Origin of the sequence: Pseudomonas sp. St386 (assembly GCF_018325865.1) — a bacterium.
Lineage (GTDB): Bacteria > Pseudomonadota > Gammaproteobacteria > Pseudomonadales > Pseudomonadaceae > Aquipseudomonas > Aquipseudomonas brassicacearum.
On sequence record NZ_AP021900.1, the window covers coordinates 573,648 to 631,318 of the forward strand.

The following is a 57,671-nucleotide window of genomic DNA, read 5'->3' on the forward strand; positions in this document are numbered from 1 at the left end:
TCAACGGGAACACCGCCAGGATGATCGGCACCGCGCCGCGCAGGCCGACCCAGGAGATAAAAGCTTTTTCGCGACCGTGGAACGCCTTGAATGGCAGCAGGCCGACCACGACCGACAGCGGACGTGCAAACAGAATCATCCACAATGCCAGGCCCAGGGCGGGCAGGGCGATGGGCAGCAGGTCGTGGGGGGTGACCAGCAACCCCAGCACCAGGAACATGCCGATCTGTGCCAGCCAGGCCATGCCATCGAGCATATGCAGGATGCCGTGGCGACTGCGCACCGGGCGGTTGCCGATCACCAGGCCGCACAGATACACCGCCAGGAAGCCGCTGCCGTGCAGGGCGTTGGTCAAGGCGAATACCGCCAGGCCGCCGCTGATGACCAGGATCGGGTACAGGCCGTTGGCCAGGTTGATGCGATTGACCAGTTGCAGCATCAGCCAGCCGCCGCCCAGGCCAAGCACCGCGCCGATGCCAAACTCGCGCACCAGATGCCCCAGCAGGCTCCAATGCAGGCCGGTTTCGCCGCTGGCGAGCATACCGATCAGGGTAACGGTCAGGAACACCGCCATGGGGTCGTTGCTGCCGGACTCGATCTCGAGGGTGGCGCTGACCCGTTCGTTCAGGCCCTTGCCGCCCAGCAGCGAGAACACCGCCGCGGCATCGGTGGAACCGACGATGGCGCCGATCAGCAGCCCCTGGATCAGGTTCAGGTTGAACAGCCACGCCGCCGCCAGGCCGGTCAGCCCGGTGGTGATCAATACACCGACGGTGGCCAGCGACAACGCCGGCCACAGTGCGACGCGAAAGCTCGACACCCGCGTGCGCAAGCCACCGTCCAACAGGATGACGGCCAATGCGAGGTTGCCGACCAGGTAGGCCGTGGCGTAGTTATCGAAAAGAATACCGGCGCCGTCGACACCGGCCACCATGCCCACGGCCAGGATGATCACCAGGATCGGGATGCCCAGGCGAGACGAAAGAGAACTCACCAGAATGCTCGCACCTACCAGCAACGCGCCGATCAAGAACAGGCTGTTGATGGTCGTCGCAGTCAAAGGCGTTACTCCGGGAAAACTGAAGGGCGGGCACAGGCTGACCATGCAGTCTGCGTGCCAGCGATTCTAACCTGTTGAAATGTGATGCTGTCAAAAAAGGTTGGGAGGGAGGGGAGCTGATCGGTCCCACGCGGAGCGTGGGACCGATCATCAGGGGTTAAAGGCTGAACCGCCCAACCATGCTGTTCAGATCCACGGCCAGGCGCGACAGTTCGGCACTGGCGGCGCTGGTCTGGTTGGCGCCGGTGGCCGATTGCACCGACAGGTCGCGGATGTTCACCAGGTTGCGGTCCACTTCACGGGCCACCTGGGCCTGTTCTTCGGCGGCACTGGCGATCACCAGGTTGCGTTCGTTGATCTCGACGATGGCGGTGTTGATCGTGTCCAGGGACATGCCGGCACCGCGGGCGATGTTCAGCGTCGACTCCGCGCGTTCGGTGCTGTTGCGCATCGAATCCACAGCGTGTTCGGTGCCGCTCTGGATGCTGCCGATCATGCGCTCGATCTCGCTGGTCGACTGTTGGGTGCGGTGGGCCAGGGCGCGGACTTCGTCGGCGACCACGGCAAAACCACGACCAGCCTCACCGGCACGGGCGGCTTCGATGGCGGCGTTCAGCGCCAACAGGTTGGTCTGGTCGGCCAGGCCGCGGATCACGTCCAGCACCTTGCCGATGTCACGGGACTCATCGGCCAGGTTGCCGATCAAGGCGGCAGTGCTTTGCACATCGGCGCTCATGCGTTCGATGGCGCTGACGGTTTCCTGTACCAGGTCGCGACCATCGCCTGCGGAGGTGGTGGCGTTTTTCGAGGCTTCGGAGGTGCTCACCGCATTGCGCGCGACTTCTTCCACGGCGCTGGTCATTTCGTTGACCGCGGTGGCGGCCTGCTCGATTTCGTTGTTCTGCTGGGTCAGGCCACGAGCACTTTCGTCGGTGACGGCGTTGAGCTCTTCGGCCGCCGACGCAAGCTGTGTGGCCGACCCTGAGATCCGCTGCAAAGTGTCGCGCAGTTTTTCCTGCATGGTCGACATCGCCCGCAGCAGGCGACCGGCTTCGTCGCTGCCATCGACGACAATCGGGCGGGTCAGGTTGCCCTTGGCGATTTCCTCGGCGGCATCCAGCGCGTTGGCAATCGGCTTGGTGATGCTGTTGGTCAGCAGCCAGGCGAACAACAGGGTCAGGCCGGTGGCGATGACCAGCAGCGCGACGACCCAGTTGAAGGCCGTTGAATATTGCTGTGCCGCACCCTGATTGAAGGCCTCGGCTTGTTGGTTATTGATATCCAGCAGACGGTTGAGAGCCGCGTTGATGGCTTCGGAGTTGCTCAGCAGTTCGGTGTTGAGCAGGGCCCGCAGTTCATCGGTCTGATTGTTGCGCGACAGGGTTTTCATCCGCTCTTCGAGCTGACGGTATTGCCCCAGCAGTTGCACATATTGATCGTAGGCGGCCCGTTCGTCCGGGGCGCTGATGAGTTTCTCGTACGTGAGCTGGGCAGCGCGGATCTGCTGGTTGCGTTGATCGAGCAGATCGAAGGTTTTCTGCTGGGTGTCCGGCTCGCGATTGGTCAGCAAGCGATAGGACAGCACGCGCAGCCGCAGGGTGAGTTGGGTGAACTCGTTCAGTGCCTTGATGCTAGGCACGCTGTTCTGGGTGATGCTTTCGCCGGATGCGCGAATGGTGCTCATCTGGGTCAGGGCAAACACCCCGAGGGCCAGCATCAGGGCGCCGATCAGGGCAAACCCCAGAAACGCCCGCGGCGCGATGTTCATATTACGTAGGGACATGGAAAGTACCGGAAGTAGCCGCGTCCGTGCGGGGCTGTGACTGCTGTTACCTGACTTATCGGTCATACGACTAAAGTCTTGAGTGACATGCGTGCTTTTGTCACAGAGCAAAGGCTGCGGTGCGACGAAGGGTCGGAACCAGATTCCCCATTTGCAGTCTCTAAAACTCGCCGCAAAGCCCTGCTACCCCGTAAAGCGTGGTATTGGCAGTGACTTTTCTTTATCGTACGCGCCCCTTGAAAATGCCTGGAAATCAATATGTTGGAAACATCCCTCAGCCAGTTGGAGCAACTGGTCAATGACCTGGTGCAACAGAACCGTCACCTCACCGGCCTGAACGAAACCCTGGGCGCGGAGCTTGCCAAGGTCAAGGATGAAAACGAAAGCCTGCAACTGAGCCTGATGGAACAGGAAGAACTGCACGGCACCACCGCCGCCCGCATCCAGGCCCTGATCGAGCGCGCCAGCGCCGGGCCTGTCAGCGCATGAAGCACGGCGCCGATGGGGTGACAGTCATCTCGATCCTGGGAGAGGACTATTCAATCAAGGCGCCGGCCGGGCAGGAACAGGCCCTGCTGGACGCCGCTTCGATGCTCAAGGCCGCACTGGCCGACACGAAAAGGAAATACCCGACGCTGATCGGTGATCGCCTGTTGGTATTGGCGGCCATGAACTTGTGTTCGCAGCAGATGGAAATGCAGAAACAACATCAAGCGGAACTCGACCGTTACCAAGAGCAAGTCAGCGCCACGGTCGATGTGATTGCCAAGACGATCCAGCAGGCCTGAAACCGCCAGTTAGGGTTGACTGTGGGAGCGAGCTTGCTCGCGAAGGCGGTATGTCAGTTGCAATTGATTTGCCTGATCCACCGCCTTCGCGAGCAAGCCCGCTCCCACAGTGGATGGTGGTGAACGCAGATGTCGTGTTCACTTGGAACCCCCTGTGGGAGCGAGCCTGCTCGCGATGGGATTCAGCCCCGCTGCATGATCCGGCTCAGAACCACTCATCCCGCATCCCCAGGCACGTATCATCCCGCGCCTCAAGAATCGCCAGCTCATGATGACAACCCGGCACTTCCCAGGTCAGGAAGTAGCGCGCCGCTTGCAGCTTGCCTTTATAGAAGTCGCTGTCTGCGGTATCCCCCTTGGCCAGGCCTTCCTCGGCACGAATCGCCTGTTCCAGCCAGCGCCAGCCGATCACCATGTGCCCAAATACCTTCAGGTACAGCGCCGAGTTGGCGAGGCTGCTGTTGACCTTGCCCTGGGCCAGGTCCGTCAGCAGGCCCAGGGTGACCGTTTGCAGGCGCGCCACCAGCGCTTCCAGCGGCTGGCGCAACGGTGTCAGTGATGCGTGCGCCTGGGCGCGTTCAGTGGTGTTGGCCACCAGGCGGATCAATTGCTTGAGCCCGGCACCGCCGTTCTGCGCCAGTTTGCGCCCCAGCAGGTCCAGGGACTGGATGCCGTGGGTGCCTTCATGGATCGGGTTCAGGCGGTTGTCGCGGTAATACTGCTCCACCGGGTATTCGCGGGTGTAGCCGTGGCCCCCCAGAATCTGGATCGCCAGCTCGTTGGCCTTCAGGCAGAACTCCGAGGGCCAGGATTTGACGATCGGGGTCAGCAAATCCAGCAGCTCATGGGCGCGCCGACGCTCGGCTTCGCTTTCCAGGGTGGTGGTGTCGTCGAACAAGCGCGCGGCGTACAGGCCCAGGTCAAACGAGCCTTCAACGTAGGCCTTCTGGGTCAGCAGCATGCGGCGCACGTCGGCGTGCTGGATGATCGCCACGGGGGCGGTGGTCGGGTCCTTGCTGTCGGGCACCCGGCCCTGCGGGCGTTCGCGGGCGTATTCCAGGGAATACAGGTAGCCGGCGTAACCCAGCATCACCGCACCCATGCCGACGCCGATCCGCGCCTCGTTCATCATCTGGAACATGTAGCTCAGGCCGTGGTGCGGTTTGCCTACGAGGTAACCGACACATTCGCCGTTGTCGCCGAAGTTCAACGCGGTGGAGGTGGTGCCACGCCAGCCCATCTTGTGGAACAGCCCGGCCAGCAGCACGTCGTTACGCGGGCCGAGGCTGCCGTCGTCGTTGACCAGGAATTTGGGCACGATAAACAGCGAAATGCCCTTCACGCCCGGCGGCGCGTCCGGCAGTTTCGCCAGGACCATGTGCACGATGTTTTCCGACAACGGATGATCGCCGCCGGAAATGAAGATCTTGTTGCCCTTGAGTCGATAGGTGCCGTCGGATGCAGGCTCCGCGCGCGTACGAATATCCGACAGCGAAGAGCCTGCATGGGGCTCGGTCAGGGCCATGGTGCCGAAGAAACGGCCGTCGATCATCGGTTGCAGGAAGCGTTGCTTCTGCTCCTCGCTGCCGAAGCTTTCGATCAGGTTCGCCGCGCCCATGGTCAGGAACGGATAAGAGGTCGAGGCGGCGTTGGCCGATTGGAAATGCGCGAAGCAGGCCTGGGACAGCAACGTCGGCAGTTGCATGCCGCCCGCCTCGAAGCTGCGTGCTGCGTTGAGAAAACCCGCCTCGAGGAAGGCATCCACCGCCGGTTTTACCTCGGGAATCAGAATCGCCTCGCCGTTCTCGTAGCGCGGTTCGTTTTCATCGTTCTTGCGGTTGTGCGGCGCGAAAAATTTCTCGGCGATGCTGCGGGCCGTACCGATGGCGGCGTCGAAGGTTTCGCGATTGTGCTCGGCAAACCGCTCGCGCTGAGTCAGGCCCTCGGCATCGAGGACTTCATACAGCTCGAAAGCCAGATTGCGGGAACTGAGCAGCGTCTCGGACATGGCGGCTTACCTTTTTTTGGGGTGGGCCGAGTCTAGGCGTGGGAATGGAGGCTGAACAGGATGATTGATGACAGTGATGCAGAGGTGCGGGCGACACTAATCCCAATGTGGGAGTGGGCTTTGTGGGAGCAAGGCTTGCCCGCGATGAAAACGCCGCGGTCTCTTGAGGGCCGCAGCGCCTGGATCGCGAGCAAGCCTTGCTCCCACAAAGCTCGCTCCCACAGGGATTTCCTCCCACAGGGATTTCCTACTACCAGGCACCCATTGCAGGTGCCTGGTTTACAGCGGTTTAGCCGATAGTCATCAGGCTGGCATTACCACCCGCGGCGGCGGTGTTGACGCTCAACGCTCGCTCGATCACCAGGCGCTCCAGCGCCACGCTGGTTTCGCCCTGGGACAGGCCATGGACCCCGACGATGGCGCCGGCGCGCTTGGCAACCTGCTGGCAGACGCTGCGCAGTTGATCCGAATCGCCGTGGTGCAGGACCGCGTCGAACAGCACCTCGTCTTTGTTCCAGTCGGCAACCCGTTGGATGCGTGCCTGAATCTCCTTCGGCAAGCGTGCGAACAAAGCCTTGCTGGTGTCGGTTTCCGGCCACACGGCCGAGCCGCCCACGGCCAGTACGGCCGCCAGTTGTGTCAGCAGGTCGCCTTCCACGTCGGCCAGGCACAACACGTGCTCGCGCGGCAGGATGGCGTAGCTGTTGCGCTCGCCAGTCGGGCCGGTCAGGGTCCGGGTAATACCGCTCTGCGACTGGGCCGCGAACTGCACGCACAGGGCGCTCAGCTCGGCGAGCTTCTGGCTGTCGGCCCAGGCTTGCAGTGCGGTCAGCGGTTTGCTCATGGCGTCGCGTAAACGCAGGTCTGGCGCTGTCAGGGCGTCGCCACGGACGAAGGATTGCTGGATCGCATCGGTAGGACGTGTCGACAGCAGGCGGTACAGGTACAGCGGACCACCGGCCTTGGGACCGGTGCCCGACAGGCCTTCGCCGCCAAACGGCTGCACGCCGACCACAGCACCGACAATGTTGCGGTTCACGTAGACGTTGCCCGCATGCACATTGTCGATGACCTTGGCGATGGTCTCGTCGATGCGCGTGTGCACGCCCAGGGTCAGGCCGTAGCCGGAAGCGTTGATCTGGTTGATCAACTGATCCAGTTCCTTGCGCTTGTAGCGCACCACGTGCAACACCGGGCCGAAGATTTCGCGCTGCAGCTCGTCGAAGCTTTCCAGCTCGATCAGGGTTGGCATGACAAAGGTGCCGCGCTTGCACTCGTCGCTGTCGGCGATTGCCATCTGGTACACGGTGCGACCTTTGTCGCGCATGGCCTGGATGTGTTTCTCGATGCCGGCCTTGGCTTCGGCGTCGATCACTGGGCCGATGTCCACGGACAGACGCTCAGGGTTGCCGAGGCGCGATTCGGCCATGGCGCCCTTGAGCATTTCGATGACGCGGTCGGCGGAATCTTCCTGCAGGCACAGGACCCGCAGGGCCGAGCAACGCTGGCCGGCACTGTCGAAGGCTGACGACACCACGTCGATGACCACTTGTTCGGTCAGCGCCGAGGAGTCGACGATCATGGCGTTCTGGCCGCCGGTTTCGGCGATCAGCGGGATCGGACGGCCCTGGTTGTCCAGGCGACCGGCGATGTTGCGTTGCAGCAGGCGAGCGACTTCGGTGGAGCCGGTGAACATTACGCCTTTGACTCGCTCGTCACCCACCAGGCGGGCGCCGACGGTTTCGCCGCGACCCGGCAGCAGTTGCAGCACGCCTTCCGGAATGCCGGCTTCGAGCATCAGGCGCACAGCCTGGGCAGCCACCAATGGCGTCTGCTCGGCGGGCTTGGCCAAGACCGGGTTGCCGGCGGCCAGGGCAGCGGCGACCTGGCCGCTGAAAATCGCCAGCGGGAAGTTCCACGGGCTGATGCAGACCACCGGACCCAGTGGGCGGTGGGCATCGTTGGTGAAATCGTTGCGCGCCTGCACCGCGTAGTAGCGCAGGAAATCCACGGCTTCACGCACTTCGGCAATGGCGTTGGCGAAGGTCTTGCCAGCTTCGCGGGCCAGCAGGCCCATCAGCGGCTGGATCTCGCCTTCCATCAGGTCAGCGGCACGTTCGAGGATCGCGGCGCGCTCGGCTGGCGGCGTGGCTTGCCAGATCGGTGCGGCGTTGAGGGCGCACTGGATGGCGTTGTCGACGTCGGCGACCGTGGCTTCCTGCACATGGCCAACCACGTCGCGGTGATCGGACGGGTTCAGTACGGGGGCCGGGGTTTCTTCGCTGGCGGCACAGCCGAGCATCGGCACGGCTTTCCAATCGTTATGGGCAGTGGCAAGCAGGGCGCAGGACAGCGACGCCAAGCGATGTTCGTTGGCCAGGTCGATGCCGCTGGAGTTGGCGCGGTCGCTGCCATACAGGTCGCGCGGCAGTGGGATGCGCGGGTGCGGCAGGCCGAAACCGCCTTCCAGCGTCGCCATTTGCTCGATGCTGGCCACTGGATCGGCCACCAGCTCCTGAATCGAGATGGACTGGTCGGCGATACGGTTGACGAACGAAGTGTTCGCGCCGTTTTCCAGCAGGCGACGTACCAGGTACGCCAGCAGTGTTTCGTGAGTGCCGACCGGAGCGTACACACGGCACGGACGGTTCAGCTTGCCTTCGGAAACCTTGCCTACAACCTGTTCGTACAGTGGTTCACCCATGCCGTGCAGGCACTGGAATTCGTACTGGCCCGGATAATAGTTCTGACCGGCGATGTGGTAGATGGCTGCCAGGGTATGGGCGTTGTGCGTGGCGAACTGCGGGTAGATGACTTCCGGCACCGACAGCAACTTGCGGGCGCAAGCGATGTAGGACACGTCGGTGTACACCTTGCGGGTATAGACCGGATAGCCTTCCAGGCCTTCGACCTGGGCGCGCTTGATCTCGCTGTCCCAGTACGCGCCTTTTACCAGGCGAATCATCAACCGGTGGCGGCTACGGCGGGCCAGGTCGATGACGTAGTCGATCACGTATGGGCAACGCTTCTGGTAGGCCTGGATCACGAAACCGATGCCGTTCCAGCCGGTCAGTTGCGGCTCGAAGCACAGACGCTCCAGCAGATCCAGCGACAGCTCAAGGCGGTCGGCTTCTTCGGCGTCGATGTTCAGGCCGATGTCGTATTGCTTGGCCAGCAGGGTCAGCGACAGCAGGCGCGGGTACAGCTCGTCCATGACGCGCTCGTACTGGGCACGGCTGTAACGTGGGTGCAGGGCGGACAGCTTGATGGAAATGCCCGGGCCTTCATAAATCCCGCGACCATGGGACGCTTTGCCGATCGAATGGATGGCTTGTTCGTACGAGGCCAGGTACTTCTGCGCATCATGTTCGGTGAGTGCGGCTTCACCCAGCATGTCGTAGGAGTAGCGGAAGCCTTTGGCTTCGAACTTGCTCGCGTTGGCCAGGGCCTCGGCGATGGTTTCGCCGGTGACGAACTGCTCGCCCATCAGACGCATGGCCATGTCGACGCCCTTGCGGATCATCGGCTCGCCGCTCTTGCCGATGATACGGCTCAGGGAGGAGGTCAGGCCCGCTTCGTTATGGGTGGCGACCAGTTTGCCGGTCAGCAGCAGGCCCCAAGTGGCGGCGTTGACGAACAGCGACGGGCTGTTGCCCAAGTGTGGCTGCCAGTTGCCGGTGCTGATCTTGTCGCGGATCAGCGCGTCACGGGTGCCTTTGTCCGGGATGCGCAGCAGTGCCTCAGCCAGGCACATCAGTGCTACACCTTCCTGGGACGACAGGGAAAATTCCTGCAGCAAACCCTGAACGATACCGGCACGGCCGCCGGCACTTTTCTGATTACGCAGTTTTTCCGCAATCGAAGCAGCCAGCTTATTGGTGGCTTCGGCCATTTGCGCCGGCAGGCGGGCCTGCTCGATCAGCATCGGCACCACTTCGGGTTCCGGGCGACGGTAGGCGGCCGTGATGGAGGCGCGCAGGACCGATTGCGGCAGGATGCTCTCGGCAAATTCGAGGAAGCACTGGTGAGCATGGTCGACCTGTACATCGCCGGCATCATCGCTGTCGGTGCGAGGTGAACCGTTCAGCTCGGTCAGGGTTGCACCACCCTCGAGTTTTTCCAGGTAATTGAAAATTGCCTGCTTGATCAGCCAGTGCGGCGTGCGATCAATCGAGGTTGCGGCCGCCTTGAGGCGTTCGCGGGTCGGGTCATCGAGTTTGACCCCAAGGGTGGTGGTAGCCATATTTTTATCCTCATGTTTACCACGTATCGCGTGGCATCAGCTGGCGGCAAGATTAGCTGCGGGATGATTGAGGTGCAACCGGGTGCAACCCTTTTTTTCTCGAAATGACAGGCAGCTCATCCGGAAGCGAATGTTGCCCCGTAAATCCTGCACCGGCTTAGTGCTTTGGCTTCTAGCTGAGCGCTGGGAACTGCACTAAAAGGGAGCAAAAAACACAGATTTTGCGATAAAACCGATCAGGTGCAACTTATTCGAGCGAAACTGGTTGCACCTTATTTGATTTGTTGAATAGCATTCGCGGCCAAGGTGCAACCGGTTAAAAAACCGAGGGGCATCGGCTGATGGCTTTCCTGGGGAAACATCAGTCATAAATTCGCGGGACTGCAAATCGTCGCTACAACGTCTGTGTTGTCGACGCTTTAAACTGCCACCGCTACATAAAAACAAAGCCAGGGCGTAACTCATGAGTGTAAGTAATCCCACCTTGATCACTTTCGTGATCTACATCGCAGCCATGGTCCTGATCGGTCTGATGGCTTACCGCTCCACCAACAACCTTTCCGATTACATCCTGGGCGGTCGTAGCCTGGGCAGCGTCGTGACGGCACTGTCTGCCGGTGCTTCCGACATGAGCGGCTGGTTGTTGATGGGTTTGCCCGGTGCAATCTACATGTCCGGCCTGTCGGAAAGCTGGATCGCCATCGGCCTGATCGCCGGTGCCTACCTGAACTGGTTGTTCGTGGCTGGTCGCCTGCGGGTACAGACCGAGCACAACGGTGACGCACTGACGCTGCCGGACTACTTCTCCAGCCGTTTCGAAGACAAGAGCGGCGTGCTGCGGATCATCTCTGCGGTGGTGATCCTGGTGTTCTTCACCATCTACTGTGCTTCCGGCATCGTGGCCGGCGCCCGTCTGTTCGAAAGCACCTTCGGCATGTCCTATGAGACCGCGCTGTGGGCCGGTGCTGCAGCGACCATCGCCTACACCTTCGTCGGTGGTTTCCTGGCCGTGAGCTGGACCGACACCGTACAAGCCACCCTGATGATCTTTGCGTTGATCCTCACGCCGATCATTGTGCTGCTGGCTACCGGTGGTGTGGACACCACGTTCCTGGCCATTGAAGCAAAAGATCCTACTTCGTTCGATATGCTGAAAAACACCACCTTCATCGGCGTGATCTCGCTGATGGGCTGGGGCCTGGGTTACTTCGGCCAACCGCACATCCTGGCGCGCTTCATGGCGGCGGATTCGGTCAAGTCGATCGCCAATGCCCGGCGCATTTCCATGACCTGGATGATCCTCTGCCTGGGCGGCACCGTGGCTGTCGGCTTCTTCGGTATCGCTTACTTCTCGGCACACCCAGACGTGGCCGGTCCGGTGACCGAAAACCCTGAACGCGTGTTCATCGAGCTGGCGAAGATCCTGTTCAACCCATGGGTTGCCGGTGTGTTGCTGTCGGCGATCCTGGCGGCGGTCATGAGTACCCTGAGCTGCCAGTTGCTGGTGTGCTCCAGCGCCCTGACCGAAGACTTCTACAAGACTTTCCTGCGCAAGGGCGCTTCCCAGTTGGAACTCGTCTGGGTCGGCCGCGCCATGGTGCTGTTGGTGGCGTTGATCGCCATCGCCCTGGCCGCCAACCCGGAAAACCGTGTACTGGGCCTGGTGAGCTACGCCTGGGCCGGTTTCGGTGCCGCCTTCGGCCCGGTTGTCCTGATCTCCGTGATCTGGAAGAACATGACCCGCAATGGCGCGCTCGCCGGCATCCTGGTGGGTGCAATCACCGTGATTGTCTGGAAGCATTTCGCCTTGCTGGGGCTGTACGAAATCATCCCGGGCTTCATCTTCGCCAGCCTGGCCATCTACATTGTCAGCAAGATGGGCTCGCCTACCGCGGGTATGCTGCAGCGCTTCGACGCGGCGGAAAAAGATTTTCGCCTGAACCAGTAAGGCCTTCGGCGAGGCCTTGATGGCTCGCAGGGCGACTTGCATAAAAACGGCCCGTCTCCAATGGAGGCGGGCCGTTTTTTTCATGGGCTCAGTCCGGGTTGGCGTCAGGCTGGTTGAGAAAGATCAACACGCCCAGGATCGCCATATAGAACCTGAATGCAGCGTCCTGGCCATTCCAGATTTCTGATTGCCACATCAGGAACCACTCGCCACCGACGACCATGAAACCAAAGAACCAGACGAAGAAGCCCACCGTCAGACCGGCAACGGCCCAGCGCTTGGCGCGGGCGAAAACCGCGGCCTCGGCCTGGCGTGCCAGCCACAGCTCCAGTGCGCCGTAGCCCAGCAACCCTGCCGTCATCGCTTCGCCGAGAATAATCAGCCAATAGGCCCCGTGCCACATCCACGGTTGATCGATAGCCCGATACCGGGCGGCATTGTCGGGAAAGGTGGTATCCATACTCAGTACGTGATGGACGAAATTGAAGTTGGAGCTGTAGTCCGTGATGTTATTGAACACGGTCAGGAAGGCGAATGCGGCGAGCGCCAGGGCCATTGCGATCTTTGCGTAACGTGTCGTCATCTCGTGCGTCCTTTGCTTTTTTTGCGACCAGCGCACGTTATCACGGCTGTCACGGCGCCGAGATCCGTCGTGTTGCAAGAAACGGCTGATTCATTCGTGGGACGGTTGCGGTTGGCTACGATGCCACGAATGTCTATCGGAAAATGCATCGCATCTTGCCGCTTTTGGCTCATCGGCTGTAAGGCAAATCTGTTTTTCCTGACCTCCAATCCACTCCCCCTATCGCTCGTGCAGAATCGCCCGCTTCCATTTCGCAGAGGCACATCGGATGTTCCCGCCTGCCAACCAACCGCGTTTCACGCTGACGCTCGACAGCGGGCCGAATGAACTCAAGGTGCTCGAGTTCAAGGGTAAGGAAGCCATCAGCCAGCCCTATCGCTTTGATCTGGAACTGATCAGCGAGCGGTCTGACCTGGCGCTGGAAGAGCTCCTGCATCGCCAGGCATTTCTGGGGTTCGATGATTGGGGCAGTGGCGTACACGGTCAGGTCTATAGCGTGGCCCAGGGGGATTCGGGCAAACGCCTGACCCGTTATCAGATCAGCCTGGTGCCTCGCCTGGCCTACTTGCGCCATCGCATCAACCAGCGGATTTTCCAGCACCTGAGCGTGCCCGATATCGTCGCCCAGGTGTTGAAGGAGCACGGGATCCTGGCGGATGCCTGCCAGTTCACGCTTGGCGGGCAATACCCCGAGCGCGAGTATTGCGTGCAGTATGGCGAAAGCGACCTGGCCTTCATCGAGCGGATCTGCGCCGAAGTCGGCATCCATTATCACTTCAGGCATCGCCCTGACGGTCATCTGCTGGTGTTCGGTGACGACCAGACGGTGTTTCCGCGCCTGCCTGAGTCGACGCTATACCTGCCGGACAGCGGCATGGCCGTCGACGAGCCGGCCATCAAGCGCCTGGCGGTGCGGCTCCAGACCCGTACCACTGCCGTGACGTTGCGCGATTACGACTTCCGCAGGCCCGGTTTGTTACTGCAAACCCACCTCGACAATCGACAGCGCCCTGTGCTCGAGGACTATCACTATCCCGGCGGTTTCTGCGCCCGTGACGACGGCAAGCATCTGACCCGACGCGCCCTTGAGCGCCACGGCGCCGACCACTGCGTGGCAGAAGGCGGCAGCGATGAAAGCGCCTTCGTCAGCGGACACTTCATGCGGATCAAGGAACATCCGCGGGAACCGTGGAATGATCTCTGGCTCCTGACGCAGATCGACCATCATGGCCGCCAACCGCAGGTGCTGGAAGAAACGGCCGGCGCCGGCCCGGATGAATTCCAGGGCTACAAAAACACCTTTCTCGCCACGCCATGGGACGTGTTCTTTCGGCCACCCCTGCATCACGAAAAGCCCCGTGCCCATGGTTATCAGTCGGCGGTGGTGACCGGGCCGGTGGACAGCGAGATCCATTGCGATGAATTCGGACGGGTCAAGGTGCAACTGGTCTGGGATCGCGACGGTCAATGCGACGAGCATTCCAGTTGCTGGCTGCGCGTGGCCTCCGGTTGGGCTCACGATCGCTATGGCGCAGTGATGATCCCCCGGGTCGGGATGGAAGTCCTGGTGGGGTTCATCGATGGCGACGTGGACAAGCCGTTGGTCGTCGGGTGCCTGCCCAACGGCGCCAACCCGGTGCCGCTGGACCTGCCGGCGGACAAGACCCGCAGCGTGTTGCGCAGCCAGAGCAGCCCGGGCGGGGGAGGCTACAACGAATTGCGCATCGAGGATCGCAAGGGCGCCGAGGAGATCTACCTGCGGGCCCAGCGCAACTGGACCCAACATGTGCTGCATGACCAGCGGGTGCAGGTCGATCACGAGCGCAGCATCGTTGTCACCGGTACGGCACGGCACGAGCTCAAGGCCGATGAGCAGCGCCTTACCCACGGTCAACGCCGGGCAGAAGTGCGGCAGGACGATCATTTGCTGGTGAGCGGCGAGCGGCATATTCGTGTCACCAGCCAGGTCCTGAGTGCCAGCCAGCAGTTTCATGTCAGCGCCGGCCAGCAAGTGGTCTTGGACGGGGGCGCGAGCGTGACCCTTCAGGCCGGCGGCCATTGGATCAACATCGGCGCTGGCGGGATTTCCAGCAGTGTACCCATCGAGGTCGGTGGGGCGCCGATGGCGGTCATGAGCGCGGCGTCCGGCTCTCCAGGCGGCGCCGAGAAGCTGGTCGCTGCGACGGCACCTGCGCTTTCCCTTGCGCAGATTCTCAGTTTCCAAGGTTCGGCGCCGTTCTGCGAGGAGTGTGAGCGTTGCAGAAGCGGCGCCTGCGCAGCGCCGGTGGCCTTTCGCAAACCTGTCGATCTCCGGGGGCGTGCATGAACAGCGCTCAATCTCCTCGCGCCTGGCTTGAGGACCACCCCTTGCAGGCCTCCGAGCAGCTTTTCGCCATTTTCAGCAATGCCAGTAGCGCCGGGGCGTTGTCGGCCTGGAGGCGCTCGATGAACTCGACAGCCAGCCCGATCTGGGCCGATACACCGTACGCCGAGTGGGAAGCGGTCATGCCCTATGTAGGGCTGGTCAGCGCAGACAGTGAGTTGCTTGATTGGATCGCCGCCACCGACGCCCTCGATTGGGGCTGGCTGGCGGTTTCGTGTGTGAGCCAGGAAACCCTTGCGGAACACTTGCGAGGGCTCACACAGGTGCTGTTGCCCGATGGCAAGCCGGTCTTCCTGCGTTTTTGGGATGGGCGCTTCATGCGGCCTATCCTGCAATCGACGGCGGTGGAGGCCGGGCAACTCTTGCCGGTCATCAAGCGCTGCCTGATCAACGGGCAATCCCTTGAGGTCGTGGGAAATGCCCAGCGGCAGGCCCAGGCTTTTCCCTGGTGGCAAGTGCCCGTCGCGCTGTTGGACGCAATGGCCGAGGGCCCGACGGACTGTCTGCTGGACAACGTGCTCACTTGGCTGGGTGAAGAGCATCCGCATGTGTTCGAGCGGGTCGACGGCAGCGTCCTGCACTGCAAAGTTGCCCACTTTCTTGAGCGATCGGCGGCGGTTGAGGCGAAAATGGTGCCATTGCAGGCGTATTTGCTGCGAGAGCTGGGCTGATGGTGGCCTGTCCGCTGGGCTGCGAACCCCTGACGTCCGACGCGCTTCAAGGTAAACTCGTCGCCCTTCGCAGGAGCCGCCATGAATTATCGCCACGCCTTCCACGCCGGCAATCACGCCGATGTGTTCAAACACCTGACCTTGACCCGCCTCATCGCCTTGATGTCGCGCAAGGAGCAGCCCTTCGCCTACCTCGATACCCATGCGGGTATCGGGTTGTACGACTTGCAGGGTGACCAGGCCAACCGTACCGGTGAGTACCTGGAAGGCATTGCGCGGTTGTGGGGCGAGAGCGATCTGCCGCCGCTGACCGCCGATTACATGAAGGTGCTGCACGAGATGAACCCGGACGGGCAGTTGCGCTACTACCCGGGCTCGCCGGAGTTGGCGCGGCGCCTGACCCGTTCGCAGGACCGTGTGCTGCTCAATGAGAAACACCCTGAAGACGGCGTGTTGCTCAAGGACAACATGAAAGGCGACCGTCGCGTGGCGGTCCACCTGGGTGAGGGCTGGCATGTGCCGCGGGCGCTGCTGCCGGTGGCAGAGAAGCGTGCCCTGATGCTGATCGATCCGCCTTTCGAACAGCTGGACGAGATGCAGCGCTGCGCCGCCTCCCTCAAGGAGGCCATTGGCCGGATGCGCCAGACGGTGGCGGCGATCTGGTACCCGGTGAAGGACCAGCGGATGTTGCGCCGCTTCTACCAGGACCTGGCCGGCACGGGCGCGCCAAAGCTGTTGCGGGTGGAACTGTTGGTGCACCCATTGGCGACGCCCAACAGCCTGAACGGTTCCGGCCTGGCGATTGCCAACCCGCCGTGGGGGCTGGAGGAAGAGTTGCGTGAACTGCTGCCGTGGCTGTCGAAAAAGCTGGGGCAGACCCAGGGTGGGTGGCAGATGGATTGGTTGATCGCTGAGAGCTGATGCATCGATGGCGCCTGGAAAGGCGCCATCGCGAGCAAGCTCGCTCCCACATGGGTTGTGGGGTGTTCACAGAGCTGCAACTGACAAAAATCCCTGTGGGAGCTGAGCTTGCTCGCGATGGCATCGCCTTGGTCTATCGGATGCACCGAGGGTTTGCATCGCGGGCAAGCCTTGCTCCCACAAGCTCAGCTCCCACATGGGTTGTGGGGTGTTCACAGAGCTGCAACTGACAAAAATCCCTGTGGGAGCTGATCTTGCTCGCGATGGCATCGCCTTGGTCTATCGGATGCACCGAGGTGTTTGCATCGCGGGCAAGCCTTGCTCCCACAAGCTCAGCTCCCACATGGATTGTGGGGTGTTCACAGAGCTGCAACTGACAAAAATCCCTGTGGGAGCTGAGCTTGCTCGCGATGGCATCGCCTTGGTCTATCGGATGCACCGAGGTGTTTGCATCGCGGGCAAGCCTTGCTCCCACAAGCTCAGCTCCCACATGGGTTGTGGGGTATTCACAGAGCTGCAACTGACAAAAATCCCTGTGGGAGCTGAGCTTGCTCGCGATGGCATCGCCTTGGTCTATCAGATGCACCGAGGTGTTTGCATCGCGGGCAAGCCTTGCTCCCACAAGCTCAGCTCCCACATGGGTTGTGGGGTATTCACAGAGCTGCAACTGACAAAAATCCCTGTGGGAGCTGAGCTTGCTCGCGATGGCATCGCCTTGGTCTATCAGATGCACCGAGGTGTTTGCATCGCGGGCAAGCCTTGCTCCCACAAGCTCAGCTCCCACACTGGGTCTGGGGTGTAAAGGTCAGATCGGGCAGGTCACGCCCGTACCGCCAATCCCGCAATAGCCTTCAGGGTTTTTCGCCAGGTACTGCTGGTGGTAGGCCTCGGCGAAGTAAAACGTCGGTGCTTCTTCGATTTCGGTCGTGATGGTGCCTTTGCCTGCCTTGGTCAACTCGGCCTGGAATACTTGCTCGCTGTGTTTGGCCGCCGCCAGTTGAGCCGGGTTGGTGGCATAGATCACCGAACGGTACTGGGTGCCAATGTCATTCCCCTGGCGCATGCCCTGGGTCGGGTTGTGCAGTTCCCAGAACATTTTCAGAAGCTGCTCGTAGCTGACTTTTGCCGGTTCATAGACCACCAGTACCACTTCACTGTGGCCGGTCAGCCCCGAACAGACTTCTTCATACGTCGGGTTCGGCGTGAAGCCGCCGGCGTAACCCACCGCTGTACTGACCACGCCTTCGTGCTGCCAGAACTTGCGCTCTGCACCCCAGAAGCAGCCGAGGCCGAAGATCGCGAAATCCACGTCCATGGCAAACGGGCCCAGCAGCGGCGCGTCGTGGACGAAGTGTTTTTCCGGCACGGTCATTGGGGTTTCACGGCCAGGCAGGGCTTGTTCTTGAGTAGGGAGCACGTTTTTGTTCACCAGGATTTCCGAGCGCAAGACCATTTATCAGTCCTCTCAGTCAGATTGAGTTGAGCGAAATAGACCGTCAGTGTGCCCAATGCCGATTCGTTAAGAAAGCGACAACCGTGGCGAGGGGATAGACGTAGGGGGGGCTACGGCCGTCAGACGAGCGGCCCGCGGGGTAGCGCTTGAGCTTTTCGATCAGCTCGGCGCCGGGGATCGGCCGGTCGAACAGGTAGCCCTGGCCGACATCACAGCGGTGGCGTCGCAGAAACGCCAGTTGCTGGGCGGTTTCGATGCCTTCGGCCACGACCTTGAGTTTCAGGTTGTGGGCCATGGCGATCACCGCCGAGGTGATTTCCATGTCGTCCTGGTTGTCCGGGATTTCGTGGATGAAGCTGCGATCGATCTTGATGATGTCGATCGGGAATTTCTTCAGGTAACTGAGCGACGAATAACCGGTGCCGAAGTCGTCCATGGCCAGGGTCAACCCCAAGCGCTTGAGCTGGTCGAGCTGCAAGTGGGTGTCTTCGGTGGCTTCCAGCAACAGGCCTTCGGTCAGCTCCAGTTCCAGCAGCCGGGCCGGCAGTTGTTCTTCCTTGAGGATGCTGGCGATGGAGGCGACCAGGTCCGGGTCGGAAAACTGCTTGGGTGACAGATTGATCGCCACTTGCAGGTTACCCAGGCCGGCTGCGGTCAGCTGTTTGCTCATGCGGCAAGCCTGGCGGGCGATCCATTTGCCGATGGGAATGATCAGGCCGGTTTCTTCGGCCACGCTGATGAACTGGTCCGGGCGGATCATGCCCTTTTCCGGATGGTTCCAGCGCAGCAACGCCTCCATGCCCAGCAGGCGACCGCTGCGCAGGCACAACTTGGGCTGGTAGAACACGTCCAGTTCGTTCTGGGTCAAGGCGCGGCGCAGGTTGTTTTCCACGAACAGCTTGTAGCTGGCCTCGGCATTCAGTGCTTCGGTGAACACCTGGACCTGGTGCTTGCCGTTGGCCTTGGCCTTGTGCAGGGCGAGGCCGGCGTTGCGCATCAGGGTCTGCGGATCGCGGCCGTGCAGCGGCGCGCAGGCCAGGCCGACGGAGCCGGTCACGCTGATCAACTGGTTATCGACGAACATCGGCTTGTCGAGGGTCATCAGCAACTGACTGGCGATCTGCTGCCCGGCTTCCAGGCTCGTGTCGTCCAGCAGGACCGCGAATTCGTTACTGGCGAATCGCGCCAGGCTGCCGCTGGGGCTCAAGCTGTTGCGCAGGCGCCGGGCCAGGCTGATCAGCAGTTTGTCACCGGTCTGGTGGCCGAGGCTGTCGTTGATGCGCTTGAAGTTGTCGATGTCCACCAGCAGCAGGCTGATGGGCGAATCACTGTCCCGGGCGAAGCGTTCATCGAGGTTGCGAATGAACGCCGGACGGTTGCCCAGGTTGGTCAGGTTGTCGGTGTACGCCAGGCGCTCGATGCGCTGCTGGGCCAGCTTGGTCTGGGTAATGTCTTCGTAGATGCCGATGTAGTGGGTCAGCTCGCGGTTATCGCCGTAGACCTTGGAAATCGACAACTGGCCCCAGTAGGGCTCCAGGTTCTTGCGCCGACTCTTGAACTCACCCTGCCAACTGTTGCTCTGGGCCAGCGCCGAGGGTGCGTCGAACAGCAGCTCGCTGAGATTCTCCAGGGCTGGCAGTTCGGAGAGGCGCTGGCCGTGGACTTCCTCGGTGGTGTACTGGGTGATCGCGGTGAAGCTCGGGTTGACGTACTCCACCACACCGTCGCAATTGACCAGCAGGAACGCGTTGGCGCTCTGTTCCACGGCGCGCTGGAACAAGTGCAGGGCGCTGGTGGCGGTGCGTCGGTTGTGGTTGTTGATGACCTGGGCGAACTGGTCCGCCAGCTCGCCGGCAAAAGCGATTTCATCCGACTGCCAGGCGCGGGTGACGCCCACTTGCTCCAGGCACAGCACGCCCACCACCTGGCCGTCGATACGCACGCTGGCGTCGAGAATGGCATTGACGTCACGGGCGCGCAGGCTCTCGGCCATTTCCCGGGTGCGCGGGTCGCGCATCGCATTGTGGGCGTCAATGGCGCGGCAGGTCTGCAGCGCCTCCATGTAGTCGGGAAAGTCGTTGGCATCGATCACCGCAGGCAGGAAATACGCCTGGGACGCGCGGTTGTAGGCGGAAATCGGTACCAGTTTGCCATCGTCCAGGTTCCAGAGGCTGGCGCAGTCGATCTGGTAAATGTCGCAGGCGCTGCGGGTGATGAGTTCGGCGGCTTCGAGCAGGGAGTTGTTGGCGCTGTAGCGCTGACGGGTCAGCAGCAGGATCAGGTCCTGTTGGGCGCGTACCCGGTCCAGGTGCTGGAGCTGCTCTTGCTGGGCGCGCTGGTTCAGTTCCAGGGCGATCTGCAGGCGTGAATTCTGGGTTTCCAGGTCCAGGGCCGGCATAGAGGGTTCGCCCTGCAACAAATTGTCCACCGCCAGCAGGTAGCCGCGCAACAGATGACGATTGTGTTGCTTATAGGCTTCACCCGTCTCCAGCACGTTCATCGGGCCCTTGGCGGTGTGGAGCGTGTAGCGAATCTGGTAATGCGCGGCCTGGGCCAATTGTTGCTGGATGGCGTCGTGCAACTGATAGCGTGCTTCGGGTTCCATCAAGCTGGCGTAGGGCGAACTGACCAGCGAGCACAGCTCTACCGCCGGCAGGCCGAAGTATCGCTCGCAGTTGGGATCGAGGAACAACAGCGCCCAGCTTGCTTCATTCAGCCGTTCGAAACGCAGCATACCGAGCCGCGAGGGCACCGGTAACTGCGTCACTACCTCGGCCGCCATACGGCTGGCGGCATCGGGTTGGCTTTTCATGGGGAAACTCGCTTCGAAAATGCTGATCGCGCCGGGCTGACGCCCTCGTTATTACGGATTGGCGCAAGGTTGCATCATTGCGGCACTGGCTGACAAGAGACATGAAGGCCAAGTGCTATAAACCTTTTATCGGCCGACGAGAGGATTTCTCCAGTCGCCGACCGATCAGAGGGCGTGGAAGATCATTGCAGTGGGATATCGACGGTCTGCAAAGGGTTGCCGTCCCGGTCGTGGAAGGTGACTTGAAGGCTCTGGGCCGTGACCTGCAGATGGGCGAAGTTGTCCTGGCTCACCACTTTGCTGGTCAGTTCATAGCGGTACTCACCGCTTTGGGTACGGGCCATGGGCCTGTGGAAAATAAAATCCGAGGCTTTCGCAAAAGGCAGCAATTTACTGTTGTAGAACGGCGAGGAAACCACGGTGTTGACCTCGAAATCAGGATCCTCGCTGTGACGCAGGCGGCTGGTCATGGAGCCGTGGACATCGCCCGAGACGAAAACCACGTTTTTGATCCGATGGCGACGTATGGTTTCCAGCAGGCGCAGGCGTTGTTCCGGGAAGGCCTGCCAGGCGTCACCGTCATCGTGCTTGCTGTCAGGGAAGAACATGACGCTGGTCACGACGAGTTTGACCCGGGCGGGGCTGTCGATGAGCCATTGGAGCAGGGACTGTTCCTGCTCCTCGTCGAGGATGCGCCGGTCATTCGCCGACAGGTTGCGTTGCGTCCGGCTGTCGGTGACGAACCATTGGATATCGCCGTGGGTGAAGGTGTACCAGTAGCGGGTTAACGACTTGTTCAATGTCCCGTCGCTCGACAGTTCGTGGGCGGGCCCATGGCTGGCCTGATAAAGCCCATAAGCGCCCATGGCATTGGCGTATAGAACATCGTCGTTAGCGGTTTTCCTGGCGGGCCAGTTGTCTTCGATCTCATGGTCGTCAAGGATCATGTAGGTCGGGACGCCAGACATCAGTTTCCGGATATGTGGCTGGCTAAATACCGATCGGTATCTGAAAAGGATGTTCTGATAGGTTTGGTCCGGTCCGATGACATTCAGGTCATCCAGATAAACCTGGTCGCCGGTCATCAATATCGCGCTGATCGGTGGGTCGGCCTGCGCCACGATGCGGTTGATGCCGGCAAAGGTGCGGTCCCCAAGCCCCGGTAGCAACGGGGTGCCGGCGGCGATTCGCAAGTAGCGGCAAGAGCCCACGATATAAGCGCGTGGTGCGTCGGTTTTGCTGGCCGGCGTGCGTAAGCAGTAGGTGTTCCCGGGCCATTGCAGCGGCAGTTCCTGGACGGTTTCCACGGTATGGGTCGGGCTCAAGGGGCTGAACCAGCCGGCCTGGTACTCGTAGGCGGTATCGGGTTGAAGGCCTTTCAACACGATGACATCGGACATGTCGCGGTAGGCCTTCAAATGGACAAAATGCCCTTTCGACCAGCGTGTATCGCCTTGGCGCCGGTGGCGAATACCGGCGAATACCCGGTTGTTGCCGCGATCGCCGCGCAGGAATATCCGCGCGTGGTCCGTTGTCGTGTGGCCGACGATGGGGCCAACGGTAGGTTTGAACATATTCGAATCCATTCGAAGTTTTAGTAGTGGGGGCAAGCATCAAGTTGCCTTGGCGGTCTTGATGCTAAAGCCCGGCGCGCCATAAATATCGATAGGGAAGGGGGCGCAGGTTGTGGGTAATGACTAACAGGGGGTGTAGTCATTTAAAACTTGCGGGGTAGGAAAATGCCGGGGTTGCCTGACAGACCGCCATCGCGAGCAGGCTCCCACAGGGGGAGAGATGCCAGTTTAAAGTGCTGTGCAGCGCCAAAAATCTATTGTGGGAGCGAGCCTGCTCGCGATGGGGCCGGCACAGCCAACATCCATGCACCTGGCCTGAATTCCAGGCAAAAAAAGCCCCGCCAAACGGACGGGGTTGAGGTACGAGCGTGGCGCTCGGAAAACAGTGCTCCGAATGGCCCTCCGCAAGGGAGGGCCGCTCGGTGTTACAGCAGGATGGTGCGGATGTCGCCCAGCAGGTCGCTCAGACGCTTGGTGAAGCGTGCAGCGGCGGCGCCGTTGATCACACGGTGATCGTAGGACAGCGACAGTGGCAGCATCAGCTTCGGCTGGAAGGCTTTACCGTCCCAGACCGGCTGGATGGTGGCCTTGGAAACACCCAGGATCGCCACTTCCGGCGCGTTGACGATCGGCGTGAAGCCGGTGCCGCCAATGTGGCCGAGACTGGAGATGGTGAAGCAGGCGCCTTGCATGTCGTCGGCGGTGAGCTTCTTGTTCCGGGCTTTTTCGGCCAGGGCAGCGGCTTCGGCAGCCAGTTGCAGCAGGCTCTTCTGGTCGACGTTGCGGATGACCGGTACCAGCAGGCCTTCCGGGGTGTCGACGGCAAAGCCGATGTGCACGTATTTCTTGCGGATCACAGCCTTGCCACTCGGGGCCAGGGAGGCGTTGAAGTCCGGCAGTTCCTTGAGCAGGTGCGCACAGGCCTTGAGCAGCAGCGGCAGCACGGTCAGCTTGACGCCGGCCTTTTCCGCCACGGCCTTCTGCGCAACGCGGAAAGCTTCCAGCTCGGTGATGTCGGCCTGGTCGAACTGAGTCACGTGCGGAATGTTCAGCCAGCTGCGATGCAGGCTCGACGCGCCGATCTGCATCAGGCGAGTCATGGCCACTTCTTCGGTTTCGCCGAAGCGGCTGAAATCCACCGCCGGGATCGGCGGAATGCCTGCGCCGCCAGCAGCGCCTTCGGCTGGTGCGTTCTTGGCCTTCTGCATCATGGCCTTGACGTAGGCTTGCACGTCTTCTTTCAGCACGCGACCGTGAGGGCCGCTTGGGCCGACGGCGGACAGCTCGACACCGAATTCACGGGCCAGCTGACGCACCGCAGGGCCGGCGTGCACCTTGGCACCGCTTGGCGCAGGCGCGGCGGCAACCGGAGCAGCCTCGGCCTCGGCCTTGGCGGCTGGCGCGGCAGCCGGAGCCGGAGCCGGAGCGGCTTCAGCTTTGGCGGCAGGCGCTGCGGCTTGGGCGGGCGCGGCAGGTGCGGCGGCACCGGCTACTTTCAGCTTGAGGATGAAATCGCCTGTGCCCACTTCATCTTCCAGCTTGACCGCGATGCTTTCCACCACGCCGGCAGCCGGCGATGGGATTTCCATGCTGGCCTTGTCGGATTCCAGGGTGATCAGCGACTGGTCGGCTTCGACGGTGTCGCCAACCTTGACCAGCACTTCGATGATCTTGGCCTTGCCCGACGAGCCGATGTCCGGGACATGAATGTCCTGGACCGTGGCAGCGGCAGGCGCAGCAGCTGGCGCGGGAGCCGCTTCGGCAGCCGGTGCGGCGGCAGGCTTTTCAGCCGCGGCCGGGGCAGCAGCAGGGGCGGGCGCTTCAGGCGCCGCAGCGGCGCCCTCGACTTCCAGCTCCAGCAGTTCGTCGCCTTCTTTCAGGCGGTCGCCCAGCTTCACTTTCAGGCTCTTGATGACACCGGCCTTCGGCGCAGGCACTTCCATGCTGGCCTTGTCCGATTCAAGCGTCAGGATGCTCTGGTCGGCTTCGATACGGTCGCCGACCTTCACAAACAGTTCAATTACTTCACCTTCACCGCTGCCGATGTCAGGTACGCGAATGAGTTCGCTCACGAAAATTCTCCTCAGCAGTCCAGTGGGTTGCGTTTTTCCGGATCGATGCCGAACTTGGCGATGGCTTCGGCCACCACTTTAGGTTCGATATCGCCACGGTCAGCCAGGGCTTCCAGGGCTGCCAACACAACGAACTTACGGTCGACTTCGAAGAAGTGACGCAGCTTCTTGCGGCTGTCGCTACGGCCGAAACCGTCGGTGCCCAGCACTTTGAATTCCTTGGAAGGAACCCACTGGCGGATCTGCTCGGCGAACAGCTTCATGTAGTCGGTGGACGCGATGACCGGACCTTTGCGGCCGTTCAGGCATTCTTCGACGTAGCTCAGCTTTGGCTTCTGGCCAGGGTGCAGGCGGTTGCTGCGCTCTACGGCCAGGCCGTCGCGACGCAGTTCGTTGAAGCTGGTGACGCTCCAGACGTCGGCGCCGACGTTGAACTCTTCACGCAGGATCTTCGCTGCCTCACGCACTTCGCGCAGGATGGTGCCCGAGCCCATCAGTTGGACGTGGTGCGCCGCTTCGCGGGTGTCTTCCTCGAGCAGGTACATGCCCTTGACGATGCCTGCCTCGACACCGGCCGGCATGGCTGGCTGCTGGTAGGACTCGTTCATCACGGTGATGTAGTAGAAGACGTCCTGTTGCTCTTCGGTCATCTTCTTCATGCCGTCCTGGATGATCACCGCCAGCTCGTAGCCGTAGGTCGGATCATAGGTGCGGCAGTTCGGGATGGTCCCGGCCAGCATGTGGCTGTGGCCGTCTTCGTGCTGCAGGCCTTCACCGTTGAGCGTGGTCCGGCCCGCGGTACCGCCGATCAGGAAGCCACGGGTACGGCTGTCGCCGGCCGCCCAGGCCAGGTCGCCGATACGCTGGAAGCCGAACATCGAGTAGAAGATGTAGAACGGCAGCATCGGCTGGTTGTGGCTGGAGTACGAAGTACCGGCGGCAATGAAGGAGCTCATGGCGCCCGCTTCGTTGATGCCTTCTTCGAGGATCTGGCCCTTCTTGTCTTCGCGGTAGAACATCACCTGGTCTTTATCGACTGGCTCGTAGAGCTGGCCGACGGACGAGTAGATGCCCAACTGACGGAACATGCCTTCCATACCGAAGGTACGGGCTTCGTCCGGGATGATCGGAACGATGCGCTGGCCAATTTCCTTGTCCTTGACCAGTTGCGCGAGGATCCGCACGAAGGCCATGGTGGTGGAGATTTCACGGTCGCCCGAGCCGTCCAGGATCGCCTTGAGGGTTTCCAGTGGCGGGGTCGGAACGCTGAAGCTCTTGGCGCGACGCTGCGGCACGAAACCGCCCAGTGCGGCACGGCGCTCGGCCAGGTAACGGGCTTCGGCGCTGCCTTCTTCGGGCTTGAAGAACGGCAGGTTTTCCAGCTCGCTGTCCTTGACCGGAATGTCGAAGCGGTCGCGGAACAGCTTCAGGCTGTCGACATCGACTTTCTTGGTGTTGTGCGCGGTGTTCTTCGCTTCGCCGGCGCCGGTGCCATAACCCTTGATGGTCTTGGCCAGGATGACGGTTGGCTGCTCTTTGTGGTTGACCGCCTGGTGGTACGCCGCGTAGACCTTGTACGGGTCGTGGCCGCCACGGTTGAGCTTCCAGATCTCGTCGTCGGACAAGTCGGCAACCATGGCCTTGAGTTCAGGCGAGTTGAAGAAGTGCTCGCGGACGAACGCGCCGTCCTTGGCCTTGTAGTTCTGGTATTCGCCGTCGATGACTTCGTCCATGCGGCGTTGCAGGATGCCGTCGACGTCCTTGGCCAGCAGTGGGTCCCAGAAGCGGCCCCAGATGACTTTGTTGACGTTCCATTGGGCGCCACGGAACACGCCTTCGAGTTCCTGGATGATCTTGGCGTTGCCGCGAACCGGGCCGTCGAGGCGCTGCAGGTTGCAGTTGATGACAAAGATCAGGTTGTCCAGTTTCTCGCGGCCGGCCAGGGAGATTGCGCCCAGGGATTCCGGCTCGTCGCACTCGCCGTCACCCATGAAGCACCAGACTTTCTGCTTGCCTGGCTGGATGAAGCCACGGGCTTCCAGGTACTTCATGAAGCGTGCCTGGTAGATCGCCTGGATCGGGCCCAGGCCCATGGAAACGGTCGGGAACTGCCAGAAGTCCGGCATCAGCCAAGGGTGCGGGTACGAAGACAGGCCGTTGCCGTCCACTTCCTGGCGGAAGTTGTTCATCTGGTCTTCGGAAATACGGCCTTCCATGAACGCACGGGCGTAGACGCCTGGCGATGCGTGCCCCTGGAAGTAGATCAGGTCGCCGCCGTGTTCGTCGGTCGGGGCCTGGAAAAAGTAGTTGAAGCCGATGTCATACAGCGTCGCGCTGGAGGCGAAGCTGGAGATGTGACCGCCCAGGTCAGAATCTTTCAGGTTGGTACGCATGACCATGGCCAACGCGTTCCAGCGTACCAGCGAGCGAATGCGGCGTTCCATGAACAGGTCGCCAGGCATGCGTGCTTCGTGGGTAACGGGGATCGTGTTGCGGTACGGCGTGGTGATGGCGTAGGGCAGTTGCGAACCGCTGCGGGTTGCGAGTTCGCCCATACGGGTCATCAGATAATGAGCACGGTCTTCGCCTTCTTTGTCGAGAACCGATTCCAGGGCGTCCAGCCATTCCTGGGTTTCGACGGGATCGAGGTCTTGCATGGCTTGCTCCAGGGCGGAAAGGCTACCAGAATCGGTTGCCTGAGTTTGCGACTGGCCTTGTGGGCAGACGATATAAATTCTTGGATTGCCGAAGGTTGTTTCGGCGGCGTGTAGTTTTACTACAAATCGTCGGCCGTTTCAGCCTTTCGAATGTATAGACGAGTAGTAAAACTACACATGAGCGGCTTATGGCCCCTCGTTTCGTTGTGAGAATAATCGTTACTGTTGGTCTTTAGCCAACTCGAACAGGTAAAAACTTGATGCCGGCTGCCAATAAAATCAGATTTTCAGCTATTTATCATCTTTGTTCGACAGTCGATCAGGTAGTGTCTTTCGAAAAAACACTACATCCAGCCTCCCCCGCGCCGATCAAGGATAGACCATGAGCCTGCCCTCGCTTGCCCCAATACTGGAAACGGTACCGGCCATTCTCCAGTCATTGGTCAACCGTGCCGAGCAGTCGTTCCGTGCGGTGGTCGCCTTGCTCGACGACGATCACGGGCTATCGGCCTGGACCCCGCAGCGCTGGGAGGCATTCAACCGTATTGCCGCTGCCAGCGACTTTGTCATCGAGCAGAGTCTCCGTGACCCGGTGATGCTGCTGGAGCTGGTGCGCAGCGGCGAACTGGACCGCAGCCTGGCGCCCGGAGAAATGTGCGCGCAGATCGGTGCCGCCGTGCAGGCCGCCGAGACTGAAGAAGAACTGGGCCGCGTCCTGCGCCGCCAGCGCACCCGCCAGCAGGTACGGATCATCTGGCGCGACCTGACCCGCCAGGCCGACCTGGTCCAGACCTGCCGCGACCTCTCGGACATGGCCGACACCTGCATCGACCAGGCGTATCAATGGTTGTACCGGCGCCTCAGCCAGCAATTCGGCGTACCCACCGGACGGCGCAGCGGCGAGCCGCAGCAGATGGTCATCCTGGGCATGGGCAAGCTGGGTGCCGTGGAGCTGAACCTGTCGTCGGACATCGACCTGATCTTCGCCTACCCCGAGGGCGGCGAAACCGTTGGCGTCAAGCGACCGCTGGATAACCAGGAGTTTTTCATCCGTGTCGGCCAGCGCCTGATCAAGGCCCTGGACCCGATGACCGTCGACGGTTTTGTGTTCCGCGTCGACATGCGCCTGCGCCCCTACGGCTCGGCCGGGGCGCTGGTGCTGAGCTTCAATGCCCTGGAGCAGTATTACCAGGACCAGGGCCGCGACTGGGAACGCTACGCCATGATCAAGGCGCGCGTGGTGGCGGGTGACCAGGTGGCGGGTGCGCAATTGCTCGACATGCTGCGCCCGTTCGTCTATCGCCGTTACCTGGATTTTTCCGCCATCGAAGCGCTGCGCACCATGAAACAACTGATCCAGCAGGAGGTGCGGCGCAAGGGCATGGCCGACAACATCAAGCTGGGCTCGGGCGGCATTCGTGAGGTGGAGTTCATTGCCCAGGCGTTCCAGTTGATCCACGGCGGTCGCGACCTGAGCTTGCAGCAGCGTCCGCTGCTCAAGGTGCTGGGGACTCTGGAAGGCCAGGGCTATCTGCCGGCCAAGGTGATCGACGAGCTGCGCCAGGGTTATGAATTCCTGCGTTATACCGAACATGCGATCCAGGCGATTGCCGACCGCCAGACCCAGATGTTGCCGGACAACCCGCAGGACCAGGCGCGCATTGCGTTCATGCTGGGTTTTGCCGACTGGTCGGCCTTTCACGAGCAATTGATGTACTGGCGCGGGCGTGTGGCCTGGCATTTCGGCCAGGTCATCGCCGACCCTGATGAAGAGGCGGGTGGCGAAAGCGAAGTGGTGGTGGGTGGCGAATGGTTGCCATTGTGGGAAGACAGCCAGGATGAAGAGGCGGCGTGTCGTCAGTTGGAAGAGGGCGGCTTCGTCGATGCACCCAAAGCCCTCAAGGCCTTGGCCGCCCTGCGCGGCAGCCCGCAACTGCGCGCCATGCAGCGCCTGGGGCGCGAGCGTCTGGACGCCTTCATCCCGCGTCTGCTGGCCCAGGCCGTGGAACATGCCGATCCGGACCTGGTGCTGGAGCGGGTGCTGCCTTTGGTGGAGGCGGTGGCCCGCCGTTCGGCCTACCTGGTGCTGTTGACGGAAAACCCCGGCGCCCTGCGTCGTTTGCTGACGTTGTGCGCGGCGAGCCCGTGGATTGCTGAACAAATCACCCGTTTCCCCTTGCTGCTCGATGAATTGCTCAATGAGGGCCGGCTGTTCAAGCCGCCCTTGGCACCGGAGTTGGCGGCGGAGTTGCGAGAGCGCCTGACGCGCATCCCCGAGGATGACCTTGAGCAACAAATGGAGGCGCTGCGGCATTTCAAGCTGGCGCACCGCCTGCGGGTGGCCGCCTCGGAAATCGCCGGCAGCCTGCCGCTGATGAAAGTCAGCGATTACCTGACCTGGCTGGCCGAGGCGATTCTCGAACAAGTGCTGGCCCTGGCCTGGCGCCAGACGGCCGCCAAGCACGGCGTGCCATTGCGCACCGATGGCAGCTTGTGCGATCCGGGCTTCATTATTGTCGGTTATGGGAAAGTCGGCGGCCTGGAATTGGGGCATGGTTCCGACCTGGACCTGGTGTTCATCCACGATGGCGATCCTCAGGCGGAAACCGACGGCCCGAAACCCATTGACGGTGCACAGTTCTTCACCCGGCTCGGCCAGCGGATCATTCACCTGCTGACTGCCCAGACCAACTCCGGGCAGCTGTATGAAGTGGATATGCGCCTGCGGCCATCCGGGGCGTCGGGGTTGCTGGTCAGTTCACTCGGGGCGTTTGCCCGTTACCAGGAGAACGAAGCCTGGACCTGGGAGCATCAGGCGTTGGTGCGGGCGCGGGTGTTGGTGGGCAGCCAGGACGTGGGCCAGGCGTTCGAGAAGGTCCGCGCCCTGGTGTTGGGACGCAAGCGTGACTTGCCGACCCTGCGTCAGGAGGTCAGCGAGATGCGTGCCAAGATGCGCGACAACCTTGGCAGCAAGGCCACCGCCGCCGGGACCGCGCCGAATGCCTTCGAGGCGACGGCGCCCTTCGACCTCAAGCAGGATGCCGGAGGTATCGTCGATATTGAATTTATGGTGCAATACGCGGCCCTGGCGTGGTCCGAGGAACACCCGTCGCTGGTGCGCTACACCGATAACATCCGCATTCTGGACGGGTTGCAGGAGGTCGGGCTGATGCCGGCCGAAGATGCCACGCTGTTGCGCGAAGCCTACAAAGCCTACCGCTCCGCCGCCCACCGCCAGGCCTTGCAGAAAGATGCCGGGGTGATCGCAGGCGACCAGTTCGTGGATGAGCGTCGGCAGGTACTGCGGATCTGGCGGGAGCTGGGGCTGAGCTGAAGATTTAAATGTGGGAGCGAGCTTGCTCGCGATGACGGAGTGTCAGGCGACATTGATGTTGAGTGTGCCGGCCTCATCGCGAGCAAGCTCGCTCCCACAGTGGATTTGCGGTGTTGCACCGTGCTGAAGACATATACAGACCCCTTGTGGAAGCGAGCTTGCTCGCGATAGCGGAGTGTCAGGCAACATTGATGCTGGATGTGCCGGCCTCTTCGCGAGCAAGCCCGCTTCCGCAGTAGATGGGTGGTGTGTTGTAGATTAGGGCAACAGGCAACGACCTAAGCCACAGTGATTCTCGAGGCGGGGAGGCGTAGGCCTCCCCGTATCGTTTTTGGAAAGCACATGAATATTCTGATCGTTGGGCCCAGCTGGGTCGGTGACATGGTGATGGCGCAGACACTGTTCCAGTGTCTGAAGCAGCGTCATCCGCAGTGCGAAATCGACGTCCTGGCCCCCGAGTGGAGCCGGCCGATCCTTGAGCGTATGCCCGAGGTACGCAAGGCCTTGAGCTTCCCGCTCGGCCACGGCGTGCTGGAGCTGGCGACCCGCCGGCGCATTGGCAAATCCCTGGCCGGTCAGTACGACCAGGCGATCCTGTTGCCCAATTCGTTGAAATCGGCACTGGTGCCGTTCTTCGCTGGCATCCCCAAGCGCACCGGCTGGCGTGGCGAGTTTCGCTACGGCCTGCTCAACGACGTGCGCACGCTGGACAAAGAACGTTATCCGCTGATGATCGAGCGCTTCATGGCCCTGGCCTACGAGCCTGGGACCGAGTTGCCCAAGCCGTATCCACGACCGAGCCTGCAGATCGACCCGGTCACCCGCGAAGCAGCGCTGGCCAAGTTCGGCCTGAGCCTGGACCGTCCGGTATTGGCCCTGTGTCCGGGCGCCGAGTTCGGTGAGTCCAAGCGCTGGCCGGCCGAGCATTACGCCCAGGTTGCCGAGGCGAAGATTCGCGAAGGCTGGCAGGTCTGGCTGTTCGGCTCGAAAAAAGATCACCCGGTGGGGGAAGACATCCGCTCGCGGCTGATCCCGGGCCTTCGGGAAGAGTCGGTAAACCTCAGCGGCGACACCTCCCTGGCCGAGGCCATCGACCTGCTGTCCTGCGCCGATTCGGTGGTCTCCAACGACTCCGGCCTGATGCACGTGGCCGCGGCCCTGAACCGCCCATTGGTGGCGGTCTACGGTTCCACCTCGCCGGGCTTCACGCCACCGCTGGCCGACAAGGTCGAAGTCGTGCGCCTGGGCATCGAGTGCAGTCCGTGCTTCGACCGCACCTGTCGCTTCGGTCATTACAATTGCTTGCGCCAGCTCATGCCGTCGTCGGTGAACGAGGCCCTGGAGCGTCTGCAGGGCACACCCGTGGAGGTTCGGTAACTTGCGGGTATTGCTGATCAAGACCTCTTCGCTGGGGGATGTGGTCCACACCTTGCCGGCGCTGACCGACGCGGCGCGGGCGATTCCTGGCATCAAGTTCGATTGGGTGGTGGAAGAAGGCTTCGCCGAAATCCCTACCTGGCACCCGGCCGTGGGCAAAGTCATTCCGGTAGCGATCCGTCGCTGGCGCAAGAACCTCTGGCAAACCATCAAGAGTGGCGAATGGCGACGCTTCAAGCAGAGCGTGCGCGCCGAAAAGTACGACCTGGTCATCGACGCCCAAGGCCTGCTGAAAAGTGCCTGGCTGACCCGTTACGTCAAGGCCCCGGTGGCCGGTCTGGATAAAAATTCGGCGCGTGAGCCCCTGGCGGCGCGCTTTTATTCCCGGCGCCTGGCGGTGGCTCGCGGTCAGCATGCGGTCGAGCGCGTACGGCAGCTATTTGCCCTGGCGCTGGGCTATGACTTGCCGCAGACGCTGGGTAGCTATGGCCTCAACGTCGACCGATTGGTGGAATTGCCACGCCCCTATCCCTACGTGGTGTTCCTGCACGGCACGACCTGGGAGTCCAAGCATTGGCCCGAGCTCTACTGGCGCCAGCTCACCGAACGCATGGGGCAGTTCGGCGTGGTGGTAAAACTGCCGTGGGGCAACCCCGCCGAGAAGGCCCGGGCCGAACGCATCGCCAACGGGTTGCGCAACGCCCTGGTGCTGCCGAAGCTGAACCTCGGCGGGATGGGCAAGGTGCTTGCCGGTGCCCAGGCCTGTGTGGCGGTGGACACCGGTCTCGGTCATCTGGCCGCGGCCCTGGACGTACCGACCATTTCGCTGCTCGGCCCGACCAATCCGGTGCTGACCGGCGCCTACGGCAAGGGCCAGATTCACCTTGCCAGTGATTTCCCTTGCGCGCCGTGCATGCAGAAACAATGCACTTACCCGCCGACCGCCGAAGATGCCCGGCGGTTTGACCTGAAACGCGAGCAGCCCCTGTGCTTCACGCGTCTGAACCCCGAGCGTGTTGCCAGCCACCTGAGCACGTTATTGGCTGAGGAGCCGCGCTGATGCAATTGGCTTTTGTCCTTTATAAGTACTTCCCCTTCGGTGGCCTGCAGCGTGACTTCATGCGCATCGCCCTGGAGTGCCAGCGACGCGGTCACCAGATCCGCGTCTACACGCTGATCTGGGAAGGCGACGTGCCGCCCGGCTTCGAAGTGCTGGTGGCGCCGGTCAAGGCGCTGTTCAATCATCGCCGCAACGAGAAGCTCAGCGCGTGGATGGAGGCCGACCTGGCCAAGCGCCCGGTGGACCGTTTGATCGGCTTCAACAAAATGCCCGGCCTGGACGTGTACTACGCCGCCGACGGCTGCTTCGAAGACAAGGCGCAGAACCTGCGCAATTCGCTGTACCGGCGCTGGGGCCGCTACCGGCATTTCGCCGAGTACGAGCGGGCAGTGTTCGCCAAGGACGCCAAGACCGACGTGCTGATGATTTCCGAAGTCCAGCAGCCACTGTTCATCAAGCACTACGGCACGCCGCTCGAGCGCTTTCACCTGCTGCCACCGGGCATCGCCCAGGACCGGCGGCGGCCCGCCGACGCCGACCAGATCCGTACGGCGTTCCGGGCCGAATTCGAGCTGGCCGATGACGACCTGCTGCTGGTGCAGATCGGTTCCGGGTTCAAGACCAAGGGCGTGGATCGCAGCCTCAAGGCCCTGGCGGCGCTGCCCGCTGAATTGAGAAAACGCACTCGGCTGTTTGTAATCGGCCAGGACGACCCCAAGGTATTCCAACTGCAGAGCGCCGCACTGGGGCTCGGTGACAACGTGCGGTTCCTCAAGGGCCGCAGTGACATCCCGCGTTTCCTGCTGGGCGCCGACCTGTTGATCCATCCGGCGTACAACGAGAACACCGGCACCGTACTGCTCGAAGCGCTGGTGGCCGGGTTGCCGGTGCTGGTCAGCGCAGTGTGTGGGTACGCCCATTACATCGCGGAGGCCGACAGTGGCCTGGTGCTGGACGAGCCGTTTGAACAAGCGCAACTCACCGAGTACCTGGGTCGCATGTTGAACGATGCCGATGCCCGGGCGGCCTGGAGCCGCAACGGTCTGGCCTTCGCCGAGACGGCCGACCTCTACAGCATGCCGCAGCACGCGGCCGATGTGATTTTGGCGGAGCACGCACAATGAAGTTGATGCTGGCCGAACCGTTCAAGAGCCTTTGGGCCGGGCGCGATGCGTTCGCCGAAGTCGAGGCGCTCAAGGGCGAGGTCTATCGCGAACTGGAAGCCCGGCGCACCTTGCGCACGGAGGTGGACGGTCGTGGATTTTTCGTGAAGATCCATCGCGGCATCGGTTGGGGCGAGATCTTCAAGAACCTGTTCACCGCCAAGCTGCCGGTACTCGGCGCAGGTCAGGAATGGAAAGCGATCCAGCGTTTGCAGGAAGTCGGCGTGCCGACCATGACCGCTGTTGCGTACGGCGAGAAGGGCAGCAACCCGGCAGACCAGCACTCGTTCATCGTCACTGAAGAGCTGGCGCCGACCGTCAGCCTCGAAGACTTCAGCATCGACTGGGTCAAGCAGCCGCCGCAACCGGCACTCAAGCGTGCCCTGATCGCCGAAGTGGCGCGCATGACCGGCATGATGCACCGCGCCGGGGTCAACCATCGTGACTGCTACATCTGCCACTTCCTGCTGCACACCGACAAGCCGGTGACACCTGCCGATTTCAAACTTTCGGTGATCGACCTGCACCGCGCCCAGACCCGTCCAGCCATTACCACTCGCTGGCGCAACAAGGACCTGGCGGCGCTGTATTTCTCGGCGCTGGACATCGGCTTGACCCGCCGCGACAAGCTGCGTTTCCTCAAGGGCTATTTCCAGCAGCCATTGCGCCGGATCCTCGCCGAAGAGGCGTCGTTGCTGGCCTGGCTCGAAGGCAAGGCCAACAAGCTGTATGCCCGCAAGCAGCGATACGGGGACGCGCTCTGATGTCAGGCTGGAAACTGGAACCGGCCTACGCCGATCTGGCGCAGGATTTCGGCAGCCTCGAGGCGGTGTTCGCGTTGCAAGGGGAGCGTTTGACCCGTGATCCGTTGTCGGAGGTGATCCGGGTGCAGCGCAATGGCGTGAATTACTACGTCAAGCGCTACGTCGGGGCCGGCAAAGGCTTGCGGCGTTACCTGGGCAAACCCCGGGTCAAGTCCGAATGGCAGAACCTCAAGCGCTTCGCCAAATGGGGCATTCCCACCGCCGAAGTCGTGGGCTGGGGCTTGGAGCGAAGCGGCGCGACCTATGCCCGTGGCGCGCTGATCACCCGCGAGCTGCCGCATACCGAAGACCTTTCGGCCCTGGCCGACCGTCGCGATCCAAGGCTGGCCGACCGGGCCTGGGTCGAAGGGGTGAGCCGGCAACTGGCCGGTTACACACGGACCATGCACGAGCAGCGCTTCACCCATAATGATCTGAAATGGCGCAACCTGCTGGTCGATGACCAGGCGAAGCTGTTCCTGATCGACTGCCCGAACGGCGACTTCTGGCGCGGCTTCTGGCTCAAGTACCGTATTACCAAGGATTTGGCATGCCTGGACAAGGTGGCCAAGTATCACTTGTCGGCCACGCAGCGCCTGCGGTTCTACCTGCAATACCGCCAGCGCGACCGGCTCGATGCGTGCGACAAGAAACGCATCCGTCACGTGGTGAGATTTTTCGAGGGGCGTGAATGACTGATTTTCTGGCCGCTGAAGACCAGGCGTTGTTGCAACGTCATGGCCTGGACAGCTTCGAGGCCTTGTGGACGCGGCAACTGGACGCGGTGGACGAACCCAACACCTCGGGTGACGGCTGGAGCAGTGTGTTCCGGTTGGACCTGGAGGGGCAGGGTTATTACCTCAAGCGCCAGAGCAATTACCTGACCCGGACCTTGTCCCACCCGTTTGGCGAGCCAAGCTTCTCCCGGGAGTTTCGCAACATCAGCCGCTATCGCCAGTTGGGTATTCCGGCCCTGCAAGCGGTGTTCTATGGTCAGCGCAAGGTGAACGGCGAGGTGCGGGCGGTCCTGCTGACCCGTGCCCTGGACGGCTGGGATGACCTGGATTCACTGGTGCAGCGTTGGTCGAGCCTGACGGCGGCGCAGCGCACCACCATCCTCAACGCCTGCGGTTTGCTGGCGCGGCGCCTGCACGGCATGCATCAGGTGCACGGTTGCTTCTATCCAAAACACATCTTCCTGCAAGCCACCGCCGACGGCTATCAGGCGCAATTGATCGACCTGGAAAAGACCCGGCCGCTATTGTTCGGCCTGCGTGATCGGGTCAAGGACCTGGAGCCTTTGCTGCGGCGCGCCTCTGTCTGGAGTGATGCCGATGTGCGCCAGTTGCTGTCCAGTTATCTGGACCAGCCGCTCGACAGTGGGCTGGTCGACCGCTGGATGACCCGTCTGAACGCTCGGCGCAGCCATAAGGAAGCCCGTTGATGCATCTGTCCGAATTGAAGAATGCCGGCCGCATCCCCAGCCTGCCCATGAGCCTGGAACTGGCCGATGCCGCCGGCCCGGCGAAGTTGCAACTGCTTTCGCTGTTACGGGTGTTGCCGGGGCAGCGTTACGTCGGCGCGGGCGTCTGGCGTGGCCGGCCGGTATTGGCCAAATTATTGGTGGGCAACAAGGCCGCCCGGCATTTCCAGCGGGAACTGCAAGGCGTTCGCCTGCTGGCAGAGCAGGGGCTGACCACGCCGTTGTTGCTGGCCGATGGACTGAAAGAGGGTGAAGGCGGCTGGTTGTTGTTCGAATTGCTCGAAGACGCCGAGAGCCTGGGGGATGCCTGGAAACAGGTCGAACACCTGCCATTGCTGGCCGACGAACAGACGGCGGTGCTGGCCGAAGCCCTGGGCGCTATCGCGCAATTGCACAGCAAAGGCCTGTGGCAGGAAGACTTGCACCTGGACAATCTGCTGCGTCACGACGGCAAGCTCTATTTGATCGACGGCGCCGGCATCCGCGCTGAAACCCCAGGGCAGCCGCTGTCGCGGCAGAAAGTATTGGAGAACCTTGGGGTGTTTTTCGCCCAGCTTCCCAAAGCCCTCCAGCCGTTCAATGAAGAGCTGTTGGTGCATTACCTGCTGGGCAACGCCGAACACGCGCTGCCCATGGAAGCGCTGCAAAAACAGATCGACAAAGTGCAAGCCTGGCGCCTGAAGGATTTCCTCGCGAAAGTCGGGCGCGAATGCAGCCTGTTCAGCGTGCAGCGCGGGGCCTTTGGCCTGCGGGCGATCCGCCGTGATGAAGAAGCGGCCATGATACCGGTGCTGGAGCAGGCCGATGCATTGCTCGACCAGGGCCACCTGTACAAGACCGGCGGCGCGGCCAGTGTTGGCAAAGTCGAGGCGAACGGTCGCACCTTGGTGATCAAGCGCTACAACATCAAGAACTTCGCCCATTGGCTCAAGCGCTTCTGGCGCCCGAGTCGCGCCTGGCATTCCTGGCGCGAAGGCCATCGCCTGGCCTTTCTCGGCATCGCTACGCCCAAGCCCCTGGCGCTGCTGGAAAAGCGTTTCCTGTGGCTGCGCCGCGGCGCTTACCTGGTCACCGAATACCTGGCGGGGCCGGACATCATCGAGCGCTTCGGCCCTTACGTGCAAAACGGTGACGCCCCCGAGGCGGAATTGCTGGCGCTGGATCGCTTGTTCGCCGACCTCATCCGTGAACGTATCAGCCACGGCGACTTCAAGGGCCACAACCTGTTCTGGCAGCACGACCGCTGGGCGCTGATCGACCTCGACTCGATGTGCCAACACCGCACCCACGCCAGCTTCGCCCAGGCCTACGCCCGGGATCGCGCGCGGTTCATGCGCAATTGGCCACAGGACAGTGCGCTGTATCGGGTGATTGATCAGCGGGTGCCCAAAACAGTCGATAGCGCCTCGTCCACCCTATGAACCACAAGTGAAGACCCAGCTGTTCACTTGAGGTCGCCGATGCATCCTCGCCACGGACTGCATAGACCTTCAGGTCGAGAAGCGGGGGCGGATTCAGGTGTGAAATGCACTGCCGCCTTCGCGAGCAAGCTCCCACACTGGGATTGGGTTCATCTGGGAGGACCAGGTCGGCTGACAGGCCGCCTCGCGAGCAAGCTTTGCTCCCACAGATCTGACAGGTGTACGACCAGGAGAGCCAGGTCGGCCGTTAGGCCGCCTCGCGGTGGACGTTGATCTCGGCGCCCCGTTAACCGCGATGGCCGAACGCGGGCATGCCGAGCCTAGGCGAGGCGCCGAGTGGTGGGGCAAAGCGCTTTTGGTTACTTTTGGCTGGTCCGGCTCCCGGCTCTTCCAAAAGTGACCCGCTGTAAGAGCGGAGCCGTAAGCAGCCGTTACCGAAGAAACGGATATACACCCCACCCCACCCCACCCCATTCCATCCAAAAAAAGACCGTCGCAAGGTACTTCAATGTATTTCAAAAAATGTAGGAGTCTTCTACTCCATGAAAATAAAAAATCTACAGTAAAAGAATAATACCCGTTCCCTGCGTCGCGCTGAGTCAATCTTTGGTAAGGACTGTTAGGTTCCCATTGAGCGTTTTTAACGTCATAGGCGGTAAGTTGCACCCACAAATTATAGTATCCCGCTTTAATTCTTACTGTTCCGTCCCCATGATCTTGCACTTCAAAACTAATCGCCGAGCTGCCGTCTGCGGCGCCTCGTGATGACATTACTCCCCCCCATCACCTGTTGTGGCTAATACAAGATCGCGTTCAATTGCATTGGTTTTCAAAGGGCTCGCCACTGTCAAAGTTGACAGTGGCGACAAGCAGTTGCTTGAGTTATACAGAGTTATTGATTATTCCGTTGGGCTCTGTTTTTTTGTGTGCCCAGCGCTAGCTGTCGGAATGGATCATATGGCCGTATAGGCTGTCTTTTATTTGTCTTTTGCGGATGTTCAGATACTGCATGGGGGCAGGCATCGCTCGTTGTCGAAAGTGTGTACAAGCGTTTACGTGCCCACAAAACACGACCGGTCGATGTGTTCAAGGTTAAAAATCTTTAGCGCCGTGAGCGTCAATGAGTGCCCGAGCGACAGTGCTCAACAAGCTCCCACTCACTGCTAGAGGTTTAAGGGCGCTTTTAAGCTATAATCCCGCCCTTTAGCTGCCCCGTGCCCCAGGTACGCGGCGCATCAATTTTTCGAGGCGCTTGTCGCCCGTATGCAGACATAAGAGGCTAGACCCCTGTGGCATTGACGATTCTTGGCCTGTCCGGCGCCCTTAGCCATGATCCTTCCGCAGCGCTGTACATTGACGGCAAGCTGATCGCGGCGGCCGAGGAAGAGCGCTTCGTACGCGATAAACATGCAAAGAACCGCATGCCTTACGAGTCGGCGAAGTTCTGCCTGGAGCAGGCCGGCATCAAGCCTTCCGACGTCGATGTGGTGGCGATCCCCTTCGCCCCGATCAGCCTGTTCGGCGAGGCGCGCTGGCACTACGCCAAGCGCTACTGGTATGCCCCGGACCGGGCCCTCGACGCGATCCTGATGGGCAACCGTCGCTACAAGCGCTATCGCCGCAAGATCGTCTGGTGCCTGGAGCAACTGGGCTTCGATCCGAAAAAGATCAAGATCGAGCCGGTCGAGCATCACCTGGCCCACGCCTCCAGCGCCTACCACTGCTCGGGCTTCCAGGAGAAAACCGCAATCCTGGGCATCGACGGCAAGGGCGAATACGCCACGACCTTCTTTGGTTATGGCGAAAACGGCAAGATCCACAAGATCAAGGAGTTCTTCGACCCGGACTCCCTGGGCGGCCTGTACGGCGCGATCACCGAGTTCCTGGGCTTTGAAATGCTCGATGGTGAGTTCAAGGTCATGGGCATGGCGCCCTACGGCGATGCCACCAAGTACGATTTCTCGCGCCTGGCCTCTTTTGAAAATGGCGAACTGGTGATCAACACCGACTACGCCAACGTGATCGGCCTGCGTCGCTATAAAGAGAAGGGCAAGGGCTTCTACTTCTCGCCGAAGCTGATCGAATGGCTCGGCCCGAAACGTGAAGGCGACATCGCCGATGAGCCGTACATTCACTACGCGGCGAGCATGCAAGCGCTGTTCGAGAAGCTCGCGCTGCAAATGATCGATCATTACCTGGGCGACGTGCTCAAGGAAACCGGCAAGCTGGCCTTCGCCGGCGGCTGTGCGTTGAACGTCAAGTTGAACCAGAAAATCATCGCCCGTGGCGACGTCAAGGAGCTGTTCGTGCAACCGGCTTCCGGCGACGCCGGTACTGCCGTGGGTGCGGCGGCTTATGTGTCCCACGCCCGTGGCGTGCCAGTAGAGAAGATGGAACACGTCTACCTCGGCCCGGCCTACAGCAACGAAGACGTGATCGCTGCGTGCGCCCGTCATCCGAGCAAGCCTGCGTGGCGCAAGATCGACAACACCCCTGAGCGCATCGCCAAGATCATGGTCGACGGCAACCCGGTGGCCTGGTTCCAGGGGCGCATGGAGTTTGGCCCGCGAGCCTTGGGCGGTCGTTCGATCATCGGTTGCCCAAGCGCCAGCGGCGTGGCGGATCGGATCAACGAACAGATCAAGTTCCGCGAACGCTGGAGGCCTTTCTGCCCGTCGATGCTCGACACCGTTGCGCCGCAGATGATCAAGGTCGACCACCCGGCGCCATTCATGACCTTCACCTTCGAAGTGGCCGAAGAATGGAAAACCCGCGTGCCGGAAGTCGTCCATGAAGACGGTACTTCCCGGGCCCAGGTGCTCAAGCGCGAATACAACCCGCGCTACTACGACATGATGAAGGCCCTGGAAGTGCTGACCGGCAACGGCGTGTCGCTGAACACCTCGCTCAACCGTCGTGGCGAACCGATGATCTGCTCGCCGACCGATGCGCTGAACATGTTCTTCGGTTCCGATCTGCAATACTTGATCATGGAAGACATCCTGGTGGTCAAAGACGGCGTGGACGCTTATGACACGCTCGGCTGAGCGACATGTGCTGCAGTTCTGCCACGGTTATGACGGGCCGTTCCTGGACTGCGCCCGTCAGTACGCCAGCCTGTTCGCGGGCACTGGCTATCGCGTGACCACGGTGTTTCTCACCGGGGCGGCGGACGCGCAAGTTGCCGCCGCTTGTGCCTCGGACGAGGTGCTGTTCATGGAGTACCGCTCCAGCGCCATTCGTGGCCTGAAGCTGGGCGCCATCAGCGACCTGCGCAAGATTGCCGCCTCGCGCAATTTCAGTTTCTGCATTGCCCATCGCTTCAAGCCGATCTACATCGCCCTGCTCGGCACTCGCCTGCCGGTGATCGGCGTTCATCATGCCTTCGGTGACTACAAGCGGCGTACCCGCCGGCTGTTCGCCCATGTTTTTCGTAAACGCCTGAGCCTGCTCGGGGTTTCCGATGCGGTGCGTGACGACATGCGCCGCTGCCTGCCGAAATGGCCGGCGGCCCGGATCCAGACTCTCTACAACCGCATCGACCTCGATGTCACGCAGGCCAGCCTGGTTTCTCGGGAGGAGGCGCGGCACACCCTGGGGCTGGACGCACATGCCTGGATTGTCGGCAATGTCGGCCGCCTGCACCCGGACAAGGACCAGGCCACCTTGTTGCGTGGTTTTGCTACGGCGTTGGCATATCTGCCGGCCAACAGCCAGTTGGCGATTCTCGGTGAGGGGCGTCGGGAGCCGGAGCTGCGGGCGTTGGCGCTGAAGCTAGGCATCGCCGACCGCGTGCTGTTGCTCGGCCAGGTGCCCGAGGCGCGTCGTTATTTCCGCGCGTTCGATGTGTTCGCCCTGAGTTCCGACCATGAGCCGTTTGGCATGGTGCTGCTCGAAGCCATGGCCGCCGGTGTACCGTTGCTGGCTACTGCTTGCGGTGGTGCCAAGGAAGTGGTCGAAGGCGTCGGCATCCTGTTTCCGCTCGGTGACGCCGAGCACATGGCTCAGGGGCTGCAACACCTGGCGGCCATGGACGATCTGCAGCGTCGCCAATGCGCCGAGCTGATGCTCGACCGCTTGCGCGAGCGCTTCTCTGATCGCGCCGTACGCGAGGCATTCTGGCGTTTGCCCCAAGTCAACGAACTGGCGCCGAGGGCCTGAATGTTCAATCGATTCCAAGGCTGGCGTGAGCGCGGCTGGACAGCCGTAGACGCGTCGATTTATGCCCAGGCCTGGCAGCGTTTTGGCGGCAGTGTGGCCACCCATCCCCTGGTGGTCGAGCGCCTGGCGGCCCTGGCCGGGATTCCCGTGCGTTATCTGGCGTTCGAGCAGAACGGTGAACTCAAGGCGGCCATACCGACCTGGGGCCGCGACCTGGCGTTGTCCAAGGACGTGCTCAAGCGCAGCGGCAAGAAGGGCTTGTTCGATCTGGGTAATGCCGAGCTGATCCTGCCGGCGGCGCCCGATGCGCAAGCACCGTTGCGTCATCGTGGACGTTACCTGTCGGCCCTCAACGAGGGGCGTTTCAGTGGCTTGAAGTTGCAGCAGGAACAATTGGCCATGGCCCGCACGCCGGAAGAGCTGTCCAAGAAGTTTCGCTACAACCAGCGCCGTGAGCTGCGCTTGCTGGAAGAGGCGGGCGGGGTGGTGCGGCCGGTCGACGAGTTTTCCAGTGCCGAGCTGGCTTCGATCTACTGCGACCTGTTCCTGCGTCGCTGGGGCTTTGCGGCCACCGGTGCCGAGCGCATGGGCGAGGTGATCGAGTTGCTGCGCGAATGGCTGATCGGTTCGGTGATCTTCCTCAACGATGCGCCGATTGCCATCCAATTGGTGTATCGCGTCGAAGCGCCCGAGTGGGTCAGCGTCGAGTACATCAACGGTGGTGTCGACCCACAGACTCGCGAATTCAGCCCCGGTAGCGTGTTGAGCTTCCTCAACACCCAGAGCGCCTGGGAACATGCCCGTGCCGCCGGCAAACCGTTACGTTTTTCGTTCGGTCGGGCGGACCGGGAGTACAAGGACCGTTGGTGCAACCCCGTGCCGGTGTTTACCGTATGAATCCACCGATCAGTCGCAAGCAACAGTTGCTCAAGCGCCACCGTCGCAACAAGCGCGTGGGGCTGCTGCTCGCCCTCATCGCACTGGTCTTGCTGGGGGTGGCAGTGGCCTGGTGGTTGCCCCTGGTGTTGGCGGTGCTGGGCTGGATCGCCCATGAGGCGTGGTTCGCCGATCATCTGTTCTATTCGCCCAGGGATGATTACCAGTACAGCTTCCCGCCGTTCACCCAGCAACCCAAGGTGCACCTCAATGCCGGGCGGCTGCGGCTGGACGAAGGCGTGATTCTGGACGATGGCGCGACGTTGATTCTCGCGTTGCGGGTCAAGAGCACCTGGCTGGGGCGCTTCATCGACCCGGTTGTCGAAATGTTGGGCGGTGAAAGGGACCTGCAAACTTTCGAGCGCGGGGTCAACGGCCTGCGCTATCTCAATCTCAGCGAGCAGGGCCCGGCGTTGTCCCGAGGTGAGCTGCGCCTGCGCGGGCGCCATTGCCGTTTGCTGGGCGAGCCGACGCTATGGTCCTTCACGTCGCCGCAAGTGCAGCGCCAGCGGGTGATGGTCATCGCTCCCCATGCCGACGATGCGGAGCTGGCCGCCTACGGCTTGTACAGCCAGGCTGACGAAGCCTGGATCGTCACGCTGACCGCCGGTGAAATCGAAGCCGAACATTATCGACAGATGGGCTTGGACCGCGTTGAAGCTGCGCGGCTCAAGGGCCGTTTGCGCGCCTGGGACAGCATTGCCGTACCGCGTTGGGCGGGAGTGCCTGAAGCGCACTGTGTGCAGTTGGGTTACTTCTGCCTGCAACTGGCCGCCATGCAAGCGGCGCCGAGCCAACCCCAAGGTTCTCGCGAGGCTGACCTGAGCGATACCCGGCTGTTCCGTCAGTTGAACCCGTTCCTCCTGCCCGGCGATGCCGACGGCGCGCCGACCTGGGACAACCTGTTGGCGGATCTGCGCGAACTGCTGCTCAAGGCGCGCCCGGAGGTCATTGTGTTGCCGCATCCGACCCTTGATCCGCACCCCGACCATCTCTGCGCCCATCATGCCGTCCTGCAAGCCCTCGAAGGCCTGGAATGGCAGCCGACCACGCTGTTGGGCTATGCCAATCACTTGCACGACAACGATCGTTGGCCCATGGGCAATACCGGAGAAGGCGTGGCATTGCCGCCGGTCTTCGATCCAGGTCAGTTGATGCAACCCCTGAGCTTGCCTTTGTCATTGGCAGCCCAGCGGGACAAGGCCATGGCCTTGGGAATGATGCATGACCTGCAACCGCCTGCGCCTTTGAAGCGCCGGTTGAGGCGGTGGATACAGTATGTCCTGACCCGTAGAGTGGGGTCTGTTTATGGCGAGAACGATTTTTTCCGCAAAGCGGTCAGGCGTCACGAGCTCCTCTGGCTGCTGACACCTGCGAAGCACAGGTAACACATAAATGACGCATAACCACCTCCAGCGTCCTTCGTCCTTGGTGAATGTGAGCTTGCTGTGATCAATCCATGCCCGCGTATTCTTTTTATCATTCCGTATTTCGGACGCTGGCCGTTCTGGATGCCATTGTTTCTCGAAAGTTGCCGGCGTAATGCTGATATTGATTGGCTGTTGTTCAGTGACTGCGGTGTTCCGGAAAATCTTCCACCGAACGTGACGGTCGAAAGCACCACGTTCGAGGCGTATTGCCAGCTGGTTTCCCGGCGATTGGAGATCGAATTCAGGCCGAAACAGCCCTACAAGCTGTGTGATATCAAGCCTGCCCTCGGGTACATTCATGTCGATCGTCTCGACGGCTATGACTTTTGGGCTTTTGGCGATATCGACCTGGTGTACGGTGATCTTCGGCAGTATTTCACCGCTGAACGCCTGGCCAGCCATGACGTGTTTTCCACCCATGAGCGACGTGTCGCTGGCCATTTGTGCTTGATACGCAACAGCGCCCGTGCGCGTGAAGTGTTCAAGCTGATCAAACACTGGAAAGAGCGTTTTACCGATGATCGGCACCACGCGTTGGACGAAGGGGCGTTCAGCCGTATTTTCCTGTGGCGCAAGAATTTTCCCGAGCCGCTGTTTACCCTGGTGGGTAAATTCAATCCATGGCGTCGACGCAGTGAGTTCACAGAAGCGTTCAGCACGCCGGGTGGTTGCATAAAGTGGCATGACGGTTCGGAGAATTTCCCCCTTCGCTGGTACTGGCGTAATGGTCGTCTGACGAATGATCGGGATGGGGACCGCCTTTTCCCTTATTTTCATTTCGTCTGCTGGAAGCGCAACGAGTGGTCGGCCCTGCCCGAGCCAGATCCTGCCGGGATACAACGGCTGGCGACATCGCCTGCCTGGATGATTGATGCGGCGGGTTTGCACCAAGGAGAATTATGAGTCAGCGGTTGAAGGTGCTGCAGCTGCAGCCGGATTACAACGTTAAGCAGCATGATTTCGCCGATCTTGCGGAACAGATCGTCAAGGCCCTGCCCAGTGAGCGCTACGAGGTGACAGCGGCTTTTTTGCGTGGTCGCCCGGGGCCTGGCGAAGCCGTCAGTCGGGCAGACCGTTCGGTTTATTTCGAGTTTTCCGACAAGGCGCTCAAGGGAATGCGCCTTCGAGCGATGTGGCAGTTGTACCAGTTCTGTCGCCGGGAAAAATTCGATGTTGTCGTGTGCAATCGTTTCAAGCCCGTCAACATGATGTTGCAGCTCAATCGATGGCTGAAAATCCCGCTGTGCATCGGCATTTCCCACGGGTTCGGGGAATATGACCGATTTTATCGTCGCCGCCAGACGCAGCGGCTGGTGGATCGCCACTGGCGGTTTGTAGGCGTGTCTCCGGCCGTCAAGCAGTATCTGCTGGACTGTCGTTGCGGTTTTACCGATTCCAATACCTACGCCATCACCAACGCCATTGATATCCAACAGGCTGAAGCCTTGCAGCACCCGCGAGAGCGCGCCCGTGAACTGTTGGGTATCAGCCCTTCGGTGAGGCTGATTGGTGCCTTGGGTCGGTTGGTTCCGGTCAAGGGGCACACATACCTGCTGCAAGCCTTTGCCGCGCTCAAGGACAAATACCCTACGGCCCAACTGGCGATCATTGGCGCCGGACGGGAAGAGTCCCGGCTGGCGGCGCAGATCGATCAGTTGGGGCTGAGGGATCGCGCCCACCTGTTGGGCTTCAAGGAGAACGCTCTGCAATACGTGAGGGCATTCGATATCTGGACCATGCCCTCCCTGGCCGAAGGCTTGGGCCTGGCGCTGCTGGAAGGCATGAGTGGACATCTGCCGGTGATCGCTTCGGACGTACCGGCCATGTTGCCATTGATTGAGGGGGCCGGAGGCCTGGCGGTAACGCCCGCCGATGTGCCGAGCCTGATAACGGCACTCGACACCTACCTGGGGCTTTCGGACTCCGAGCTCAAGGCCTGTGGCGAGCGAGCCTATCGATACCTTGTCGAGCAGCACGATATCGAAGTATTCCGTCGGCAATACCTTGAGCTGATCGAGACCGGCCTGAATGAAGCCAAAAAGGAGCAGTCATGAGTGCCGCGCAACCTGTTGTAAGCGTGATCATCGCGTCTTATAACCATGGCCGATACATTGAGGAATGCATCCTCAGTGTCCTGGGGCAGACCTATCCGAACATAGAGCTGCTGGTCATCGATGATGGCTCCACTGATGACAGTGTCGAACGTATCCAGCGCTTGCAGGCGGTGCATGGCTTCGACTTTCGGGTCCAGCAGAACCAGGGGCTGACCAATACGCTTAACGAAGCAGTCGCCCGCTGCAGTGGCAGCTTGATTGTGCCGTTTGGTTCCGACGACATTATGCTGCCCGAGCGGATTGCCGTTCAGGTGGCCTACATGGACGGCAAGCCCGAGGTCGGTATCTGTGCGGGTAATATCGAACTGATCGATGCCGACGGGAATCTTTTTCCCGAGAGTCGTCAGAACCGCGAGGTACCCTTCCGGCGACTGGATTTCGAAGACATGTTCATGGAGCGCAAACCCTACCCGCCGGCACCGACCCTGATGATTCGTCGCGAGGCGCTGGAGAAGGTAGGTGGGTTCGATCCGCAGATTCGCCTGGAAGACCTGTTGATCGAGCTGAAAGTGACCCGGGCCGGTTATTTTATCGATGGCCTGAGCGTCTTGATGGCGCGCTATCGCAAGCACGCAACCAACTCCTACAAGAACCATCGGTTCATGACGGACAGTATTCTGCGCACCTATGCCTTGTTCAGCGATCATCCGCTTTATGACCAGGTACGCTATAAGTTTCTCAATTCCATGTTCCTGAAAACGTCCAACCGCGACCACACGTTCGCCCGTGAATTATTGGCGCAGATTCCCTTCAGGGCCTGGAATAAAAAAACCTGGCGGGGCTTGGGTCGGCTGTTTTTCTGCCCGCTGGAAAAACACTGAAGCCCGACCACCTTTGGCGGAAAAATCCAGGCCGCTACATTCGGTATCGAAGAGCGGCCTGCGCTAAAAGTCTGGGATTCGAGGGGGCATCATGCCCGGGCTGGGTTGCTTCCCGACAAAATACGCTTTTGCAGGTTATCGACGGCCGGTTTTGAGGCAACCTTGGCGTAACCGTCAAGCAGCGCCTCAAGATGTTGTTCGAAAAGCCAGCCGTAATCTTCCTTATAACGCTGCATGTGGCGCAGATTGCGCTGGCGAAGCGCGATCCTGAGGGACGACGGATAGAGATGCAGGTCGGCGACATCGATCAGGCCGAATTCACCGTTTTCCAGCACCAGCACATTGCCCAGATGCAGTGAGCGAAAGTAAACACCTCGCTCGTGCAGTTGCGCCATGAACTTACCAAAGCCTTCGACCAGGGCGTGGCGCTGCGCGGGCGTAGAAGTATCTTGCAGCGCCTGGCGCAAGGTTATCCCTGGGAGGGGAACGTAGTGCACCGCGCTGCTGCCGTCGTTCAGATGGTACACGTGGCGGATTGTCGGGCTCGGTATTCCCAGGTTTTGCAATTGTTGGCTGTGCACCGCAAAGCGCTCGGAATAAGGATTGAAGCCGCCCGAGGTGTACCAGCGGCGTGCGCGAAACAGCTTGAGAAAATCTCCCCCCTCCAGGCGCAGGACTTTTGGTCCCAGACCGTCGGATTCGATCACTTGGGCGCCTGAGGCAAGGCTGTCCAGGGCTTGCGGTGTCAGCCGTTGCACAGGCGTGACCAGCAAGCGCCTGGCGCGATAATTGATGCTCAAGGCGGCGATCAGGGCCAGGGGGATCCACAGCAGGAACCAATGCTCCTTCGGCCGGGAAAGAATGCCGCCACCTTCAGTCAGCCCCGCTGCCATGCCGTATACCAGCCAGGTGGAAGCGACCACCAACAAGGGCTGGACCCGATAACGCCAGCTGCTCAGCAAGCTCCAGGCCTGGAAAAAGATCCATGGAACAAAGCCAATAATCCCGACGTAGTACAGGACGCCGAGGGCAAAGTTATGAGGCTCCGCCAGCATGTAGCCGATGCCTGGATCCACCTCCAGGTCGGCGCCGTAGCCGTGACCGATCCAGGGATGCTCGGCTATCGCCTGCAAGATGATCTGCCAGATCTCGAAGCGGTACGAGTCCCCGCGGGCGAAGATCATCTCGTAAAACAATACGCCTGTGACGCCGCCGCCAATGATCAGGAGACTGAACAAGGCAAGCGAACGACGATTCCAGCAAAGGACGCCTATCCAGATGGCGGCGGCGCACAATGCGACCAAGGGGGTCCGTGAGCCGGTAGCGACGACTGCGGTGAACATGACCAGGGCCGCAGGGACAGTCAGCCAGAAAATATGGCGATTTTTCCAGAGCATGCTCAGGCTTAACCAGTAGACGCAGAAAAAGCCGTACAGGTGTGAGGCGAGCAGTGGATTGTCGAAGGCGCCGCCGCCAATCAGGCGCATTTCCGGCTGATATATCTGGGCAAACGCATATAAGTTGTAGAGCGTGGCGATCAGGGCGACCGTTGCCGCGCAAAACAGTAGAGGATGCAGCAGGTCGCTACGATAGCGCACCAACAGGTAACAGCCGACGAACAAGAACACGGTATGCAATGCGGTTTTGATCGGGCGTGCGATATTTTCGGCCTCGGGTGCCCACGACAGGCTGATCAGCGCCCAGCCCGCGAATATCAAGAGGGCGACGAAAACCGGCTCGCGGATCAGTTCCTTCAACGCGCTCGGCCTCAGGCACACGGCTATGAGGGCGGGGATGCTGAACAAACCGTAGAACAATTTATGGTGCTGGCTGCGCCCCGGCAGAAAGAACAAGGCGCACAGCAGCAGCAAGAAGCCAAGCGGAAGAATCCATTGGCAGATGAAGTCGAAAACTCTATTGGACGTGGCGAGGTGCTTGGATAACATGCTTAGGAATTCATTCCTGAAATCGGTTGGCCATTCAAGGTGATGGCTTTTTGGTGTTTTGCAGACGCGTAACAATAACAGCCTTAGCGGTTTGCCAGAACACCGAAGAAGCTGTGTTAAAGTCAGCCTCCTTTTTATCGATATTCGCGTGATATGGCCGACTCCAGTCTTCCCGCAAGCCCTTCGAGCTTGAAAATCTATTTCCGCCTGCTTGGCTACGTGAAGCCCTATATCGGCTTGTTCGGGCTGAGTATCATCGGGTTCCTGATTTTCGCTTCCACCCAGCCGATGCTCGGCTACATCCTCAAGTATTTCGTCGACGGCCTCTCCAATCCGAACGCGGTGCTGTTTCCGACGGTCCCTTACCTGCGTGACCTGCAGTTGCTACAGGCCGTGCCGCTGCTGATCATCGTCATTGCTGCCTGGCAGGGATTGGGTTCGTACCTGGGCAATTATTTCCTGGCCAGGGTTTCGCTAGGGTTGGTACATGACTTACGGGTGCAGTTGTTCAACAACCTGCTGACCCTGCCCAACCGCTATTTCGACAAACATAACTCGGGTCACCTGATTTCCCGTATCACGTTTAACGTGACCATGGTGACGGGGGCGGCAACGGATGCGATCAAGGTCGTTATCCGTGAAGGCATGACCGTGATCTTCCTGTTCGCGTCACTGTTGTTCATGAACTGGCGCCTGACCCTGGTGATGGTGGCGATCCTGCCATTGATCGCGCTCATGGTCCGTACCGCGAGCAAGAAATTCCGCAAGCAAAGCAAGAAAATCCAGGTTGCGATGGGCGACGTGACGCATGTCGCCTCCGAGACCATCCAGAGTTATCGCGTCGTGCGCAGTTTCGGTGGCGAGGTCTACGAGCAGAAACGCTTCCTCCAGGCCAGCCAGGGCAATACCGACAAGCAGTTGCGCATGACTCGTACCGGTGCGATCTACACGCCGGTGTTGCAACTGGTGATTTACAGCGCCATGGCGGTGCTGATGTTCCTCGTCTTGTATTTGCGTGGAGATGCTTCGGCGGGCGACATGGTGGCCTACATTACCTTGGCCGGTTTGCTGCCCAAGCCGATTCGCCAGCTGTCGGAAGTCAGTTCCACCATCCAGAAAGGCGTGGCGGGGGCCGAAAGCATCTTTGAGCAGTTGGATGTCAAGCCGGAAACCGATACCGGTACCATCGAGCGTGATGCTGTCAGCGGGCGGTTGGACGTGCGCCATCTGAGCTTCACCTACCCGGATACCGACCGGCAGGTACTGAACGACATCAGCTTCTCTGTCGAGCCTGGGCAGATGGTTGCATTGGTGGGGCGTTCGGGCAGCGGTAAATCGACCCTGGCTAATCTGATTCCGCGTTTCTACCACCATGACGAAGGCGAGATACTGCTCGATGGTGTTGAGATCGAACAGTACAAGCTATTGAATCTGCGCCGTCATATTGCCCAGGTGACCCAGCATGTAACGTTGTTCAGCGACACGGTGGCCAACAATATCGCTTATGGCGACCTGGCCGGTGCGCCGCGAGTCGATATCGAGAAAGCGGCTCAAGACGCCTATGCCATGGACTTCATCAGGCAGTTGCCTCAAGGCCTGGACACTCAGGTCGGGGAAAACGGCGTGTTGCTCTCCGGCGGCCAACGCCAGCGCCTGGCCATTGCCAGGGCCTTGTTGAAAAACGCCCCGCTGTTGATTCTGGACGAGGCGACTTCCGCACTGGACACCGAGTCCGAACGACACATCCAGGCTGCGCTGGACCAGGTGATGAAAGGCCGTACGACCCTGGTGATAGCCCACCGTCTTTCGACCATCGAAAAAGCCGATCTGATCCTGGTGATGGATCAGGGGCGCATTGTCGAGCGCGGGACCCATGGCGAACTCCTGGCGCAGAATGGTTATTACGCACGCCTGAATGCCATGGGGCTGGACGCTCCGGCCCAGGATATCGCCTGAATACAAGTGGAACCTGCGGGGCTGGGCCGGCTCAGCCCCCAAAGGCATTTGTAACAAGGTCGATACCCATATTGACCAATCCACCATAAATCTACGACTCGCGCTTGGTAAGGTTCTGGCCACAGGACTTTCCTGGACTCACCTCTGTCATCGAGGGGGCACCCTCTCGCGCGAGTACTTGAATGCTGCAACGTTATCTCTGGAAGCTACTGCCCAAGTCGCAGCGCTCCTTTCTATTGGGGCGCCTGTCGGTTGTCGACCGACAGGTCGTGAACAAATCGATGTCGGCCAATTGCCGTTTCCCCGAAGCTTTCGCCCAGCGCGGCTGCCTGTTCATCCATGTGCCCAAATGCGCCGGCAGCAGTATTTGCGTGGGGCTTTTCGATGGCTACAGCCCGGGTCACCTGCCGTTGTATTGGTACGAAGAGCAGTTCGCAAAGCAGTACGCCGCCAGTTTCAAGTTTGCCTTTGTTCGTGATCCGCTGGAACGTGCATATTCGGCCTATGCTTTCCTGCGTGGCAACACCTTGGGGCCGCGGGATCTTGCGGCCCAGAGACTGGTTGGCCAATACCGCGACTTCGATGATTTCGTCGCGCGTTGGCTGCATCCGGAGAACATCACCCGGCAAATGCATTTCGCTGCCCAGACGGACTTCCTTACCGACTCCCTCGGCCACCTGGCGATGGACTTCATCGGTTATCAGGAATACCTCGGTCGGGACTTTCAGCGAATATGCGAGCATCTGGGGCTGGCCGCGACGTTGCCTCATGTGAACCGCACCCGGCAGCGCGCTGCGGTGCCGGTAAGGGAAATCTGCTCGGTACGGACCCGTCGGCTGGTGCGGCGGGTGTACCAACGTGACTACGAGATGCTTGGTTATGAATGAAACGTCAAAGGTATCGATGCAACAGGTGCAGATTCGTCCTTGTGCGCAGGCGCTCACGCCCGAGGATCGGGCCGCCATCAAAGCCCAGCGCCCCCGCTGTATCTGGCTGACCGGGCTGTCGGGGGCGGGCAAGTCGACACTGGCCAATGCCCTGGAAGTCCAGCTCAACCAGATGGGCCTGCACACGGCCCTGCTCGATGGCGACAACCTGCGCCAGGGGTTGTGCCGGGGCCTGGGCATGGATGCCGAGGCCCGCAAGGAAAATATCCGTCGCATTGCCGAAGTGGCGCGCTTGATGATCGACGCCGGCCTGATCGTCATCGTTGCCGCCATCTCACCGTTTCGCGCTGACCGGGAAGCGGCCCGACAGCTGTTCCCCGAGGGCACCTTCGTGGAGGTTTATGTGAGTACCCCTTTCGGTGTCTGTGCCCAGCGTGACCCGAAGGGGCTGTACCGCGAAGCCCTTGCCGGGCGGATCAAGAACTTCACCGGGCTCGACAGTCCCTACGAGGCGCCGCTTGCGCCGGACTGTGAGATCAACACCAGCGAGGTGGATCTGGCCCAGGCTTGTGCGCGACTAACGGCGTTGCTGCAAATCTGATCGAGCACACATCCTGGCTTCGCGTTGCAGCCATGGACAAGCCTTCGTTCGCCCTGTGCTAATATCCCCGCCCTGTTCATTTTGTATGTGGGATGCTCCATGAAGTTGTCCATGCCGCGATTCGATCAAGCCCCTGTATTGGTGGTCGGCGATGTCATGCTCGACCGCTATTGGCATGGCGGTACCTCACGGATTTCCCCTGAGGCGCCGGTACCGGTAGTCAAGGTCGAACACATCGAGGATCGCCCCGGTGGTGCCGCCAACGTTGCCCTGAACATCGCCGCCCTCGGCGCGCCGGCTTCCCTGGTGGGCGTAACTGGCGACGACGAGGCTGCCGACAGCCTGACCAACAGTCTCAAGGGCGCCGGCGTGCGTGCGATATTCCAGCGCATCGCGCACCAGCCGACTATCGTCAAGCTGCGGGTCATGAGCCGTCACCAGCAACTGCTGCGCATCGACTTCGAAGAACCTTTCGCCACCGATCCCCTGGCCCTCGGTGCCGAGGTCGACAACCTGCTTGAAGGCATCAAGGTGCTGGTGTTGTCGGACTATGGCAAAGGCGCGTTGAAAAACCACCAGTCGCTGATCCAGGCCGCTCGTGCCCGTGGCATTCCGGTCCTGGCCGATCCCAAGGGCAAGGATTTCTCCATCTACCGTGGTGCCAGCCTGATCACGCCGAATCTCAGTGAATTCGAAACCATCGTTGGTGGTTGTGCCGATGAGCACGAACTGGTGAGCAAAGGCGCGCAACTGATGCAAGACCTCGACCTTGGCGCCTTGCTGGTAACCCGTGGCGAGCATGGCATGACCCTGTTGCGCCCCGATCACCCTGCGTTACACCTGCCGGCCCGTGCCCGTGAAGTGTTCGACGTGACGGGTGCTGGCGACACCGTGATTTCCACCTTGGCCGCGGCGATTGCTGCAGGCGAGGAATTGCCCCATGCGGTCGCCCTGGCGAACCTGGCGGCAGGCATTGTCGTCGGCAAGCTCGGCACGGCAGCTATCAGCGCCCCCGAGCTGCGTCGCGCCATCCAGCGCGAGGAAGGCTCCGAGCGAGGCGTGCTGGGCCTGGAGCAACTGCTGCTGGCCGTTGACGACGCCCGTGCCCACAACGAAAGAATCGTCTTCACCAACGGTTGCTTCGACATTCTGCACGCGGGCCACGTGACCTACCTCGAGCAGGCCAGGGCCCAAGGCGATCGCCTGATCGTCGCGGTCAATGACGATGCATCCGTGAGCCGTCTCAAAGGGCCAGGGCGTCCGATCAACAGCGTCGACCGGCGCATGGCGGTCCTGGCCGGCCTGGGTGCGGTGGACTGGGTAATCAGCTTCAGCGAGGGAACGCCGGAAAACCTGCTGCGCCAGGTCAAGCCGGATGTGCTGGTCAAGGGCGGTGACTACGGGATTGATCAGGTCGTGGGTGCGGACATCGTCACGGCCTACGGCGGTACAGTGAAGGTGTTGGGGCTGGTGGCAAATAGTTCGACGACGGCGATTGTCGAGAAGATTCGCAGCCGTTGAAGGGATCATTTTGTATTCCAGAGAAGGCCTTATATGGCAAGCGTTGCCTTTGCGGCCTGAGCTTGCTCATGGGGCCAGCTCGTTTCGTTTCGTGGTTAGTTAACTTATGAAAATCATGCTTCTGGTTATGGATGAACAGCGTGTGATCCTTGATCGATTGTATGCAGTCGTGCGAGAGAATTGCGACGACTGCACAATCTATCGCTTGAGTAAGCCGCAGCAAATGAAACTTGGCAAGTTCCTGGCCTCGGTCAATTATGAAGATTTCGATCGGGTGGTGATTTTTTCGCGGGTCAAGCGCCTGGCACCGCAATTGAGCGTATTGAAGTGTATTCCGGGGCTGATCTTCCTGGAGCACGACGCTTATCAGAACTACATGCCTGAAAGTAAATATCAGGGCGTCTACTCGCGTCTGTACCGTCGTTTGCCCAGTTGCCGCGCCTTGGTGTCAGGGGCTGTGGTGGCTCGCCGGATGCAAGCCGAGAACATCGATGCGGTGTTCGTCTCCAAAGGTTATGACGAACAGATGCTGCGCAATACCGACAGTGTCCGCGATATCCCCATTGGTTTTCTCGGCAGTCTCAAGAGCACTGAATATGCTCAACGCAAAGCGCTGCTTGAATCCCTGGTACAACGCACCGGCATGCTCGTGACACGCACCCAATCGGGGCGCGAGTATCTGGAGACACTCAACCGCATCAAGATCTTTGTCAGCGCCGACCTGGGAATGGGGGAGTTCATGATCAAAAACTTCGAGGCCATGGCCTGCGGTTGCGTGTTATTGGCCTGGAGTCAGGGCGAGGAAGATCGACTGCTGGGCTTTGAGGACATGGAAAACACCGTTTTCTATCGTTCCGAGGACGAGGCGGTGCAGAAGCTCGAGCTGCTGCAGCGTGATCCGGAACTGGCCGCGCGGATCGCCCGCAATGGCCAAGCCTTCGCCGAGAGCCGCTATTCTTTTGCGCGTGTCGGGCGGGCCCTGGCCGAGGAAATCCAGCGTGAAATGCGCCCCTGGCAAGCCCCTTCGGTATTCACTCGCGGATGGGTCAAGCTGCGTTATGGCATGAATGTGCCGGGGTAAACGACATGGCGGATCGTGTACCTCAAATCAATGATGAGATGGCGCTCGATAGATTGCCGGGCGGTCATCAATCGCTGGCGGAGGCGTTGCCCCAGGCGTTGAAGGACTGTTTGGGAAGAGCGTCACGGGTGGTGCTGGTGGCGAATAATCCAGCGATCACTGCGGCCGATTTCCAGGCGCTCGATATCGGCAGTGACGACGTGGTCGTGACCTTCAATACCTGCGTGAAGTCGGCACTGCTCAGCCCGCGCAGCGTTAATGTGTTCGTCCATGGCTTTAATGCCCCCGACGCTTATTTCTTCGGCCTGCCTTACAACGCCGAGGTCCAGCGATTGTTCGACCAGCCCGACGCACGCTGCTTCACAATGTTGGTGGGGTGCACCGGGGATATGTCGCCACTGCCGGGCGTGGCCTTGTTTTGGGAGCGCATTCCATTACCGCCTTTGTGGAACTATCCGGTCAACAGGGAGGGTGGCAAGCGCTATGTCGGTCCTTCGACGGGCTTCAATGCACTGGTGCTGTTCGATTGGTTGCGCGGCCATGCCGGTTATACCTACCAAATCATGACCCTGGGTTTTTCCAACGAGGCGGGAAAGTTCTGGAGCGGGCACGCTTGGGAATATGAGCGGCAATGGCTGCTCGAGGCCGATGTGAGTGTTGTGCCGTTGCAACGCTGCCGTTGGTGGCAAAGGTGGTTTCGTCGTCCTTGAGTCGCATTGGCAAGTTGAGCCATTTGATGCGATGCCGCCGGGCAATTCTTTTTTACGACAAGGGCAGGACGCGTGTTGAAAGTTGCGCTGGCTTTTTTTGGTATTCCGAGAAACTCGGAAATCTGTTTTCCCTCTATTCAAGAGAACGTCCTGGCACAGATTCCTGCCGGGAGCGAAGTACAGTGTTTTTATCATCTGTACAAAATCGATGAAATCCGCAATCCGCGCTCGGGGGAGCAAGGTGAACTGAAAGCGGACAACTATGCGCCGTTCAGCACCATGACCGGTCGCCTCGACTCTACCGAGGGAGTCCTGGAACGCTGGGACTTCGAGCGGGTCAAGTCCTTGGGCGATACCTGGGGAGATGAGCATGCTTCGCTCAGAAATCTGATCTACCAGCTCAATTCCCTGAATGCCGTTACGGCCATGATGGAACCGTTTGATCCGGATTTCGTCGTGTTTGTGCGCCCTGACAATTTCTACCACACAGCGCTTCCGGCATATGTGTTCGCTCATCCTGATGCACGCAGATTGAATGCCTACATCCCGGACTGGCAATGGTGGGGGGGCTTGAACGACCGTTTCGCTATTTGCGGGCGTGATGCCTACCGAGCCTATGGCAAGCGTATCGAACGTATTTTCGATTTTTGCGAGGCAACGGGTAGGCAACTGCATTCCGAGCGGCTGCTCAAATACGCATTGCAACAAGCACAGGTGAAGGTTTGCACCCTGCCGACCACGGCGTCACGGGTGCGAATCGATGGCGCCTTCGCCGAAGAGTCTTTCTCGCCCAAGCGTGGCATGGGTAAGCGCGAGAATCGCTATTTCCATCTGTTTGCACGGTGGCGAACCTATCTGGATAAGCGGCGTTCCAGTTGACGCTATTTGTGTAGCGTCCCGCGAACCATGCGCATCAGGCCCATGGCTTTCTTGTGCAAGGTGGTCAGGCCTTGGCGACGAGGCGTGTGCACTTCCAAGCCTTGTTTCACCAGCCAATCCTTCCAGCGGATGCGTTCGTCGCGGACCACCCAGCCCTCTTGGCTGGCGAAGCTTTCGGCCAGGTGCAGGCCTCGGGTGCTGGCCGCAATCAGTTGATCACGTTTAAGCGTATAGAGCTCACCAATCGGCTTGCCATCTTCAAGCGGCATCAGGTACAGATCGGGCCGTTTGCGATCCAGGCGCGCGACCAACTGGTCGCCTTCCAGACGCTCATCGACGTGAAACAGGCTCAGGGACTTGGCTTCCTTGGGCACATCCAGACGCAAGTCATAAATCAGTTGTAGCGATGCCGTCGGCAGGTGCACGTAGGCCCGTGGTCGCTCGATCAGTTGCAGGTTGGCGCTGCGCACCGGGCGGGCCGAGCCCGAGAGTGGCGTCAGCCGAAACGGCAAGGCTTCGCGGTAATGCAGGGCCGTGGCGTAGGGGGCCGGCAGCCAGGTGTCGTTGAAACGCCCTCCGAGCCAGCCTTCCGGGGTTTCCAGCAGGCATTCTTCGGCAATTTCGCTGATGGCGGTGAGCAGCGGCAGGTTTAGCTCGTGGGCCGGGACGTAGCCGGAAATCAGCTTGAGCACCACATCGCCGCGATCCTGCCGACGTTGGCGCACCAGTACCCAATAGTCGCGGTTCTGCCAATGCAGGGTCAGGCGCACGGAAACGCCCAGGTTTGCCAACTCCAGGGAAAAACGCTCGGTATCGGCCACGGCTACCGGGCGGCGGCGCTGCAAGGTCTGGGCGAAATTCAGCGGCATCCCGACGCTCTGGTAAGTCAGGCCTTCGGGTGTCGCTTCGACGAACAGGGGCAGGGTCTTGAAGTTGCTGGGATTCTTTCTGATGAGCGTACGCGGCATGTCGGCTCCTTCCTTAAGGCCGCGTAGGGCGGCGTCAGTTTTTACGCAGGACCTTGGCTACGG

General features: G+C 60.8%; 41 protein-coding genes (2 of these 41 cut by a window edge). 28 read left to right on the plus strand and 13 right to left on the minus strand.

Annotated features, from left to right (window positions below; all coding sequences use genetic code 11):
- Both KI235_RS02515 and KI235_RS02520 read right to left on the minus strand, forming a co-directional pair.
- On the minus strand, positions 1 to 1,060 hold the 5' portion of the coding sequence (locus tag KI235_RS02515) for a potassium/proton antiporter (RefSeq protein WP_013692106.1). It extends 683 nt beyond the left edge of the window; only the first 1,060 of its 1,743 coding nucleotides appear in the window; its start codon is at positions 1,058 to 1,060; the stop codon falls past the left edge of the window.
- A 157-nt stretch (positions 1,061 to 1,217) separates the two neighbouring features.
- Positions 1,218 to 2,843 (minus strand): methyl-accepting chemotaxis protein, encoded by a 1,626-nt coding sequence (locus tag KI235_RS02520; protein ID WP_043042926.1) that lies wholly within the window; start codon positions 2,841 to 2,843, stop codon positions 1,218 to 1,220.
- 258 nt (positions 2,844 to 3,101) lie between these two features.
- Here KI235_RS02520 and KI235_RS02525 point away from each other — a divergent pair, with 258 nt between their 5' ends.
- Positions 3,102 to 3,332 carry a hypothetical protein gene (locus KI235_RS02525; RefSeq protein ID WP_003197071.1) on the plus strand — a complete coding sequence of 77 codons (231 nt, stop codon included), beginning with the start codon at positions 3,102 to 3,104 and terminating at the stop codon, positions 3,330 to 3,332.
- Entirely contained in the window at positions 3,329 to 3,631 is a 303-nt protein-coding gene (locus KI235_RS02530) for a cell division protein ZapA (protein ID WP_003197073.1), read from the plus strand. Before KI235_RS02525 ends, KI235_RS02530 begins: the two co-directional genes overlap by 4 nt.
- A 205-nt stretch (positions 3,632 to 3,836) precedes the next feature.
- Here the strand turns inward: KI235_RS02530 and KI235_RS02535 are convergent, their stop codons facing one another.
- Complete coding sequence (locus KI235_RS02535; RefSeq protein ID WP_027911928.1) at positions 3,837 to 5,639, minus strand: acyl-CoA dehydrogenase; 1,803 nt, start codon at positions 5,637 to 5,639, stop codon at positions 3,837 to 3,839.
- 289 nt (positions 5,640 to 5,928) lie between these two features.
- Positions 5,929 to 9,882, minus strand: a complete 3,954-nt coding sequence (gene putA / locus KI235_RS02540) for a trifunctional transcriptional regulator/proline dehydrogenase/L-glutamate gamma-semialdehyde dehydrogenase (RefSeq protein ID WP_003197076.1) — start codon at positions 9,880 to 9,882, stop codon at positions 5,929 to 5,931.
- 463 nt (positions 9,883 to 10,345) lie between these two features.
- Here putA and putP point away from each other — a divergent pair, with 463 nt between their 5' ends.
- On the plus strand, positions 10,346 to 11,830 hold the full coding sequence (putP, locus tag KI235_RS02545) for a sodium/proline symporter PutP (protein ID WP_013692110.1): 1,485 nt from the start codon (positions 10,346 to 10,348) through the stop codon (positions 11,828 to 11,830).
- A gap of 88 nt (positions 11,831 to 11,918) precedes the next feature.
- Here putP and KI235_RS02550 read toward each other — a convergent pair whose 3' ends face one another.
- On the minus strand, positions 11,919 to 12,413 hold the full coding sequence (locus tag KI235_RS02550) for a DUF2165 domain-containing protein (protein ID WP_003197080.1): 495 nt from the start codon (positions 12,411 to 12,413) through the stop codon (positions 11,919 to 11,921).
- A gap of 268 nt (positions 12,414 to 12,681) precedes the next feature.
- Between KI235_RS02550 and KI235_RS02555 the strand changes: the two genes are divergently transcribed.
- From KI235_RS02555 to rlmJ, 3 genes are all read left to right on the plus strand, one after another.
- On the plus strand, positions 12,682 to 14,739 hold the full coding sequence (locus KI235_RS02555) for a type VI secretion system tip protein VgrG (protein WP_013692111.1): 2,058 nt from the start codon (positions 12,682 to 12,684) through the stop codon (positions 14,737 to 14,739).
- On the plus strand, positions 14,736 to 15,467 hold the full coding sequence (locus KI235_RS02560) for a DUF4123 domain-containing protein (RefSeq protein ID WP_069971211.1): 732 nt from the start codon (positions 14,736 to 14,738) through the stop codon (positions 15,465 to 15,467). The genes KI235_RS02555 and KI235_RS02560 overlap by 4 nt, the downstream gene beginning before the upstream one ends.
- 81 nt (positions 15,468 to 15,548) lie before the next feature.
- A complete protein-coding gene (gene rlmJ, locus KI235_RS02565; protein WP_003197086.1) occupies positions 15,549 to 16,388 on the plus strand; it encodes a 23S rRNA (adenine(2030)-N(6))-methyltransferase RlmJ in 840 nt (279 codons plus the stop codon).
- An 805-nt stretch (positions 16,389 to 17,193) separates the two neighbouring features.
- On the opposite strand, the gene msrA is transcribed toward rlmJ, so the two are convergent.
- From msrA to aceE, 5 genes are all read right to left on the minus strand, one after another.
- On the minus strand, positions 17,194 to 17,841 hold the full coding sequence (msrA, locus tag KI235_RS02570) for a peptide-methionine (S)-S-oxide reductase MsrA (RefSeq protein ID WP_003197088.1): 648 nt from the start codon (positions 17,839 to 17,841) through the stop codon (positions 17,194 to 17,196).
- Between the two features lie 43 nt (positions 17,842 to 17,884).
- Positions 17,885 to 20,653 (minus strand): GGDEF and EAL domain-containing protein, encoded by a 2,769-nt coding sequence (locus KI235_RS02575; protein WP_244864274.1) that lies wholly within the window; start codon positions 20,651 to 20,653, stop codon positions 17,885 to 17,887.
- Between the two features lie 182 nt (positions 20,654 to 20,835).
- Positions 20,836 to 22,227 (minus strand): alkaline phosphatase D family protein, encoded by a 1,392-nt coding sequence (locus KI235_RS02580; RefSeq protein WP_013692113.1) that lies wholly within the window; start codon positions 22,225 to 22,227, stop codon positions 20,836 to 20,838.
- Positions 22,228 to 22,652: 425 nt separating this feature from the next.
- Positions 22,653 to 24,299 (minus strand): dihydrolipoyllysine-residue acetyltransferase, encoded by a 1,647-nt coding sequence (gene aceF, locus KI235_RS02585; RefSeq protein WP_114731315.1) that lies wholly within the window; start codon positions 24,297 to 24,299, stop codon positions 22,653 to 22,655.
- Between the two features lie 11 nt (positions 24,300 to 24,310).
- The gene (gene aceE / locus KI235_RS02590) at positions 24,311 to 26,956 is read right to left on the minus strand and encodes a pyruvate dehydrogenase (acetyl-transferring), homodimeric type (RefSeq protein ID WP_003197095.1); all 2,646 of its coding nucleotides are present in this window, start codon (positions 26,954 to 26,956) and stop codon (positions 24,311 to 24,313) included.
- A gap of 382 nt (positions 26,957 to 27,338) precedes the next feature.
- On the opposite strand from aceE, the gene glnE reads away from it, so the two are divergent.
- From glnE to KI235_RS02665, 15 genes are all read left to right on the plus strand, one after another.
- Positions 27,339 to 30,290, plus strand: a complete 2,952-nt coding sequence (glnE, locus tag KI235_RS02595) for a bifunctional [glutamate--ammonia ligase]-adenylyl-L-tyrosine phosphorylase/[glutamate--ammonia-ligase] adenylyltransferase (protein WP_212795477.1) — start codon at positions 27,339 to 27,341, stop codon at positions 30,288 to 30,290.
- A 342-nt stretch (positions 30,291 to 30,632) separates the two neighbouring features.
- A complete protein-coding gene (gene waaF, locus KI235_RS02600) occupies positions 30,633 to 31,667 on the plus strand; it encodes a lipopolysaccharide heptosyltransferase II (RefSeq protein WP_003197099.1) in 1,035 nt (344 codons plus the stop codon).
- 1 nt (position 31,668) lies between these two features.
- Positions 31,669 to 32,727, plus strand: a complete 1,059-nt coding sequence (waaC, locus tag KI235_RS02605; RefSeq protein WP_003197101.1) for a lipopolysaccharide heptosyltransferase I — start codon at positions 31,669 to 31,671, stop codon at positions 32,725 to 32,727.
- Positions 32,727 to 33,851, plus strand: a complete 1,125-nt coding sequence (locus tag KI235_RS02610) for a glycosyltransferase family 4 protein (protein WP_003197103.1) — start codon at positions 32,727 to 32,729, stop codon at positions 33,849 to 33,851. The genes waaC and KI235_RS02610 overlap by 1 nt, the downstream gene beginning before the upstream one ends.
- On the plus strand, positions 33,848 to 34,654 hold the full coding sequence (rfaP, locus tag KI235_RS02615) for a lipopolysaccharide core heptose(I) kinase RfaP (RefSeq protein WP_003197105.1): 807 nt from the start codon (positions 33,848 to 33,850) through the stop codon (positions 34,652 to 34,654). The genes KI235_RS02610 and rfaP overlap by 4 nt, the downstream gene beginning before the upstream one ends.
- Positions 34,654 to 35,388: a lipopolysaccharide kinase InaA family protein gene (locus KI235_RS02620; RefSeq protein ID WP_003197110.1), complete on the plus strand. Its 735-nt coding sequence runs from the start codon at positions 34,654 to 34,656 to the stop codon at positions 35,386 to 35,388. Before rfaP ends, KI235_RS02620 begins: the two co-directional genes overlap by 1 nt.
- Positions 35,385 to 36,137, plus strand: a complete 753-nt coding sequence (locus KI235_RS02625; RefSeq protein WP_003197112.1) for a lipopolysaccharide kinase InaA family protein — start codon at positions 35,385 to 35,387, stop codon at positions 36,135 to 36,137. The genes KI235_RS02620 and KI235_RS02625 overlap by 4 nt, the downstream gene beginning before the upstream one ends.
- A complete protein-coding gene (locus KI235_RS02630) occupies positions 36,137 to 37,597 on the plus strand; it encodes a lipopolysaccharide kinase InaA family protein (protein ID WP_028237536.1) in 1,461 nt (486 codons plus the stop codon). The genes KI235_RS02625 and KI235_RS02630 overlap by 1 nt, the downstream gene beginning before the upstream one ends.
- 1,289 nt (positions 37,598 to 38,886) lie before the next feature.
- Entirely contained in the window at positions 38,887 to 40,644 is a 1,758-nt protein-coding gene (locus KI235_RS02635) for a carbamoyltransferase (protein ID WP_053161766.1), read from the plus strand.
- On the plus strand, positions 40,628 to 41,758 hold the full coding sequence (locus KI235_RS02640; RefSeq protein WP_003197117.1) for a glycosyltransferase: 1,131 nt from the start codon (positions 40,628 to 40,630) through the stop codon (positions 41,756 to 41,758). The genes KI235_RS02635 and KI235_RS02640 overlap by 17 nt, the downstream gene beginning before the upstream one ends.
- Entirely contained in the window at positions 41,759 to 42,655 is an 897-nt protein-coding gene (locus KI235_RS02645) for an antimicrobial resistance protein Mig-14 (protein ID WP_212795478.1), read from the plus strand.
- Positions 42,656 to 42,663: 8 nt separating this feature from the next.
- A complete protein-coding gene (locus tag KI235_RS02650; RefSeq protein ID WP_038856476.1) occupies positions 42,664 to 44,082 on the plus strand; it encodes a PIG-L family deacetylase in 1,419 nt (472 codons plus the stop codon).
- 60 nt (positions 44,083 to 44,142) lie between these two features.
- Positions 44,143 to 45,027: a DUF6625 family protein gene (locus KI235_RS02655; protein WP_003197122.1), complete on the plus strand. Its 885-nt coding sequence runs from the start codon at positions 44,143 to 44,145 to the stop codon at positions 45,025 to 45,027.
- Positions 45,024 to 46,178: a glycosyltransferase family 4 protein gene (locus KI235_RS02660; RefSeq protein WP_003197124.1), complete on the plus strand. Its 1,155-nt coding sequence runs from the start codon at positions 45,024 to 45,026 to the stop codon at positions 46,176 to 46,178. Before KI235_RS02655 ends, KI235_RS02660 begins: the two co-directional genes overlap by 4 nt.
- Positions 46,175 to 47,059: a glycosyltransferase gene (locus KI235_RS02665; protein ID WP_003197127.1), complete on the plus strand. Its 885-nt coding sequence runs from the start codon at positions 46,175 to 46,177 to the stop codon at positions 47,057 to 47,059. Before KI235_RS02660 ends, KI235_RS02665 begins: the two co-directional genes overlap by 4 nt.
- Before the next feature lie 89 nt (positions 47,060 to 47,148).
- Here KI235_RS02665 and KI235_RS02670 read toward each other — a convergent pair whose 3' ends face one another.
- Positions 47,149 to 49,005, minus strand: coding sequence for a bifunctional O-antigen ligase/aminoglycoside phosphotransferase family protein (locus tag KI235_RS02670; protein ID WP_013692121.1), 1,857 nt, complete (start codon positions 49,003 to 49,005; stop codon positions 47,149 to 47,151).
- Positions 49,006 to 49,158: 153 nt separating this feature from the next.
- On the opposite strand from KI235_RS02670, the gene msbA reads away from it, so the two are divergent.
- From msbA to KI235_RS02705, 7 genes are all read left to right on the plus strand, one after another.
- Entirely contained in the window at positions 49,159 to 50,961 is a 1,803-nt protein-coding gene (msbA, locus tag KI235_RS02675; RefSeq protein ID WP_003197131.1) for a lipid A export permease/ATP-binding protein MsbA, read from the plus strand.
- A gap of 182 nt (positions 50,962 to 51,143) precedes the next feature.
- The gene (locus tag KI235_RS02680; RefSeq protein ID WP_003197133.1) at positions 51,144 to 51,848 is read left to right on the plus strand and encodes a sulfotransferase family 2 domain-containing protein; all 705 of its coding nucleotides are present in this window, start codon (positions 51,144 to 51,146) and stop codon (positions 51,846 to 51,848) included.
- A complete protein-coding gene (gene cysC / locus KI235_RS02685; RefSeq protein WP_027911959.1) occupies positions 51,841 to 52,449 on the plus strand; it encodes an adenylyl-sulfate kinase in 609 nt (202 codons plus the stop codon). Before KI235_RS02680 ends, cysC begins: the two co-directional genes overlap by 8 nt.
- A gap of 99 nt (positions 52,450 to 52,548) precedes the next feature.
- On the plus strand, positions 52,549 to 53,970 hold the full coding sequence (hldE, locus tag KI235_RS02690) for a bifunctional D-glycero-beta-D-manno-heptose-7-phosphate kinase/D-glycero-beta-D-manno-heptose 1-phosphate adenylyltransferase HldE (RefSeq protein WP_003197139.1): 1,422 nt from the start codon (positions 52,549 to 52,551) through the stop codon (positions 53,968 to 53,970).
- Between the two features lie 106 nt (positions 53,971 to 54,076).
- Positions 54,077 to 55,051 carry a glycosyltransferase gene (locus KI235_RS02695; protein WP_003197141.1) on the plus strand — a complete coding sequence of 325 codons (975 nt, stop codon included), beginning with the start codon at positions 54,077 to 54,079 and terminating at the stop codon, positions 55,049 to 55,051.
- A 5-nt stretch (positions 55,052 to 55,056) separates the two neighbouring features.
- On the plus strand, positions 55,057 to 55,761 hold the full coding sequence (locus tag KI235_RS02700; protein ID WP_013692123.1) for a hypothetical protein: 705 nt from the start codon (positions 55,057 to 55,059) through the stop codon (positions 55,759 to 55,761).
- Positions 55,762 to 55,833: 72 nt separating this feature from the next.
- Positions 55,834 to 56,640, plus strand: coding sequence for a hypothetical protein (locus tag KI235_RS02705; protein WP_003197145.1), 807 nt, complete (start codon positions 55,834 to 55,836; stop codon positions 56,638 to 56,640).
- Positions 56,641 to 56,642: 2 nt separating this feature from the next.
- Here the strand turns inward: KI235_RS02705 and KI235_RS02710 are convergent, their stop codons facing one another.
- Together KI235_RS02710 and KI235_RS02715 are read right to left on the minus strand one after the other, a co-directional pair.
- Positions 56,643 to 57,608, minus strand: a complete 966-nt coding sequence (locus tag KI235_RS02710; protein ID WP_003197147.1) for a hypothetical protein — start codon at positions 57,606 to 57,608, stop codon at positions 56,643 to 56,645.
- Positions 57,609 to 57,642: 34 nt separating this feature from the next.
- Positions 57,643 to 57,671, minus strand: the end of a protein-coding gene (locus tag KI235_RS02715) for an aldo/keto reductase (protein WP_212795479.1). It continues 784 nt past the right edge of the window; the window shows 29 of its 813 coding nt (coding positions 785-813); its start codon lies off the right edge, out of view — the gene reads right to left on this strand; the stop codon is at positions 57,643 to 57,645.

What these genes read in the sequence shown, in the direction of transcription:
- KI235_RS02640 (WP_003197117.1), top strand. Translation starts at nt 40,628, where the DNA reads ATGACACGCTCGGCTGAGCGACATGTGCTGCAGTTCTGCCACGGTTAT.
- KI235_RS02555 (WP_013692111.1), top strand. Translation starts at nt 12,682, where the DNA reads ATGTTCCCGCCTGCCAACCAACCGCGTTTCACGCTGACGCTCGACAGC.
- KI235_RS02710 (WP_003197147.1), bottom strand. Translation starts at nt 57,608, where the DNA reads ATGCCGCGTACGCTCATCAGAAAGAATCCCAGCAACTTCAAGACCCTG.
- KI235_RS02535 (WP_027911928.1), bottom strand. Translation starts at nt 5,639, where the DNA reads ATGTCCGAGACGCTGCTCAGTTCCCGCAATCTGGCTTTCGAGCTGTAT.
- waaF (WP_003197099.1), top strand. Translation starts at nt 30,633, where the DNA reads ATGAATATTCTGATCGTTGGGCCCAGCTGGGTCGGTGACATGGTGATG.
- KI235_RS02645 (WP_212795478.1), top strand. Translation starts at nt 41,759, where the DNA reads ATGTTCAATCGATTCCAAGGCTGGCGTGAGCGCGGCTGGACAGCCGTA.
- KI235_RS02660 (WP_003197124.1), top strand. Translation starts at nt 45,024, where the DNA reads ATGAGTCAGCGGTTGAAGGTGCTGCAGCTGCAGCCGGATTACAACGTT.
- KI235_RS02560 (WP_069971211.1), top strand. Translation starts at nt 14,736, where the DNA reads ATGAACAGCGCTCAATCTCCTCGCGCCTGGCTTGAGGACCACCCCTTG.
- msrA (WP_003197088.1), bottom strand. Translation starts at nt 17,841, where the DNA reads ATGGTCTTGCGCTCGGAAATCCTGGTGAACAAAAACGTGCTCCCTACT.
- cysC (WP_027911959.1), top strand. Translation starts at nt 51,841, where the DNA reads ATGAATGAAACGTCAAAGGTATCGATGCAACAGGTGCAGATTCGTCCT.
- KI235_RS02630 (WP_028237536.1), top strand. Translation starts at nt 36,137, where the DNA reads ATGCATCTGTCCGAATTGAAGAATGCCGGCCGCATCCCCAGCCTGCCC.
- KI235_RS02670 (WP_013692121.1), bottom strand. Translation starts at nt 49,005, where the DNA reads ATGTTATCCAAGCACCTCGCCACGTCCAATAGAGTTTTCGACTTCATC.
- KI235_RS02525 (WP_003197071.1), top strand. Translation starts at nt 3,102, where the DNA reads ATGTTGGAAACATCCCTCAGCCAGTTGGAGCAACTGGTCAATGACCTG.
- KI235_RS02695 (WP_003197141.1), top strand. Translation starts at nt 54,077, where the DNA reads ATGAAAATCATGCTTCTGGTTATGGATGAACAGCGTGTGATCCTTGAT.
- KI235_RS02620 (WP_003197110.1), top strand. Translation starts at nt 34,654, where the DNA reads ATGTCAGGCTGGAAACTGGAACCGGCCTACGCCGATCTGGCGCAGGAT.
- KI235_RS02520 (WP_043042926.1), bottom strand. Translation starts at nt 2,843, where the DNA reads ATGTCCCTACGTAATATGAACATCGCGCCGCGGGCGTTTCTGGGGTTT.
- KI235_RS02680 (WP_003197133.1), top strand. Translation starts at nt 51,144, where the DNA reads ATGCTGCAACGTTATCTCTGGAAGCTACTGCCCAAGTCGCAGCGCTCC.
- KI235_RS02575 (WP_244864274.1), bottom strand. Translation starts at nt 20,653, where the DNA reads ATGAAAAGCCAACCCGATGCCGCCAGCCGTATGGCGGCCGAGGTAGTG.
- rlmJ (WP_003197086.1), top strand. Translation starts at nt 15,549, where the DNA reads ATGAATTATCGCCACGCCTTCCACGCCGGCAATCACGCCGATGTGTTC.
- KI235_RS02625 (WP_003197112.1), top strand. Translation starts at nt 35,385, where the DNA reads ATGACTGATTTTCTGGCCGCTGAAGACCAGGCGTTGTTGCAACGTCAT.
- KI235_RS02530 (WP_003197073.1), top strand. Translation starts at nt 3,329, where the DNA reads ATGAAGCACGGCGCCGATGGGGTGACAGTCATCTCGATCCTGGGAGAG.
- putP (WP_013692110.1), top strand. Translation starts at nt 10,346, where the DNA reads ATGAGTGTAAGTAATCCCACCTTGATCACTTTCGTGATCTACATCGCA.
- KI235_RS02550 (WP_003197080.1), bottom strand. Translation starts at nt 12,413, where the DNA reads ATGACGACACGTTACGCAAAGATCGCAATGGCCCTGGCGCTCGCCGCA.
- aceE (WP_003197095.1), bottom strand. Translation starts at nt 26,956, where the DNA reads ATGCAAGACCTCGATCCCGTCGAAACCCAGGAATGGCTGGACGCCCTG.
- KI235_RS02610 (WP_003197103.1), top strand. Translation starts at nt 32,727, where the DNA reads ATGCAATTGGCTTTTGTCCTTTATAAGTACTTCCCCTTCGGTGGCCTG.
- rfaP (WP_003197105.1), top strand. Translation starts at nt 33,848, where the DNA reads ATGAAGTTGATGCTGGCCGAACCGTTCAAGAGCCTTTGGGCCGGGCGC.
- msbA (WP_003197131.1), top strand. Translation starts at nt 49,159, where the DNA reads ATGGCCGACTCCAGTCTTCCCGCAAGCCCTTCGAGCTTGAAAATCTAT.
- KI235_RS02580 (WP_013692113.1), bottom strand. Translation starts at nt 22,227, where the DNA reads ATGTTCAAACCTACCGTTGGCCCCATCGTCGGCCACACGACAACGGAC.
- KI235_RS02700 (WP_013692123.1), top strand. Translation starts at nt 55,057, where the DNA reads ATGGCGGATCGTGTACCTCAAATCAATGATGAGATGGCGCTCGATAGA.
- putA (WP_003197076.1), bottom strand. Translation starts at nt 9,882, where the DNA reads ATGGCTACCACCACCCTTGGGGTCAAACTCGATGACCCGACCCGCGAA.
- glnE (WP_212795477.1), top strand. Translation starts at nt 27,339, where the DNA reads ATGAGCCTGCCCTCGCTTGCCCCAATACTGGAAACGGTACCGGCCATT.
- hldE (WP_003197139.1), top strand. Translation starts at nt 52,549, where the DNA reads ATGAAGTTGTCCATGCCGCGATTCGATCAAGCCCCTGTATTGGTGGTC.
- KI235_RS02665 (WP_003197127.1), top strand. Translation starts at nt 46,175, where the DNA reads ATGAGTGCCGCGCAACCTGTTGTAAGCGTGATCATCGCGTCTTATAAC.